This is a genomic window from Dokdonella sp. (genome assembly GCF_044227025.1).
Classification (GTDB): Bacteria; Pseudomonadota; Gammaproteobacteria; order Xanthomonadales; family Rhodanobacteraceae; genus Dokdonella_A.
On the sequence record NZ_JBGAFX010000003.1, the window covers coordinates 513,443 to 569,411 of the forward strand.

Annotated in this window: 51 protein-coding genes, 2 pseudogenes and 1 other annotated feature (1 of these 54 only partly in view); of the genes and pseudogenes, 27 read left to right on the forward strand and 26 right to left on the reverse strand. The window is 67.8% G+C overall.

What is annotated here, in order from left to right; translation table 11 throughout:
- Positions 1-375: 375 nt before the first annotated feature.
- The 3 genes from rsfS (at position 376) to ACILRJ_RS10030 (ending at position 3,465) form a co-directional block, all read left to right on the forward strand.
- Positions 376-732, forward strand: coding sequence for a ribosome silencing factor (gene rsfS, locus ACILRJ_RS10020; protein ID WP_395683084.1), 357 nt, complete (start codon positions 376-378; stop codon positions 730-732).
- Between the two features lie 162 nt (positions 733-894).
- Entirely contained in the window at positions 895-1,365 is a 471-nt protein-coding gene (gene rlmH, locus ACILRJ_RS10025; RefSeq protein ID WP_395682936.1) for a 23S rRNA (pseudouridine(1915)-N(3))-methyltransferase RlmH, read from the forward strand.
- Positions 1,366-1,527: 162 nt separating this feature from the next.
- Complete coding sequence (locus ACILRJ_RS10030) at positions 1,528-3,465, forward strand: M61 family peptidase (RefSeq protein WP_395682938.1); 1,938 nt, start codon at positions 1,528-1,530, stop codon at positions 3,463-3,465.
- 127 nt (positions 3,466-3,592) lie between these two features.
- On the opposite strand, the gene ACILRJ_RS10035 is transcribed toward ACILRJ_RS10030, so the two are convergent.
- Positions 3,593-4,903 (reverse strand): choice-of-anchor Q domain-containing protein, encoded by a 1,311-nt coding sequence (locus ACILRJ_RS10035; RefSeq protein ID WP_395682940.1) that lies wholly within the window; start codon positions 4,901-4,903, stop codon positions 3,593-3,595.
- A gap of 172 nt (positions 4,904-5,075) precedes the next feature.
- Here ACILRJ_RS10035 and ACILRJ_RS10040 point away from each other — a divergent pair, with 172 nt between their 5' ends.
- From ACILRJ_RS10040 to ACILRJ_RS10060, 5 genes are all read left to right on the forward strand, one after another.
- A complete protein-coding gene (locus ACILRJ_RS10040; protein WP_395682942.1) occupies positions 5,076-5,456 on the forward strand; it encodes a hypothetical protein in 381 nt (126 codons plus the stop codon).
- 77 nt (positions 5,457-5,533) lie between these two features.
- Positions 5,534-6,835 (forward strand): TolC family protein, encoded by a 1,302-nt coding sequence (locus ACILRJ_RS10045; protein WP_395682944.1) that lies wholly within the window; start codon positions 5,534-5,536, stop codon positions 6,833-6,835.
- Positions 6,832-7,941, forward strand: a complete 1,110-nt coding sequence (locus tag ACILRJ_RS10050) for an efflux RND transporter periplasmic adaptor subunit (protein WP_395682946.1) — start codon at positions 6,832-6,834, stop codon at positions 7,939-7,941. Before ACILRJ_RS10045 ends, ACILRJ_RS10050 begins: the two co-directional genes overlap by 4 nt.
- Before the next feature lie 30 nt (positions 7,942-7,971).
- Positions 7,972-11,088, forward strand: coding sequence for an efflux RND transporter permease subunit (locus tag ACILRJ_RS10055; RefSeq protein ID WP_395682948.1), 3,117 nt, complete (start codon positions 7,972-7,974; stop codon positions 11,086-11,088).
- Positions 11,089-11,432: 344 nt separating this feature from the next.
- A complete protein-coding gene (locus tag ACILRJ_RS10060) occupies positions 11,433-11,636 on the forward strand; it encodes a hypothetical protein (protein ID WP_395682950.1) in 204 nt (67 codons plus the stop codon).
- A 1,107-nt stretch (positions 11,637-12,743) separates the two neighbouring features.
- Here ACILRJ_RS10060 and ACILRJ_RS10065 read toward each other — a convergent pair.
- Positions 12,744-14,156, reverse strand: a complete 1,413-nt coding sequence (locus ACILRJ_RS10065; protein WP_395682952.1) for a hypothetical protein — start codon at positions 14,154-14,156, stop codon at positions 12,744-12,746.
- A gap of 378 nt (positions 14,157-14,534) precedes the next feature.
- On the opposite strand from ACILRJ_RS10065, the gene ACILRJ_RS10070 reads away from it, so the two are divergent.
- From ACILRJ_RS10070 to ACILRJ_RS10080, 3 genes are all read left to right on the forward strand, one after another.
- Positions 14,535-15,527, forward strand: coding sequence for an aldo/keto reductase (locus tag ACILRJ_RS10070; protein WP_395682954.1), 993 nt, complete (start codon positions 14,535-14,537; stop codon positions 15,525-15,527).
- A gap of 231 nt (positions 15,528-15,758) precedes the next feature.
- On the forward strand, positions 15,759-16,808 hold the full coding sequence (locus ACILRJ_RS10075; RefSeq protein WP_395682956.1) for an NAD(P)-dependent alcohol dehydrogenase: 1,050 nt from the start codon (positions 15,759-15,761) through the stop codon (positions 16,806-16,808).
- Positions 16,809-17,020: 212 nt separating this feature from the next.
- Positions 17,021-17,893, forward strand: a complete 873-nt coding sequence (locus ACILRJ_RS10080) for a hypothetical protein (RefSeq protein WP_395682959.1) — start codon at positions 17,021-17,023, stop codon at positions 17,891-17,893.
- A 113-nt stretch (positions 17,894-18,006) separates the two neighbouring features.
- On the opposite strand, the gene bla is transcribed toward ACILRJ_RS10080, so the two are convergent.
- Positions 18,007-18,936, reverse strand: coding sequence for a subclass B3 metallo-beta-lactamase (gene bla, locus ACILRJ_RS10085; RefSeq protein WP_395682961.1), 930 nt, complete (start codon positions 18,934-18,936; stop codon positions 18,007-18,009).
- Positions 18,937-19,223: 287 nt separating this feature from the next.
- Between bla and ACILRJ_RS10090 the strand changes: the two genes are divergently transcribed.
- The 4 genes from ACILRJ_RS10090 (at position 19,224) to ACILRJ_RS10105 (ending at position 23,807) form a co-directional block, all read left to right on the forward strand.
- Entirely contained in the window at positions 19,224-20,087 is an 864-nt protein-coding gene (locus tag ACILRJ_RS10090; protein ID WP_395682963.1) for a DUF2306 domain-containing protein, read from the forward strand.
- A gap of 46 nt (positions 20,088-20,133) precedes the next feature.
- Entirely contained in the window at positions 20,134-21,213 is a 1,080-nt protein-coding gene (locus ACILRJ_RS10095; RefSeq protein ID WP_395682965.1) for a sensor histidine kinase, read from the forward strand.
- Positions 21,210-21,989 carry a LytR/AlgR family response regulator transcription factor gene (locus tag ACILRJ_RS10100; protein ID WP_395682967.1) on the forward strand — a complete coding sequence of 260 codons (780 nt, stop codon included), beginning with the start codon at positions 21,210-21,212 and terminating at the stop codon, positions 21,987-21,989. Before ACILRJ_RS10095 ends, ACILRJ_RS10100 begins: the two co-directional genes overlap by 4 nt.
- A 135-nt stretch (positions 21,990-22,124) precedes the next feature.
- A complete protein-coding gene (locus tag ACILRJ_RS10105) occupies positions 22,125-23,807 on the forward strand; it encodes a hypothetical protein (protein ID WP_395682969.1) in 1,683 nt (560 codons plus the stop codon).
- Positions 23,808-23,846: 39 nt separating this feature from the next.
- On the opposite strand, the gene ACILRJ_RS10110 is transcribed toward ACILRJ_RS10105, so the two are convergent.
- From ACILRJ_RS10110 to ACILRJ_RS10135, 6 genes are read right to left on the reverse strand one after another with little or no spacing between them, the layout of a single operon-like run.
- Positions 23,847-24,449 (reverse strand): hypothetical protein, encoded by a 603-nt coding sequence (locus tag ACILRJ_RS10110; protein WP_395682971.1) that lies wholly within the window; start codon positions 24,447-24,449, stop codon positions 23,847-23,849.
- Between the two features lie 38 nt (positions 24,450-24,487).
- Positions 24,488-25,741: a c-type cytochrome biogenesis protein CcmI gene (ccmI, locus tag ACILRJ_RS10115; RefSeq protein ID WP_395682973.1), complete on the reverse strand. Its 1,254-nt coding sequence runs from the start codon at positions 25,739-25,741 to the stop codon at positions 24,488-24,490.
- Positions 25,741-26,190: a cytochrome c-type biogenesis protein gene (locus ACILRJ_RS10120; protein ID WP_395682975.1), complete on the reverse strand. Its 450-nt coding sequence runs from the start codon at positions 26,188-26,190 to the stop codon at positions 25,741-25,743. Before ACILRJ_RS10120 ends, ccmI begins: the two co-directional genes overlap by 1 nt.
- Entirely contained in the window at positions 26,187-26,732 is a 546-nt protein-coding gene (locus ACILRJ_RS10125) for a DsbE family thiol:disulfide interchange protein (protein WP_395682977.1), read from the reverse strand. The genes ACILRJ_RS10120 and ACILRJ_RS10125 overlap by 4 nt, the downstream gene beginning before the upstream one ends.
- On the reverse strand, positions 26,729-28,726 hold the full coding sequence (locus tag ACILRJ_RS10130) for a heme lyase CcmF/NrfE family subunit (protein ID WP_395682979.1): 1,998 nt from the start codon (positions 28,724-28,726) through the stop codon (positions 26,729-26,731). Before ACILRJ_RS10130 ends, ACILRJ_RS10125 begins: the two co-directional genes overlap by 4 nt.
- 33 nt (positions 28,727-28,759) lie before the next feature.
- Complete coding sequence (locus ACILRJ_RS10135) at positions 28,760-29,296, reverse strand: hypothetical protein (protein WP_395682981.1); 537 nt, start codon at positions 29,294-29,296, stop codon at positions 28,760-28,762.
- A gap of 88 nt (positions 29,297-29,384) precedes the next feature.
- Between ACILRJ_RS10135 and ACILRJ_RS10140 the strand changes: the two genes are divergently transcribed.
- Positions 29,385-29,783, forward strand: coding sequence for a hypothetical protein (locus ACILRJ_RS10140; protein ID WP_395682983.1), 399 nt, complete (start codon positions 29,385-29,387; stop codon positions 29,781-29,783).
- 24 nt (positions 29,784-29,807) lie between these two features.
- Here ACILRJ_RS10140 and ACILRJ_RS10145 read toward each other — a convergent pair whose 3' ends face one another.
- The gene (locus ACILRJ_RS10145; protein ID WP_395682985.1) at positions 29,808-30,227 is read right to left on the reverse strand and encodes a helix-turn-helix domain-containing protein; all 420 of its coding nucleotides are present in this window, start codon (positions 30,225-30,227) and stop codon (positions 29,808-29,810) included.
- Between the two features lie 75 nt (positions 30,228-30,302).
- Between ACILRJ_RS10145 and ACILRJ_RS10150 the strand changes: the two genes are divergently transcribed.
- From ACILRJ_RS10150 to ACILRJ_RS10160, 3 genes are all read left to right on the forward strand, one after another.
- On the forward strand, positions 30,303-31,169 hold the full coding sequence (locus ACILRJ_RS10150; RefSeq protein WP_395682987.1) for a class I SAM-dependent methyltransferase: 867 nt from the start codon (positions 30,303-30,305) through the stop codon (positions 31,167-31,169).
- Positions 31,166-31,669: a DUF2938 domain-containing protein gene (locus ACILRJ_RS10155; protein WP_395682989.1), complete on the forward strand. Its 504-nt coding sequence runs from the start codon at positions 31,166-31,168 to the stop codon at positions 31,667-31,669. Before ACILRJ_RS10150 ends, ACILRJ_RS10155 begins: the two co-directional genes overlap by 4 nt.
- Before the next feature lie 117 nt (positions 31,670-31,786).
- On the forward strand, positions 31,787-34,693 hold the full coding sequence (locus tag ACILRJ_RS10160; RefSeq protein WP_395682991.1) for a two-component regulator propeller domain-containing protein: 2,907 nt from the start codon (positions 31,787-31,789) through the stop codon (positions 34,691-34,693).
- Positions 34,694-34,787: 94 nt separating this feature from the next.
- Here the strand turns inward: ACILRJ_RS10160 and ccmE are convergent, their stop codons facing one another.
- From ccmE to ACILRJ_RS10205, 9 genes are all read right to left on the reverse strand, one after another.
- Positions 34,788-35,237: a cytochrome c maturation protein CcmE gene (gene ccmE, locus ACILRJ_RS10165; protein ID WP_395682993.1), complete on the reverse strand. Its 450-nt coding sequence runs from the start codon at positions 35,235-35,237 to the stop codon at positions 34,788-34,790.
- The gene (gene ccmD, locus ACILRJ_RS10170; RefSeq protein ID WP_395682995.1) at positions 35,234-35,413 is read right to left on the reverse strand and encodes a heme exporter protein CcmD; all 180 of its coding nucleotides are present in this window, start codon (positions 35,411-35,413) and stop codon (positions 35,234-35,236) included. The genes ccmE and ccmD overlap by 4 nt, the downstream gene beginning before the upstream one ends.
- Positions 35,410-36,174 carry a heme ABC transporter permease gene (locus tag ACILRJ_RS10175; RefSeq protein WP_395682997.1) on the reverse strand — a complete coding sequence of 255 codons (765 nt, stop codon included), beginning with the start codon at positions 36,172-36,174 and terminating at the stop codon, positions 35,410-35,412. The genes ccmD and ACILRJ_RS10175 overlap by 4 nt, the downstream gene beginning before the upstream one ends.
- A complete protein-coding gene (gene ccmB / locus ACILRJ_RS10180; protein ID WP_395682999.1) occupies positions 36,171-36,854 on the reverse strand; it encodes a heme exporter protein CcmB in 684 nt (227 codons plus the stop codon). Before ccmB ends, ACILRJ_RS10175 begins: the two co-directional genes overlap by 4 nt.
- Positions 36,851-37,540 (reverse strand): heme ABC exporter ATP-binding protein CcmA, encoded by a 690-nt coding sequence (gene ccmA / locus ACILRJ_RS10185; RefSeq protein ID WP_395683001.1) that lies wholly within the window; start codon positions 37,538-37,540, stop codon positions 36,851-36,853. The genes ccmB and ccmA overlap by 4 nt, the downstream gene beginning before the upstream one ends.
- Positions 37,541-37,595: 55 nt before the next feature.
- Positions 37,596-39,083: a hypothetical protein gene (locus ACILRJ_RS10190; protein ID WP_395683003.1), complete on the reverse strand. Its 1,488-nt coding sequence runs from the start codon at positions 39,081-39,083 to the stop codon at positions 37,596-37,598.
- A gap of 143 nt (positions 39,084-39,226) precedes the next feature.
- Complete coding sequence (locus ACILRJ_RS10195) at positions 39,227-39,772, reverse strand: ECF-type sigma factor (protein WP_395683005.1); 546 nt, start codon at positions 39,770-39,772, stop codon at positions 39,227-39,229.
- 32 nt (positions 39,773-39,804) lie between these two features.
- Positions 39,805-42,153: a protein kinase domain-containing protein gene (locus tag ACILRJ_RS10200; RefSeq protein WP_395683007.1), complete on the reverse strand. Its 2,349-nt coding sequence runs from the start codon at positions 42,151-42,153 to the stop codon at positions 39,805-39,807.
- Positions 42,150-43,568: an FAD-dependent oxidoreductase gene (locus ACILRJ_RS10205; protein WP_395683087.1), complete on the reverse strand. Its 1,419-nt coding sequence runs from the start codon at positions 43,566-43,568 to the stop codon at positions 42,150-42,152. Before ACILRJ_RS10205 ends, ACILRJ_RS10200 begins: the two co-directional genes overlap by 4 nt.
- Positions 43,569-43,840: 272 nt before the next feature.
- Between ACILRJ_RS10205 and ACILRJ_RS10210 the strand changes: the two genes are divergently transcribed.
- Positions 43,841-44,371, forward strand: a complete 531-nt coding sequence (locus ACILRJ_RS10210; RefSeq protein ID WP_395683009.1) for a DUF1232 domain-containing protein — start codon at positions 43,841-43,843, stop codon at positions 44,369-44,371.
- A gap of 140 nt (positions 44,372-44,511) precedes the next feature.
- Here the strand turns inward: ACILRJ_RS10210 and ACILRJ_RS10215 are convergent, their stop codons facing one another.
- Positions 44,512-45,171, reverse strand: coding sequence for a class I SAM-dependent methyltransferase (locus ACILRJ_RS10215; RefSeq protein WP_395683010.1), 660 nt, complete (start codon positions 45,169-45,171; stop codon positions 44,512-44,514).
- A 201-nt stretch (positions 45,172-45,372) separates the two neighbouring features.
- Between ACILRJ_RS10215 and ACILRJ_RS10220 the strand changes: the two genes are divergently transcribed.
- Together ACILRJ_RS10220 and ACILRJ_RS10225 are read left to right on the forward strand one after the other, a co-directional pair.
- Positions 45,373-46,614: an MFS transporter gene (locus ACILRJ_RS10220; protein WP_395683012.1), complete on the forward strand. Its 1,242-nt coding sequence runs from the start codon at positions 45,373-45,375 to the stop codon at positions 46,612-46,614.
- A gap of 158 nt (positions 46,615-46,772) precedes the next feature.
- Positions 46,773-47,261 carry a peptidylprolyl isomerase gene (locus tag ACILRJ_RS10225; protein WP_395683014.1) on the forward strand — a complete coding sequence of 163 codons (489 nt, stop codon included), beginning with the start codon at positions 46,773-46,775 and terminating at the stop codon, positions 47,259-47,261.
- Positions 47,262-47,358: 97 nt separating this feature from the next.
- Here ACILRJ_RS10225 and ACILRJ_RS10230 read toward each other — a convergent pair whose 3' ends face one another.
- Positions 47,359-47,847 carry an NlpC/P60 family protein gene (locus tag ACILRJ_RS10230; protein WP_395683016.1) on the reverse strand — a complete coding sequence of 163 codons (489 nt, stop codon included), beginning with the start codon at positions 47,845-47,847 and terminating at the stop codon, positions 47,359-47,361.
- Between the two features lie 114 nt (positions 47,848-47,961).
- The gene (locus ACILRJ_RS10235) at positions 47,962-48,273 is read right to left on the reverse strand and encodes a hypothetical protein (protein WP_395683018.1); all 312 of its coding nucleotides are present in this window, start codon (positions 48,271-48,273) and stop codon (positions 47,962-47,964) included.
- Between the two features lie 123 nt (positions 48,274-48,396).
- Here ACILRJ_RS10235 and ACILRJ_RS10240 point away from each other — a divergent pair, with 123 nt between their 5' ends.
- The 4 genes from ACILRJ_RS10240 to gorA all read left to right on the forward strand — a co-directional run bounded on the left by ACILRJ_RS10240 (position 48,397) and on the right by gorA (position 53,513).
- Positions 48,397-48,771, forward strand: a complete 375-nt coding sequence (locus ACILRJ_RS10240; RefSeq protein WP_395683089.1) for a carboxymuconolactone decarboxylase family protein — start codon at positions 48,397-48,399, stop codon at positions 48,769-48,771.
- Positions 48,772-48,929: 158 nt separating this feature from the next.
- Positions 48,930-50,183, forward strand: coding sequence for an NAD(P)/FAD-dependent oxidoreductase (locus ACILRJ_RS10245; protein ID WP_395683020.1), 1,254 nt, complete (start codon positions 48,930-48,932; stop codon positions 50,181-50,183).
- A gap of 23 nt (positions 50,184-50,206) precedes the next feature.
- Positions 50,207-52,015 (forward strand): CocE/NonD family hydrolase, encoded by a 1,809-nt coding sequence (locus ACILRJ_RS10250; protein WP_395683022.1) that lies wholly within the window; start codon positions 50,207-50,209, stop codon positions 52,013-52,015.
- Positions 52,016-52,163: 148 nt separating this feature from the next.
- Positions 52,164-53,513 carry a glutathione-disulfide reductase gene (gene gorA, locus ACILRJ_RS10255; RefSeq protein ID WP_395683091.1) on the forward strand — a complete coding sequence of 450 codons (1,350 nt, stop codon included), beginning with the start codon at positions 52,164-52,166 and terminating at the stop codon, positions 53,511-53,513.
- Between the two features lie 27 nt (positions 53,514-53,540).
- Here the strand turns inward: gorA and ACILRJ_RS10260 are convergent, their stop codons facing one another.
- Both ACILRJ_RS10260 and ACILRJ_RS10265 read right to left on the reverse strand, forming a co-directional pair.
- Positions 53,541-53,909 (reverse strand): hypothetical protein, encoded by a 369-nt coding sequence (locus ACILRJ_RS10260; RefSeq protein WP_395683024.1) that lies wholly within the window; start codon positions 53,907-53,909, stop codon positions 53,541-53,543.
- A pseudogene (locus ACILRJ_RS10265) lies at positions 53,906-54,091 on the reverse strand (hypothetical protein); the annotation flags it as partial. The gene ACILRJ_RS10260 and the pseudogene ACILRJ_RS10265, both read right to left, overlap by 4 nt.
- Before the next feature lie 32 nt (positions 54,092-54,123).
- Between ACILRJ_RS10265 and ACILRJ_RS10270 the strand changes: the two are divergent.
- Positions 54,124-55,337 (forward strand): IS3 family transposase gene (locus ACILRJ_RS10270; protein ID WP_395681472.1). Its coding sequence is split into 2 segments (ribosomal slippage): positions 54,124-54,409 and positions 54,409-55,337, totalling 1,215 coding nucleotides; the frame shifts between segments, so codons are not numbered across the junction.
- Positions 54,402-54,518: a sequence feature (AL1L pseudoknot), on the forward strand. It overlaps the preceding gene by 117 nt.
- Before the next feature lie 4 nt (positions 55,338-55,341).
- Here the strand turns inward: ACILRJ_RS10270 and ACILRJ_RS10275 are convergent.
- Positions 55,342-55,731, reverse strand: a pseudogene (locus ACILRJ_RS10275) (polymer-forming cytoskeletal protein); the annotation flags it as partial.
- A 148-nt stretch (positions 55,732-55,879) separates the two neighbouring features.
- Positions 55,880-55,969 carry the 3' portion of a sel1 repeat family protein gene (locus ACILRJ_RS10280; protein ID WP_395683026.1) on the reverse strand. The gene runs 708 nt beyond the window's last position, so 90 of the gene's 798 nt are visible here — the last part of the coding sequence; the start codon falls outside the window, past its right edge — the gene reads right to left on this strand; the stop codon is at positions 55,880-55,882.

A 55,969-nucleotide genomic window follows, 5' to 3' on the forward strand; every position in this document is an offset into this window, starting at 1 on the left:
CGCCAGGAAGGGCGAAGGACCCGTCCGCGCGCCCGCAAACGGGATTGCGCCTATACTGCGGCCGCGCCACTGCTGGCGCTCCGCTCACGAAGAGGTCGCTCCCACTTGGCTACGTCGGAAACGCGCGCACGGCCGCGCAAAGCCGCAACCCCGAAGGCCACCAGCGCCTCCGCCCCCCGCAAGAAAACGGCTGCCTCGAAATCGCCGCCGACCGCGAAGAAGACCGTTGCGAAGAAGCCGGCGGCGAAGCGGCCTGTTCCTGCGACGAAGCCCGCCCCGCGCAAGGCGCCAGCCAGTCTGCGTGGCGGCAAGGCGATCGCCAAGGCGGGTCCGGCAAAGTCCGCCCCGCCCGCGGCGAAAGCCAAGGCCCCCAAGCTGCCGGATGCTGGCGCGCGCCTGCGCAAGATCGTGATCGGCGCGCTCGACGACCTCAAGGCGAAGGACGTCACCGAAATCGACGTGCGCGAAAAGAGCGGCGTGACCGATCTGCTGGTGATTGCGAGCGGCACTTCGTCGCGCCATGTGAAGTCGATCGCCGACGAAGTCGTGAAGAAGGCCAAGCACGCCGGCAACCCGCCGATCGGTGTCGAAGGCCAGCGCGAAGGCGAATGGGTGCTGGTCGACCTCGGCGACGTGATCGTGCACGTGATGCTGCCGCGCACGCGCGAGTTCTACGGCCTAGAGCGCCTGTGGACCGTCGGCGACGACGCACCGGCAACGCTCGCCGGCTGAATCATCCGCGCGGAGCGCCTGGATGCACGCCTTCGCGCAAATTCCGAGCTTCCGCAGGAGCGGCTGCGACCGCGATGCCCTCGATTTCCCCCGTGGGAGCGGCGGAAGCCGCGATGCTCCTGATTCCTTTCGCGCCAGCCGTCCCGCCCCGACGCACGTCGCATGAAGACCCGCCTCATCTCCGTCGGCGAACGCATGCCCGCCTGGGTCGCGGACGGCTTCGCCGAATACAGGAAGCGCCTCTCGCGCGACCTACCGCTCGACCTCGTCGAGATCGAACTCGGCAACCGCGGCAAGGGTCGCGACGCACAACGTGCGATCGCCGATGAAGGCGCCGCCGTACTCGCGGCGCTGTCCAAGGACGCCCACGTCGTCGCGCTCGACGGCCGTGGCAAACCGTGGTCGAGCGAACAACTGGCCGAACAGCTCGGCGCCTGGCGCATGCAAGGCCGCGACCTCGCGATCCTCATCGGCGGACCCGACGGCCACGCAACCGACGTGCTCGCGCGCGCGAACCAGAGCTGGTCGCTCGGTCCGCTGACCCTGCCGCACATGCTGGTGCGACTCGTCGTCGCCGAGCAGTTGTATCGCGCCGTGTCGATCAATGCGGGGCACCCGTACCACCGCGCGTGACTTCGCTTGGACACCGAATGAACTCCGTGGAACCCTTCATTGCCGCGCACGCGGTTCGCGTCGCGTACGGGTTTCCGCATTCACTGGCGTGACGTTGGGCACGCAGACCCTGCCAGGCTGCTCCCGTAGCATGGCCACCTCCCGGATCGTCACTGCCCATCCATGCATCGCACTCCCGGTTCCAGACTGCGCGCGCTTGCATTCGCGCTGCTCGCCTCGCCCCTGCTGCCTTCGCCGGCCCTGGCGGCAACCCATGGCCCTTCAACCATGCGTGCCGGAGCGGTCGCGCCGTTCAAGGGCCTTACCACGCTGGACGTTGATCTCACGGACACGCGTCGACGCATCGTCACGGTGCGCGAGCGAATCCCGGTGCAGCGCGCCGGGACAACGGTGCTGCTCTATCCGCAGTGGGATGCAGCCAGCCATGCGCCGTCGATCTCCGCCCATCGCCTCGCCGGGTTGACGATCACGGTCGACGGCAAGCCGTTGCAGTGGAAGCGTGAACCCGGTCGCGTGCATGCCTTCGAGGTGGTGGTGCCGGCTGGCACGCACGAGCTCGAAGTCGAGTTCCAGTACCTCGCGCCGCTCGGGCGCGAGGCATCGGCCACGGTGCTGGACGGGTTTGTCGGCCTGTCCTGGAACCATGTGCTGGTCTATCCGGCAGGCTGGCCGGTACGCCTGCTGTCCGTGCAGGCGACGATCACGCTGCCCGCTGGAATGTCGCCCGCCACTTCGCTGGAGGGCACTCGGGACGGCGCGCTCGTGCGGTTCGCGCCGGTGACACTCGACCGGCTTCTCGACGCGCCGGTGTTCGCGTCCCGCCACGTGGATGCGCGCCTCATCACCGGCGCTGCCGCGCCCGTGCACGCGCACTGGATTGCCCGCGACGCGGACGCCATCGAACATGCCGCCGCGTTCGATCGTCCGCTGGCCGCCGTCGTGAAAGAAGTCGAAGCGGTGTTCGGACGCCCTCCGTTCGAGCACTACGAATTCCTTTTCGCGCTCGACGACCGTTTGCCGGGCCCGGGCGGCATCGAGCACGCGGCATCCGGCGAAGTGTTCCTGCCAGCGGATTTCCTCGCGAACCCTGCCGCAGCCGTGCCGTACATCGACGTCGTGCCGCACGAGTTCATCCACGCATGGAACGGACTGTGGCGAATCCCGGCCGACATGGCCACCGCGACGCCGAACGAGCCGGCGACGGGTACGATGCTGTGGCTGTACGAGGGCCAGACGGAGTTCTGGTCGCGCGTGATTGCGGCTCGGGCCGGATTGCGAAGCATGCAGGAGACGCTCGATGCGCTCGCGCTGGATGCGGCGATCGTGCAGTCGCGGCCAGGCCGTCGCTGGAAATCGCTCGCCGACAGCGGCAACGATCCGCTGATCCAGAATGGCGCGGTCCATTGGCGCGACTGGCAACGGCGCGAGGACTACTACGTCGAAGGCGTCCTGTTCTGGCTCGACATCGACGCGCAACTGCGCCGATGCAGCCACGGCGCGAAAGGCATGGACGATTTCGCCGCACTGTTCTTCGCCGCAGCGAACAGGAAGGCCGGCGAGCGATACAGGACGTACAAGGAGCCCGATGTCGCCGCCACGCTCGATCGTCTCTGTCCTGGCCAATGGTCCGATGTCCTGCGGCACAAACTCGACACCCACGACAGCAAGGACATTCTCGACGGCCTCGCCGCCCACGGCTGGCAACTGGTGTTCCGCGACACGCCGAGCGCGTATTTCCGCCTCAATGAAGTGGCCGATGGCGTTGCCGACCTGACCTGGTCCATCGGCCTGACCGTGGCGTCGTCAGGCCTCGTGAAATCGGTCGCATGGGACGGCCCCGCGTTCGCGGCCGGTATCGTGCCCGGCGCGCGCGTGAACACCGTCGACGGCGCGCCATTCAGCCCCGAGGCGCTCGACCGCGCCATCGCCTCGGCCGCACCAAACGGACGCGTGCACCTGGGCATTGCTTTCGACGGAAAGGAAGAGGTCGTCGACGTCGATGCAGGCAAAGGACGGCGCTATCCCCACCTGCAGCGCATCGACGGAACGCAGGACACGCTGTCGGCACTGCTCGCGCGGCGCGGCGCCGGCGCGGATTGAAAGCATGCAGCGATCGCGATGTTCACGACTCCGGCGATCCAGCCCTTTCTTCGCGATGAATGCCGAATCCGATGCCGGGATCCTGCGCGACGCCGGCGACGGTCATCGAATTCCGGCATGCCGGTCCTCAAGGACCATTGAAGCCGTCGCGGAAGATCACGTCGCCACCGGGAACGACCGAGCCGAACTCGAAGGCGCCGATATCGCAGCGCGGCCCGGCGACGCGCGCCGCGCCGCGCTGGTCGGTCGGCATGTCCTCGCCTTCGTCATCGACGCATGAGGAACTGCCCGATGGCGGGTCGATCGCCTCGCTGCCGGCGAGCAGCGCCTGCGTCATGGTCGGCCCGCCGTTGTCCTGCAGCGGCCCGATCGTGGTCGGCGACACGAAGCCCCAGGGTCCATTGAGGGTGCAGCCGGACGCTTCCGCGAGCAGGTTCCAGGAGAAGGCCTCGAGCGTTCCCGAGCAGTCGTCGTAGATCGGGCTGTCGAACAGCGTGTTGCGGGCGAGCAGGGTGTTGACGATGACGAATTGCGCACCGCCGGATGGCTCTGCACGGACGCCGCCGCCGATGCCGCCATTTTCGTCGCGGTCGTGGTCCGCGTCGTTGTCGATGATCGACGTGCTGTACAGGTACGCCTTGTAGTTGTTGTAGATCCCGCCGCCATCCGTGTCGGCCGCGTTGAGGGTCAGCGTGCCATTGACGATGCGCAGTTCGTTGGCGTTGAAGATGCCGCCACCCGAGCCGGGACTGGCGATGTTCGCGGCAATCGTGCTGTCGCGGATGCGCGTGTCTCCGTACACGTACAGGCCACCACCATACTGCGCAATGTTCGAACGCACGGACGTACGCGCGATCGTGAGCGTGCCCGAACTGTCGATTCCTCCGCCTTCGGCGGACTGGTTGTCCCGGATCACGGCATCGGTGATCACCAGGGTGCCGCGATTGAAGATGCCGCCACCGAACGTGCTGCCCGGCGGCCTTCCGTTGCGGATCGTGACGCCCGACAGATGCGCCTCGCTGCCGACTTCCACAGCAAGTGCGCGGTCGAAGTGATTGGCATCGATGATCGTGGTTGCCGCACGGGCGCCGACGATCGAGACGCTCTGTCCCGACGCGAGGGGCGCGGTCACGTTCAGATCACCCGTGTCGTCGCCGTTCGCGCCGGCCGGTGCCCGCGTCAGCACATACGTTCCGGCCGGGAGGCTTATGATCGCCGCGCCCGGCCCGACCCGGTGATTCGCCTGCATCACCGCAGCGCGCAGGGAGCACGTGCCGGCGAGCGTGTGGCACGCACCATCCGCGACATTGTCGTCGATGAGATCGGCCGTCGTGTCGACGAGGAACACGACGTCCGCATGGGCGCCAGCCGCCGCCAGCAGCGCCAGGCCGCCGAGGACGAGTCGCCGCAGTCCACTGGAAAATGCTCGACATGTCATTGCTTGTGCTCCGTCAACAGCGGCCGGTTTGGCCATAGGAACAGCAAACGGCGCGCAAGCCGGCCATGGCGCCGCGGTTTTTTCTTCCGCGATCCGTGGATGCGGCGACGGGATGAACGAGCGCCACCTGCGTGATTGTGTAACCGCGCATGCATCCGCTAGCTTTGCCGACATGCCCCGCCACGCCCCGCCATTGATCGCACGTCTTCGCCGTCGCCTGCTGGCGTCGGCGTGGCTGTTCGCGTTCCTCGTGCTGGGCAAGTTCGCACTCGCGACGACCTGCGCGGGCGACGGGCTCGCGGCGGCGCCGACAGCGGGTGTCGAGGCATCGGCGTCCGGCTCCGCGGACGTCGCGGCCGCGGCCGATGCGGACGAGGGGCCGTGCTGGCATGGAGGAAGCGGTGGCTGCCACTGTGCGTGCGCGCATGGCGTCGTGCTGCCGACCAGCATCGTCGTGGCGGATTCCGCCGCATTGCCGCTGTCGCCGCAGGCGCTGCCCGCGGTGTTCGTCAGTTCCGCGCAGAAGACCGAGCTTCGCCCACCCATCGCCTGATCGATTTTCCGCACGCGTCCTTCGCGTGAAGGTCGGCGCACGTCATGCGCCGCGGATTCGATTCCAGGAAATCCACCATGAATACGATCCAGCGGGCGCATCGCGCCCGCGCCGTGCTGTGCCTCGCCGTAGGCACGGCCCTGTCGACCGTCGCCATGGCCGCCGGCGGCCATGGCACGCGTGAACAGGCGCCGCCCGCGCTGGTCGCGGCCGTGCGCGCCGTGTGGGAACGCAACGCCGCCGTGCAGGCGGCCGAAGCAAAGGTCATCGAGGCGCAGTCGCTCGCGCAGGCGGCCGCGAAGCCGTTGTACAACCCCGAACTCGAACTCGCCGTCCAGAACGCCGATGTCGACACGCGCAGCGTCGGGCTGGCGCAGCAGATCGACTGGTCGGGCAAGCGCCGCGCACGTACCGCCGCGGCGGATGCGGGAACGCGCGCGGTCGAAGCCGAACGCGACGGCGTGCGGCAGTCGGTCGCCCTGGACTGGCTGCGTGGTGCCGCGGCCTGGCAGGTCTCGCGAGCGCGTGTCGCGCTCGGCGCCGAACGAGTCGACCTGCTCGCGCAATTCGTCGCGCTCGCGCAGAAGCGCCTGCGCGCGGGCGACATTCCCGCGCTCGAGCGCGACCTTGCCGAGCTTGCCTTGCAGGAAGCGCGCGCACAGCAGGCGGAACTCCTTGCCGAATCGGCGAAGGCACGCCAGGCGCTGCAGTCCGTCGGCGGTGTCGTGGCGGAACTTCCATCGATGCTCGATGCACCGCCCGCGGTCGACACCCGCGCATTGCCCGATGCCGCGCTCGCCGCGTTGCCGGAGGTTCGTCGCGCCGAGGCCGAGCGCGAAATCGCCGAGGCGCGCGTCAGCGTCGCCGAACGCGATCGCCGCCCCGATCCGTCGATCGCGTTGACGACCGGTCGCGTCACCGACGGCCCGTTCAACGATCGCCTCGTCGGCGTCACTGTGCGCGTGCCGCTGTTCGTGCGCAACGACCATCGCGCCGAAACGGTCGCGGCACGCGCGAATGCGGAGGCCGCGGAAGCGGGCCTGCGCGATACGCGCACGCGGGCGAGCGCACAGGCGGAACAGGCGCGCGAAAGCTACCTCGCCTTGCGCGAGGCCTGGATCGGCTGGCGCGACAGTCGTGCCGCGCGTGCCGGCGATCGTGCCGCGCTGCTGCAGAAACTGTGGGAAGCCGGCGAATTGAGCACGGCCGACTACCTCGTCCAGCTCAGGCAGAGCCTCGATACCGAACTCGCCGCAACGGGCGTGCGTGCGCGCGTCTGGCAGGGCTGGGCCGATTGGCTCGCCGCGTCCGGTGGCCTCGCCGCCTGGCTCGACCTTGCCGATGTTCCCGCCGCCTCGAACCAGGATATGTCCCGATGAAGCGCTATCTGCTGGCTGCAACGTTGTGTGTACCACTCGCCGGCGCCGTGCGCGCGGCCGAGGAAAAATCGCCTGCCGGCCCCGCGCAGGAAAATCCGCTCGTGCTGGATGCGGCCGCGCAGGAGCAACTGGGCGTTTCCACGGCGGTCGCCGCGATGCAGGCGCTGGTCGAGGAGATCAAGGCGCCTGGTGAAGTGAAGGCGAACGCTTACGCCACCGTGCTGGTGTCGCCGCGTGTCGGCGCGCAGGTGGTGCGGCGCCAGGCGCGCCTCGGCGATGCCGTCGCGGTCGGCCAGGCGCTCGTGACGCTGTCCAGCGTCGACGTCGCCGAGGCGCAGGGTGCGCTCATCGTCGCCGAGCGCGAATGGAGGCGCGTCAGGGCGCTGGGCACCGAAGCCGTCTCGGCCAAGCGCTACACCGAAGCGCAGGTCGCGCGCGACCAGGCGCATGCGAAGCTGCGCGCGTTCGGCGTGGCCGATGGCGAAATCGGCGGCCTGTTGCGCGTCGGTTCGAAGCGCGCGACCGGCGAGTTCTCGCTGCTCGCGACGCAGGCGGGGCGCGTGACCACCGACGACTTCGTCGTCGGCGAGCGCGTCGAGCCGGGCAAGGTGCTTTTCACGCTCGTCGACGAGACGCATGTATGGATCGAGGCGCAGGTCGCGCCCGCCGCGGCGGAGCGCATCGCGAAGGATGCGCCGGCGCGCGCCGTCGCGCACGACCAGTCCATCGAAGGCAAGGTCGTGCAGCGTTCGCACCGCACGCAGGAAGCGACGCGCACGTCGTCGGTGCGCATCGAAATGCCGAACCCCGGCGACGTGCTGCACCCGGGCGAGTTCGTCGAGACGTTCATCGCCACCGCGGACAAGGAAACGGTGCTGGCCGTTCCCGCCGATGCGATCGTGCAGTTGCAAGGGCAGGCGGTCGTGTTCAAGGCGGTGGCCGGCGATCGCTTCGAACCGGTGCCGGTCGATGCCGGCGCCACGCGCGGCGCGCTCACGCGGATCAGGAACGGCCTCGCCGAAGGCGATCGCGTCGTCGTGCGCGGCGCCTACGTGCTGAAGGCGCGCCTGCTCAAGGCGCAGCTGGGAGAAGGCCATGCGGACTGACGCCACGCTGGCGATGCGGGGATCGACGCCATGCTGAACCGCCTCGTCGAACTGTCGTTGCGCTACAAGGTGCTGGTGCTGATCGGCTTCGTCGTGGTGGCGTTCCTCGGCTACCGCGCGCTGCGCACCGTACCCATCGACGCGTTCCCCGATGTGACGCCGGTGCAGGTCAATGTCTACACCGAGTCGCCGGGCCTCGCCGCGGAAGATGTCGAGCAGTTGCTGACGTTCCCGGTGGAGTCGGCGATGGCGGGCCTGCCGAAGGTGCAGGAGATCCGCTCGGTCAGCCTGTCCGGGCTGTCCCATGTGTCGGTGTATTTCGCCGACGACATGGACATCTACTTCGCGCGCCAGCTCGTCAACGAACGCCTGCAGGAGGTCGGCGATCGCCTGCCGGCCGGCTACGGCAAGCCCGGCATGGGTCCGAACACGTCCGGCCTCGGCCAGGTGCTGTGGTACACGGTCGAGCGCAGCGACGAGAAACCCGCGCAACGCATGTCCGACATGGACCTGCGGACGCTGCAGGACTGGACCATCCGCCTCATCCTGCGCACCGCGCCCGGTGTCGACGACGTGACGTCGTGGGGCGGCGGCGAACGCCAGTTCCAGGTGCGCATCGATCCGCTCAAGCTGATCAAGCACCGGCTGGGATTCAAGGACGTGATCGCCGCGCTGGAGGCCAACAACGGCCAGGTCGGCGGCAACTTCGTCGACATCGGACGCGAGCAGTTCCTCGTGCGCGGCCTCGGCCTCGTCAAGGACGCCGAGGACATCGGGCGCATCGTGCTGAAGACCGAAGACGGCACGCCGGTGTACGTGCGCGACGTGGCCGCCGTCGAGCAGGGACCCGCGCCGCGCTTCGGCGCGGTCACGCGCGACGGCCACGAAGTCGTGCTCGGCGTGGCCCTCGCGCGCGTCGGCGAGAACGCCAGGACGGTCGTCGAAGCGGTCAAGGCCAAGCTCGACACCGTGCGCGGCGCATTGCCCGAGGGCGTGGTGGTGAAGCCGGTCTACGAACGCACGGACCTCGTCGACAAGGCGGTCGGCACCGCGGTGCGCGCGCTCGTCGAAGGCTCGCTGCTCGTCGCGGTGATCCTGTTCCTGTTCCTCGGCGAACTGCGCTCGGCGCTGGTCGTGATCGTTGCACTGCCGATGGCGATGCTCATCGCGTTCATCGGCATGGAGTACGCCGGCCTGTCCGCCAACCTGATGTCGCTCGCGGGCCTCGCGATCGGGATCGGCATGATGGTCGACGGTGCCGTGGTGCTGGTCGAGAACGCGTTTCGGCTCATGGCCGAGCGCAAGGCGCACGGTGAACGCGTCGACCGTACCGCCGCCGTGCTCGCGGCGGCGCGCGAGGTCGCCAATCCGGTCGCGTTCGCGATCGGCATCATCATCGTGGTGTTCCTGCCGCTCTTCGGCCTCGAAGGGCTCGAAGGCAAGCTGTTCAAGCCGATGGCGCTCACCATCGCGTTCGCGATGGGCGGTTCGCTGCTGCTCGCGCTCACGCTGATCCCGGTGCTCGCCGCCCTGATCCTCAAGCCCGGCGAAGAACGCGACACCCGCCTCGTCGCCTGGCTCAAGCGTCGCTACGCGCCGGTGCTGGCGTGGGCGCTGCAGCGCAAGCGGCGCACCCTCGGCATCGCCGCGGCCGCGCTCGTCGCGAGCCTCGCGCTGTTCCCGTTCCTCGGCAAGGAATTCATGCCGCAGCTGCAGGAAGGCTCGATCATGTGGCGCGTCACCGCGATCCCGTCGACCTCGCTGGACGAATCGATCGATGTCTCCAGGCGCATCGCCGAAGCGTTCAAGGCGTTTCCCGAGGTCGAGACCACGCTCGCGATGATCGGTCGTGCCGAGAAGGGCGAGACCGCCGACGTCAACTACATGGAGATCTACACCGCGCTCAAGCCCGAGAAGGAATGGAAGAGCGGGCGCTCGATGCGGCAACTCGACGAGGCGATGCTGGAGACGCTCGGCAAGGTCGTGCCGACGACGGTGCCGAGCTTCACCCAGCCGATCCAGATGCGCGTGGAGGAATTGATTTCCGGCGTGCGCGCGACGCTCGCGCTGAAGCTCTACGGCGAAGACCTCGAGGAACTCGATCGCCAGAGCCGGGCGCTGAAGGCCGTGCTGGCGAACGTGCCGGGCGTCGCCGACCTGTCGCTCGAAGCGAACCTCGGCAAGCCGCAGATCCGCATCGCGGTGAACCGCGAGGCGCTGGCGCGCTACGGCCTCAACGCCGACGACGTGCTCACCGTCGTGCGCAACGGCATGGGCGGCGAGCCGGTGACGACGCTGCTCGACGGCGTCAAGCGCTTCGACATCGCGGTGGTGCTCGCGCAGGAGGCGAAGGCCTCGGTGCCGGCGATCGAGTCCTTGCCGCTGCGCGCGCCGGGTGGCGCGCTCGTCGCGTTGCGCGACGTCGCGGACGTCAGCGTGGGCGAGGGCTATTCGTTCGTACGGCGCGAACAGCTGCAGCGCTACGCGGTGATCCAGATGGACGTGCGCGGCCGCGATGTCGACGGCTTCGTGCGCGACGCCAACGCCGCGATCGCGCGGCAGGCGACCTTGCCGCCGGGCTACTGGGTCGAATGGGGCGGCGCGTTCGAGAACCAGCAGCGCGCGATGGCCAGGCTCGGGCTGATCGTGCCGGTCACGATCCTCTTCATCTTCGTGCTGCTCTACACCGCGTTCAATTCCGTGCGCCACGCGGCGCTGATCCTCGCCAACGTACCGTTCGCAACCATCGGCGGCATCCTCGCGCTGGCGTTGACACGCCAGTACCTGTCGGTGCCATCCGCGATCGGTTTCATCGCGGTGTTCGGCGTGGCAATGTTGAACGGCATCGTGCTCGTCAGCGTCCTCGACGAACTGCGCGAGTCCGGACTGTCGATCCGCGAAGCGGTCACGCGCGGCACCGCGCTGCGGCTGCGCCCGGTGCTCATGACCGCCAGCGTCGCGGTGCTCGGCCTCGTGCCGATGCTGCTGTCGCGCGGCGTCGGTGCGGAGACGCAACGCCCGCTCGCTGCGGTCGTCGTCGGTGGCCTCATCACCTCGACGCTGCTGACGCTGGTGCTGCTGCCCGTGCTGTACGAATGGATCGAGGAACGCGCCGCGCGGCGCGCTCAAGTGCAGGATCATGCATGAAGAAGATCATGGCCTGCGTGCATCACGCGCGCGTCGCGGATGCCGTGCGCTCGCCGGGGAACGCCAGCGAATGCCGCTCGAAGGGGCAACGATGGCGAAAAAGTCGCGTCGATGCCGGTGCGCGACGCTACCGAAGTGCCGGAAAGTCGAGGGCGTGCCGCTTGCAGTGGCAACCTGCTGCTTGCGACGGACAGGCATGCCGCACGAAGCGACTGCGATGGCGAAAAGAGTCGCATCGATGCCGATCGGCGACGCGGGCGGAGCGTCGGGACGTCGCACGCTCGCCGCTGCAAGCGGCTGCGTTGCCGTTCAAAGCGGCACCGTCGCGACTCCCAACGCCATGGATGCCGCTGAAAGCGGCAGCGCTGGCGAAAAAAGTCGCATCGATGCCGCTCGGCGACGCCGGCGGAGCGCCGGAAGTCGCACGCATGCTGCTTCAAGCGACACCGTTGCCGTTCGAAGCAACAGCGTCGCGACATCCAACCCTAAGCATGCCGTTCGAAGCCAGCAACGCTGGCGAAAAAAGTCGCATCGTTGCGGGTCGGTGACGCCGGGCCCGCGCGCGCGACAAATGGCGCCGCCGACGAATTGCGCGGCCGCAATGAAATAATCTACACGGTAATTCGCGCGCGGACTGGGTGCGTCCCAGTTCGGCAGGGTGCAGCGTTACCGAGCCGAGGGGAGCGATGTATGGGCATCTGCAAACTCTGCCTGCAAGACAAGGTGCTCCGCCGTTCGCATATTGTTCCGGAGTTTCTCTACGGCCCTATCTACAACGAAAAGCACCAGATGATGGGGATTACAGGGCGTGGGCAGAAGCGGTACGAGGTTGTGCAGAAGGGGATTCGCGATCGGCTCTTGTGCGATGAATGTGAGGGTCTGCTAAACGACCAATACGAGAAGCCCTTCAAGAGCATATGGACCGAGAGATACCCAATTCCTGACGATGCTCCGCTCGGTGCAATCGTTAACATCAAGTTAGCTTATGCGACCTTTCGATTGTTCCAGCTTTCGATTCTCTGGCGGGCGTCCGTATCTTCCGATCCAAATTTTCGTGTCGTGGGGCTTGGCAAGCACGAGGATATCTTGCGGTCGATGCTGTTGCGTGGAGAGGTTGGCAATGCGGAGTTGTATCCGATTTGGGGCATGGTCATTCGGTTTCAGGGAGGTCTAAGGCGACAGCTGCACGTCCCGCCTTGGAAGTCCCGGGTTGCAGGTCAAATCGTATATTCGATGGTTTGGGATAGCATCTGTTGGCAGTACGGAGTTTCCTGCTCGCCTGTCCGACCGGATCGCGACGGCCGACTTCAAGTCGACGGGTCCATGTCTCTCATGGTGAGGCGTCCGGAGGAGTTCCGAGCAATCGCCGACGTAGGCGCCGCGTGGCGGGGAGAGTAGCCAGCCACCTGTCGCGACATCGGAGTGCGATTGCGTCAGCCGCAAAGTTGTGTCCGACCGAACCAATATCTCCCGATTTCTTCCGGCCTGTTCCGGGCTTTTTTCATTCCTTTCCCTCCGAAATATCAAGCCTTGGAACATGCGCGCCTGCATGTGAGCGGGGCGCGGTTTCCCTCATCCGCCTCCGGCACTTTTTCCCGCAAGCGGGAGAAGGGACGACCCGCAACCGGGAATGCGGGGCCGACGCGTGGCGTCGATCAGTCGAAACCGTTCGCGAAGATCAGGTCCGCGGACGGATTCAGCAGGCGCATCGTGGCGAAGTCGACCAGCGCCGAACCGGTCGTGCGCTGTGCGCGGCCGGCGGCGACGATGCGACCGTCGCGCTGCAACGCCAGCGTGTCGATCTCGCTGTAGATGCCGGTCGGCGCGAGGTCCGCTTCGAAGACGCCGGCGTTGGCGAAGGTCGCGTCGAGGTCGCCACCGTTCGCGTTGCAGCGCACGGCGACGAAGTTCTCCTTCGCGGAGGTGTAGTACGCGGCGGAGGCGACCAGCTTGCCGTCGGGCTGGATAATGAGCCCGGTCGCGTTGGCGCTCTCGGCACTCGGCAGGATGGCGGGCTTGAAGTAGCCGGGATTGGCGGCCTGCCCGAAGGTGGTGTCGGTGGATCCGTCCGGGTTGACGCTGCCGAACACGAGTCCGGTGATGTTGTCGCTGGTGTTGTGGTAGCCGGCGAACGCGATGCTGCCGTCGGCGCGCGGCGCGATGCGTTCGATGCGGCTGGTGACGGAGGTCTCCGACGGGTCGTGGAAGACGCGCCAGCCGACGCTCGCGAAGGTCGGGTCGAAGCTGCCGTCGTCCTTCAGCCGTGCGAGCGCGTAGTCGTTGCCGAGGCCGGGGCCGTTCGCCTCGAAGCCACCGCCGATCACGATCGCATCGCCGTCAACGACCGCGAGATCGTCGACGTAGCCGGACGAGGCCGGGTCGCTCCACGCGATCGTCTTGACGCCGTCGGTGCCGAACGTGGCGTCGTAGGCGCCGGTGCCGTCCAGGCGCGCGATCGTGGTGGTGTAGACGAAGGCGACATTGTCGAAGTGCTCGCCGCCGACCACGATGCGCTGCTGGCTGTCGAGCCTGACCGTGTGCAGGTAGGTCATCGGCATCAGCACTACGCCAGCGCTGCCGAAGCTTTCGTCGACGTCGCCGCCTTCGGTGAGCTTGACGATGTAACCCTGGATCGGCTGGTTGACCATGCCGGTGCCGACCGCGACGTAGGAGCCGTCGGGAAACCGCGCGATCGACTCGATGCCCTGCATGCGCGTGCCGGTGACGAGGTCGGGCAGCTCGTGCAGGCCGTCGATGGTGGTGTTGCCGAACGTCGTGTCCGGGCTGCCGTCCGCATTGAGGCGCAGCAGCATGCCGCGGATCTGCGGCTCGTAGAACGGCGCCGGCGGCACGACCTTGTTGCGCGCGCCGGCGAACAACAGCTTGCCGTCGGGCAGCTCGATCGTCGCGTGCGGATAGATCGAGCGCGCGGACACGTCATCGGTCGCGACGTAGCTGATGCCGGCGGTGCCGAAGCCGGGATCGGGGATGCCGTCGGCGGCAAGGCAGGGAACGGCGAAGGTCGCGGCCAGCGTAGCGGTCGCGCAGGCGAGCAGGTTCTGCAACACGGGTCAGGTCTCCGTTCAGTGATCGGAATGACGACGCGGCGCGAGCGTCCACCGTCGCACATGGACGTGCATGCGCGTTCGATCACCAACGGATATGTTTTCCATCAATGCGGCTTGCAAAGCCGCCACTGCATCGGCTGGCGTTGCGTGGATTGCGCGGATCGCTGCGGCCGACCATCGCTGGAGCCACACCCCGCCGGCGACCGGGTCCGCGATGTGGCCGGATCCTGTGGCCGCGCAGGCGCATGCTTTGCCGGACGCGCGCGATGGCCGTTTCGGCCCATCATGAATCGGAGCCGACAGTCCATGTCCATTCCGGCATCTGACCAAATGGCGCGGCGGGGCCCACACTATGTCCACCTTACTGGAGTACGGCACATGCAGACGCGTCGACTCGGCAACACCGGCCTCGAGGTCTCGGCGATCGGCCTCGGCTGCATGGGCCTCAGCTTCGCCTATGGCCCCGCGCTGGACAGGACGGCCGCGGTCGCGCTGCTGCGCGCGGCGGTCGAACGCGGGGTGACCCTGTTCGACACGGCCGAGGTGTACGGGCCGTTCGCCAACGAGGAACTGCTTGGCGAAGCGCTGGCGCCCGTGCGCGAACGCGTGGTGATCGCGACGAAGTTCGGATTCGCGATCGATCCGGCGACCGGCAGGCAGGCCGGGCTCGACAGCCGGCCCGGGCACATCAGGGCGGTCGCCGAGGCGTCGTTGAAGCGTCTTCGCGTCGACACGCTCGACCTGTTCTACCAGCATCGCGTCGATCCGGACGTGCCGATCGAGGAGGTCGCCGGTGCGGTGAAGGACCTGATCGCTGCAGGCAAGGTGAAGCACTTCGGTTTGTCCGAAGCCGGGGCGCAGACGATCCGTCACGCGCATGCAGTGCAGCCGATCGCGGCGCTGCAGAGCGAATACTCGTTGTGGTGGCGCGAGCCGGAGCAGGCGATCCTGCCGACGCTCGAGGAACTCGGCATCGGCCTGGTTCCCTACAGCCCGCTCGGGCGCGGATTCCTCACCGGTGCGATCGACGAGAGCACGACGTTCGACAGCAGCGATTTCCGCAATGCGATGCCGCGCTTCTCGGCCGAGGCGCGCAAGGCGAACCAGGCCCTCGTCGACGTGCTCGGCGACATCGCGGTGCGCAAGCAGGCGACGCGCGCGCAGATCGCGTTGGCGTGGCTGCTGGCGCAGCGGCCATGGATCGTGCCGATTCCGGGCACGACCAAGCTACACCGGCTGGAGGAAAACCTCGCTGCCGCGGAGGTCGAACTTTCCAGCGACGACCTGCGCGACATCCGTGCCGCCGCGGATGCGATCACGGTGTACGGTGCGCGCTATCCGGAGCACCTGCAGAAGCTGGTCGGGCGCTGAGCGAAGGGTTCTCCTGTGGGAGCGGCGGAAGCCGTGATGCTTCTTGCCGCGCCCAAAGCATCGCGGCTTCCGCCGCTCCCACAAGAAGGGGCGGCCCCGGTCCGTCGCCTTGCGATCCGTTCGCCGCGGGGTTGAATGGATGGATAAAATCACCAACGAGGAATACCTTGTCGGATCGCGAGATCGATCCGCTCGTCCATGACGTTCCCCATTCCCCGCAAGGAAAATCACATGACCACCAAAGCCTACGGCGCCCACGCTGCCGACAAGCCGCTCGAACCGATCGCGATCGAACGACGCGCGCCGGGTGCGCGTGACGTGCAGGTCGACATCGCCTATTGCGGCGTCTGCCATTCGGACCTGCACACGGTGCGTTCCGAGTGGGGCGGCACGCGTTATCCGTGCGTACCTGGCCATGAAATCGTCGGCGAGGTCACCGCGGTCGGCGGTGACGTGAAAGGCTTCAAGGTCGGCGACACCGTCGGCGTCGGATGCCTCGTCGGCAGCTGCCAGCGCTGTGCATCGTGTGCGGACGGGCTCGAGCAGTATTGCGAGAACGGCTTCGTCGGCACCTACAACGGTCCGACCAGGGATGCGCCCGGCCACACGCTTGGCGGCTACTCGCAGCGCATCGTCGTCGACGAGAAGTTCGTGTTGAAGATCCGCCATCCGAAGGAACAGCTTGCCGCGGTCGCGCCGCTGCTGTGCGCAGGCATCACGACCTATTCGCCGCTCAAGCACTGGAACGTCGGGCCGGGCAAGAAGGTCGGCATCGTCGGCATCGGCGGTCTCGGCCACATGGGCGTGAAGATCGCGCATGCGATGGGCGCGCACGTGGTCGCGTTCACGACCTCGGAAGGCAAGCGCCAGGATGCATTGCAGCTCGGTGCGGACGAAGTGGTGGTATCGCGCGACGACAAGCAGATGCGCGCGCACCGCGGCAGCTTCGACCTCATCCTCGACACGGTCGCCGCGAGCCATTCGCTCGATGCGTATTCCGAACTGCTGAAGCGTGACGGCACCCTCGTGCTCGTCGGCGTGCCCGAGCACGCGCATCCGTCGCCGAACGTGGCGAACCTCATCTTCAAGCGCCGCGCGATCGCCGGCTCGCTGATCGGCGGCATTGCCGAGACGCAGGAGATGCTCGACTTCTGCGCCGACAAGGGCATCGTCTCCGACATCGAGATGATCCCGGCGCAGAAGATCGACGAGGCCTACGACCGCATGGTGCGCAGCGACGTGAAGTATCGCTTCGTGATCGACATCGCGACGGTTGCCTAGAACCCGTCGTGCCGGTCGTGCACTCCGGGTCGGGTCGAAGGGTCCGGAACGGGCGGCAACTTCGGGTGTTTCGCTGCTTGCCTGAAGCGGCGCCGGCGCGCGCCGGCGCGGCATCGGACCAGCCGCCGACGAGTGCCGCCGCAACGGGTTGCGCTTATCATGCGCAAACGGGGACGAGCGCCCTGCCACGCGTCCACACCAAGGGGATCACCATGCCGACCGTCCTGTCCGCCCTGCGCAGCACCCGTCCATTCGCCAGCGCGGCGGCCCGGCCCGCCGGGCGTACGCGCGGGCTTGCGCGGAGCGTGGCGCTGGCGGTGTCCTGCGCCGCCGCGACGCAAGCGGCGCTCGCCGCCGGCGGGCAGCCCGGCGTGCGCGGCGTCTCCAGCTTCACGGTCGGTGGAACCGTCGGAGGCCTGGTCGGCACCGACCTCGTGCTGAGCCTCAATGGCGGCAACAATCTGCTGGTCGGCGCGAATGGGGGCTTCACGTTCGCACAAGCGTTGACCACGGGCAGCGTCTACGACGTGACGATCGCGCAGCAACCGATCGACCCCACCCAGGTCTGCACCGTCGGCAATGGCAGTGGCACGATAGGTATCAGCAATGTCACCGATGTCCAAGTCGACTGCGCCCAGCCCCAGCCGCACCTCGTGCTGACGGTCGACGACGACCACGCCTATGCGCGCTACGGCATGACGATGAGCTATGTCGTGACATTGACCAACGACGGCAACGGCGATGCCACCGGCGTGAGCATCGCGAACGTGTCGCCGCCGCAGCTCAATGCGGCCCAGACGACGTGGACCTGCGTCGGCGCGGGCGAAGGCGCCACCTGCAGCGCAGCGGGATCGGGTGCGCTCGTCGACAGCGGCATCGCACTGCCGGTGGGTCGCAGCCTGGCCTGGCTGGTGACCGCGCCGATGCGCGCGGACGCAACAGGCGACACGCTCGAGTACACGGTCGATGCAAGCGGTGCCGGTAAGGCGAGCGCGACCGACAGCGACGTGCTCGTGCTGCTGCGCACGGGCATGGATGTGCCGTACAGCGACGGCGCCGAGGGCTCCCTGCCTCCCGCTCCGTAAAAGCAGCGAGCAGCTTCCTCTCCCTGTCGCCGTCAGAGAGAGGATTGGGGCGAGCGGGCGCGGCGCTGCGCGCGTCGGCCTCTCCCCGACGGGGAAAGGCGACGAGGCACCGCCTATTTGCCCTTCGCGTCGACGGACGCTGCGGCGTCCTTCCGTTCCCGCTGCACGCGCGCGTCGAGCAGGCTGCGCGCGGTGGCGGCGTACGTGCGGCATGCCTGCGCGTCGATGAACGGGTTTTGTTTCGGCTTGCGCGCGATCCGCGCGAGCTTCCTGTCGACGTCGGCGACTCCCGGGTGCACCGAAATCAGGATGTCGCAGGGCAGGTTCGCGACGGTATCGATGCTGTGGCGGAACGTCTCGGCGAGATCCGCGTGGGTTGTGTCGGCGAGGTAGTGGAAGCCCGGCGCGGAGATCGCGTTGATGCTGTCGGCATAGACGACATCGAGACACTGGCCGTCCTCGCACGAGCGCCACGTCCAGGTCGTGCTTCCCGGCGTGTGTCCGGGCGTGAAATGCGCAGTCACCGCGAGAGCGCCGAGGCGCACGGTTTCGCCATCATGCACGTCGCGTACGCGGGCGACGGCAGGAAAGCCGTTGTCGGGAAAACCCGCTTGCGGATCGTCGGCGGCGACGCGACCGCTGCGCAGCGCCTGCGCACCCGACGGACTCGCCAGCACGTCGGCGCCGGAATCGCGCTGGAGCGCCGCGATGCCGCCGGCATGATCGAAGTGCGCGTGGGAATTGAGAATCAGCTTGACGTCTTCCAGCTTGAAACCAAGCTGGCGGATGTGCGCTTCGATTTCCGGCGCCGACTGCGGCAAACCGCCGTCGATGAGGATGGCGCCGGCATCGCCGTGGATCAGGACCGAACTCAGGCCGCGTACGCCGACGTAGTAGGTGTCGCCATGGATGCGCTGCGGTGCCTGCGGGCCGTTCCAGTCCGCCGCCGCCTTGAAGACGATCGGGCGCGTGAGCGGATCGTCGCTTGCGTGGACGAGGGCGGGCAGGATGAAGGCAAGGGTGGTGCAGAGCAGTCGTTGCATGGATGACCCGAAGGGCGGCAGGTGGAACGTGCGAGTGTCGTCGGGGAATGTGGCACGCGGCGGGCAACACATGGCGACTGCATGACGCCGCCGCGCCGCGATTGCCTCGGGAGGAACGGCAGGCCCGCCGACGCAAGGCACCGGCAGCGCGCCTTGTCGCGTCGTGGCGTGTCCCGTGGCCCGGATACCGTCGTTCGTCGCAGCGGGCTTTCATTCGCGATGACGCGCCCGCGATAGTTGCGCCGCGATTTCCCGCGTGCCATGCCCAGTCCGGCCGGAGTCCTGCGATGACCAATGCCTCCAGTCCCGTGTTGCAGGGGTCGTTGCGGGCACCGCCCGGCGTTGCGCTGGGTGGGTTCGCCGATCGCATCGGCGCTCCCGCGCTGAAGGCGGCCGCGACGTCATGGTTCGTGGTCGCCGTGCTCGGCCAGTTGCTGTTCGTCGCCTACGTAATCGGGTTCTACGGTCGCGCGGCGCTGCAGGGCCGCTTCGAGGCATGGAACAAGGTACTGCCGCACGGCTACGTGGCGGGCGACACGTTCGGCAATCTGGTCGTCTCGTTGCACCTGGCGTTCGCGACCGTGGTCATCGTCGGCGGCGCGTTGCAGTTGATGCCGGCCGTTCGGCGCGTCGCGCCCGCTTTCCATCGCTGGAACGGGCGCATCTATCTTGCCTCGGTGCTGCTGATGAGCGTCGGCGGCCTGGTCATGGTGTGGACGCGAGGCACCGTCGGCGACCTGTCGCAGCACGTCGCGATCAGCATCAATGCGCTGCTGATCATCGCGTTCGCGGGCATGGCGTTTCGTCATGCGCTGGCGCGCCGCATCGACCTGCACCGACGCTGGGCGCTGCGCCTGTTCCTCGTCGTCGGCGGCGTCTGGTTCTTCCGCATCGGCCTGATGGCATGGATCGTCGTCAACCGGGGGCCGGTCGGTTTCGATCCGAAGACGTTCGCCGGCCCGTTCCTCACCTTCCTCGCATTCGCCCAGTACGTGCTGCCGCTGGCGGTGCTCGAGCTGTACCTGCGTGCGCAGGCGGGTCGCGGATCGCTGCAACGGGTCGCGGTCGCGGGCGGACTGTTCGCCCTTACGCTGCTGACCGCTGGCGGTATCGTCGCCGCCTCGATGATCATGTGGTTGCCGCGGTTGTGATTGCCGCCACCTGACTGCGCGACCGGTTCGTTGCTATCGTCAAGCCATGGATGCCGACCTTCCGGAACCGCCACGCGGATTCGCGCGCCTGTTCGCCTGGCGCCGCACGAAGCCGGTGCTGATTGCGTGCGGGCTGATGACGCTGCTGATGGCGCCGGGCTGGCAGGCGACGTACGCGGTACTCGTCTCGCGCACGCTGTTCATCGGCATGTCGTTGCTGTGCGTATTCGGCCTGTTCGAACGCTGGCCGGCGAACCTGCCGCGCTGGGTCGCGCGATGGGGACTGCAGGTGGTCGCGGTCGCCGTCGCGGTGCCGTTCGTGGTCGCGATCGCCTACTGGCTGACGACGCTCGACCTGCCGGAGCCGTGGTTCCACGACAGGAAGCGCCTCGGCGGTTATGCATCCATGACGATCCAGGGCCTGCTGATCGCGCCGTGGATGGCGGTCGCGGCCTTGCTCAAGCAGATCAAGGGCGAGGCGCAGAAGCAGGCGCTCGCGTTCGAGCTTGAACGCAGCGAGTACGAACGCAAGGCGCTCGACGCGCGCCTGCGCCTGTTGCAGGCGCAGGTCGAACCGCACTTCCTGTTCAACACGCTGGCGAACGTGCGCGAACTCGTCGACGCGCGCTCGCCGCAGGCGTCGTCGGTGCTCGGCAGCCTGATCGCCTACCTGCGTGCCGCGGTGCCGCGCCTGCACGAACCAGCCACCACGCTCGGCCAGGAGCTCGAACTCGTGCGCGCCTATCTCGAGGTCATGCACATGCGCATGCCGGATCGCCTGCAGTTCGCGCTGGACGTCGACGACCAGGCGGGTCCATTGTTCTGTCCGCCGATGACCCTGCTGACCTTGGTCGAGAACGCGGTGCGCCACGGCATCGATCCGGGCGAGCGGGGCGGCCGCATCGACGTGCGCGTGCGGGTGCGCGAGGGACGCTGCCACGCCGAAGTGGTCGACAACGGGGTCGGCCTCGCGCACGCCGCGGACGGACTCGGCACGGGATTGTCGAACCTGCGCGAACGCCTGCAGCTCGCGTTCGGCGGCGATGCGCGGCTGCGCCTGGAAGCGATCGAACCGCATGGCGTGCGCGCGACGCTCGATTTTCGCGCGCGCGGGAGCGCTGCATGAACGTCGCAACCGCATTGATCGCCGACGACGAACCGCTGCTGCGCAAGGCGCTGGTGCGCATGCTCGCCGATGCATGGCCGCAGCTCGAGGTGGTCGCGCAGGCGCGTAACGGTCGCGAGGCGGTGGAGCAGTACGAGGAACGCCAGCCGGGAATCTGCTTCCTCGACGTGCACATGCCGGGACTATCCGGCGTCGAGGCCGCGCGCTTCATCGGTCGGCGCGCGCACCTCGTGTTCGTCACCGCATACGACCGGTACGCGGTGCAGGCGTTCGAGCATGGCGCGGTCGACTACCTCGTCAAGCCGGTCGAGCCCGCACGGCTCGCCGACACCGTGGCGCGCCTGCAGGAGCGGTTGCGCGCGGCGCAGCCCGCAACCGACCACGAGGCGCTGCTGGAGCAGCTCGAAGCGCGCCTGCGCCGCAAGGACGCGCCGGCGTCGCTGCGCTGGTTGCGCGTCGCGGTCGGCCAGTCGCTGCGCATGGTGTCGGTCGACGAGATCGACTTCCTGCGCTCCGACGAGAAGTACACCGTCGTCGCATGGCGCGGCGACGACGGCCGCGCAAACGACGGCCTCATCCGCACGCCGCTGAAGGAGCTGCTGGCGCAGCTCGATGGCTCGCGTTTCGCGCAGGTGCACCGCTCGGTGGTCGTGAACCTGCATGCGATCAGCCACGTCACGCGCGGCGACAACGAGACCGCCGACATCCATCTCAAGGGTCGTGCCGACGTGCTGCCGGTCAGCCGCAGTTACCTGCACCTGTTCCGGCAGATGTAGGCGGGCGGACGCGCACCGCGATTGCGCAATCGCTCACGTTTCCGTTGCATGCGTTGCGGTTACCTTCGCCGGGGGCCACTACGGGGACGGAACATGCAGGGAACCGCAGCGCGCGTGCGCCGGCACGCAGCCATCATGGCTTCCTTCGCGCTCGCCGCGCTCGCGATCGCATCGCCGGCGGCGGCGTTCGAGACGATCCATCGCGACGGCTTCGACTTCCCCGCCAACCACGCCTCGCCGCTTGGCACGAATCTCGACGGCGTGGTCGACTACTCGACGAGCTACAACTTCATCGACGCGATGAAGCAGTCGCGTGGCTGGATCACCCAGGACACCACCGGCAGCGGCGTGTTCGACACCGGCGACGAGGCCTGCCTCGACCTCGACGCGCGCGGCTACCTGCGCTCGCTCGCCCCGGTCGCCGCGAATCCGGGCTGCGACACGCCGTCCTACAACGCGGTCGCGACGCTGTTCTCGTTCGGCGATTTCGGCGGCCACTACCCGGGCGGCCGCTACGTCGTCACCTACGACGGCAGCGCGACGATCAGCTATTTCTTCGCCGCGCACCGCAACGTGGCGTTGTCCACGCCGGGCCGCGACGTGCTCGACGTGGATTCCGCGACCGGCGGCTGGATGATGCGCTTCGATGCGATCGACAGCGGCAATCCGCCGCGCAACATCCATGTCTGGATGCCGGGCTACGACGAGCACCGCGGGCCGGGGCAACTGTTCCATCCGGACTTCCTCTCGCTGATCCGGCGCAACAAGGTGCTGCGCTTCATGGACTGGATGCAGACCAACAACTCGACGCAACAGGACTTCGCCCATCGTCCGCACCTCGACGACGTGCGCTGGACCGAAGGCGGCGGCGTGCCGCTCGAGATGATGGTCGAACTGTCGAACCGCACCGACGCGGATCCCTGGTTCAACATGCCGCACCGCGCGACCGACGACTACATCACGCAGTTCGCGCAGTCGGTCAAGCGCTTGCTGCAACGCAATCGCCGCGTCTACGTCGAATATTCGAACGAGGTCTGGAACGGGCAGTTCGGCCAGGGCGCCTACGTCGAATCGATGGGCACCGCGGAGTATGGCAACATCGGTTCCGGCTTCGATCGCCGCCTCAACTGGCACGGCGAACGCACCGCGCAGATGTGCGACCTGTGGAAGGCCGCATGGGGAGCGGATGCCGCGCGCGTCACCTGCGTGCTCGGCGCGCAAGCCGCAAACGCCTACACGCAGGAGCAGTCCGCCGACTGCCCACTGTGGAGCACGGGCGCGCCGTGCAGCGCGCATGGCATCACCGCGATCGCGATCGCACCGTATTTCGGCGGCTACATGGACGGCCCTTCGACCGCGGCGACGATCGAGACGTGGTCGCCCGACACGCTGTTCGCGGAAATCGCGAACGGCGGGCAGCTGGCAGGCGGACCGGCGGGCGGCGCGCTTGCCGAAGCGCGCGGCTGGATCGCCGCGCAGCATGCCGCAGCCGTCGCGCGCAACCTGCACCTCGTGACCTATGAAGGCGGGCAACACCTCGTCGGCATCCTCGGCATCGAGAACAACACGACGATCGAGGCACTCTTCACCGGTGCGAACCGCGACGCGCGCATGGGCGCCGCTTACGCGACGCACCTCGACGACTGGCGCGCCGGTGGCGGCGAGCTGTTCATGAACTTCACGTCATCGAGCGGCTACGGCAAGTTCGGCAGCTGGGGCGCGGTCGAATACCTCGACGAACCCAGCACGCCCAAGCAGAACGCGCTGCTCGATTTCATCACCGCGAACCCGTGCTGGTGGGCCGGCTGCGCTGACTGACGATGGTTTGGCGCTTGGATTGCCGCGCCATTCGCGAAGTCAGTCGTCTGTCCACTTCGCCACGGATTCATACCGACGCGCGAGGTCGGTCGCCATGTCCCTTGCTCGTTGCAAGTCGGCAGGTGTCATCTCGGCAGCGGTTCGCTCGCGGGTACGTTCGAGGAATTCGCGAAGGGTCGCCTCTTGCTCTCGAGCGATGGCGATCGAAAGCGAGGCGTGTGCCGCGGCGGCATCGTGGGCTTTGCCTCTTTCGGCATACGTGAAGCCCGCATCGACAAACCCGAGTTGGTAGCCGAGGTTTGCCGATCTCTTGAAATAGCCGATCGCTTCGCGTGGTTCGCCATCACGACGCCGTATGACACCGAGCGCGTGGATGGCGGGCGGGAATTCGCGGCCCGCGGCGCTCGTCAGCAGTTTCCATGCCTCTCGCTTGTCGACGGTGCCGCAGGTGCCGATGTCGAATCCGGTTCCGAGCCAGTACATCGCCTTGACGTCGCCTGCGCCTGCCCGTTGCTTGCGCGACGCGACCGCCTCCGGCGTGCAGGAATCGTCTGCCTCCTCCGCGCCAATGGCTTGTTGGAGGCTGCCAAGGGCCGTCAACGCGATGACCGCCATTGCGAACGATCGGATGACTGCGATCATGAACCGGCTCCTGGAGGGCGTGACAAATTGATCCGGGCTCAGGGAACGACCTGGTCGATGGCCAGCGCGAGCGGCTCGCTGCGGTGCACGTCGAGCGGCGCCGACAGCACCTGCAGGTCGCCGCTCTGCGGCAGCGCATTGCCGGACTTCGAGATGCGTGCGCCGACCACGACCTGGGGGAACATCGACAGTTTCATGTTCGGCAGCATGCCCATGCTCTCGTCGAGCGTGACCGTGAGCGGCAACTGCGAGGCCTTGAGGCGCTGGATCGCGAGCGGCATCGGCGGCCCGCTCGCCGCGCGCGCGAACACGAACAGCGTGGCGTCGGCATCGAGCTTGCCAGCGAGTTTCGGATCGAGCGACACCTGCACCGTGAGTCGCGGCGCAGCCGCTGCCGTGCCACTGGCGGCAGTGTCCTTTGTGGGAGCGGCGGAAGCCGCGATGCCCTGGCTGCTTTCCCGGGCCGGCGGCCTCATTGGTGCCGGCGTCTCCTTGCCGTCGCGCTTCGCTTCCGCCTCGGCGATCTGCTGTTTCACGCTCGCCGCGACTTCCGAGCCCGCTTCGAGCAACGGCATAAGGGTGTTCCAGCGCGCGATCGCGGCATCGTAATGACCTGCCTGGTAGTCGCTGATGCCGAGCAGCCACAGCGCGCGCTGGTTGCTCGCGTCGACCTTCAATACACCTTCGAGCAGATCTCGTGACTCGCCCTGGATGCGATGATCCGGAGCGACCACCGCGAGTGCCTGCGCGTATTCGACCGTGACCGCCGGATTGTCCTTCGCGAGTTCGTGTGCATGCCGATAGGCGTCGAGCGATTCCTGTGTGCGACCGGTGGCCTGGTACGCGCGCGCGAGCAGTGCCCAGCCTTCGACGTCGTCGGGCTGCTGCGCAAGGCGCGCGGCGAGTGCTTCGATCGCCTTCTGCATGTCGGGGCCGTGCTCGTCCGCCGGCGCTGCCGCGACATTCGCGGGATCGAGCGCCTGCGGTGCGCCGACGAGGCGATACAGCAGCAGCGCCGAGGCGGGCAGGAGCAAGGCGACCAGCAGCAGGGCGGCGAATGCGCCGCGCGACGGACGCGCAGGCGTTGCTTCGGCGCTGGATGCGACCAGCACCTCGCGCTTGCGTGCGTGTTCGTCGGCGTCGATGACGCCGGCCGCGAGCGCCTGGTCGAGCGCACGCAGACGCCGCGCCGCCGGATCGGTCGCGCCCGATCGATGGCGCAGCAGTGGCACCAGCACGAATGCGAGCGCGGTGGCGATCATCAGCGCCACGCAAACCACGAACATCGCCATCACCAGTCGTCCTCGAGATCGCTTGCATGGCGCGCGGTTGGCGCCGGTGTGGCGGTCGTCGCGCGCGCGCGCCGGCGCACGATCGCGAGGATGCCGGCGCCGCCGGCGAGCAGCACGAGCAACGGCCCGAACCACAGCAGCCAGGTACCACCGCGCAGCGGCGGGTCGTACAGCACGAAATCGCTGTAGCGAGCCGTGAGCCACTGCTTGATCTCGGCATCGCTCTTGCCGGCCTGCATCTGCTCGAACACGTCCCGGCGCAGGTCCGCCGCAAGCGGCGCGCTCGAATCATTGAGGCTTTCGTTCTGGCACACCAGGCAACGCAGCTGTTTGGTCAGGTTCTGGAAGCGCAGCTCCTCGGCGCGGTCCCTGAATGGCAGCGGATCGACCGCCGCGTGCGCGCAGGCGATCAGCGCGAACGCGAGCGCGATGCGGACCAGGCGGTTCATCGCGCCTCCGCCTTCATCTTCGCGATGCGCGGCAGCAGCTCGGTCGCAATGATCGCGGGCGTGATCGGGCTGATGTACTTGTAGCGCACGATGCCGCGGGCATCGACGAGGAAGGTCTCCGGCGCACCGGTCACGCCGAAATCGATCGCGACGTCGCCGGGAAGGTCGGCGATCACCACGTCATAGGGATCGCCGAACTGCATGAGCCAGCGCTGCGCATCGGCGGCCTCGTCCTTGTAGTTGAAGCCGACCAGCTTGATGCCGAGCGATTTGCCCTGCTGCATCAGGATCGGATGCTCGTCGCGGCAGGCGACGCACCAGCTCGCGAACACGTTGAGCAGGTACGGCTGTCCTGCAAGTTCCTTGCTGCCGAGCGATTTCGACGGGTCGCCAAGCAACGGCAGGCTGAAGGTCGGCGCGGGTTTGCCGATCAGCGGCGACGGCACTTCGCGCAGGTCGTGCGAGCTGCTCCACCAGATGCCGAAACCGAGCAGGGCAAGCACGAGCATGAAGCCCGCGAAGGGCAGCAGGCGTGCATTCATGCGTTCGCCTCCGCATTGGTCGCGGGTGGTGCCAAGGGCTCGCGCGTGGGCAATGTCTTCGGGGCAGGCAAGGCGCGGAAGCGCCGGTCCGCCGCGGCAACCAATCCGCCGAGCACCATGAACAGCGCGCCGAGCCAGATCCAGCGCACGAACGGCTTCACGTACACGCGCACGGCCCACGCGCCGTCGGTGCCGATCGGTTCGCCGAGTGCGACGTACACGTCGCGGAAGAGCCCGGGGTCGATCGCCGATTCGGTCTGCGGCTGCTGGTTGCGCAGGTACACGCGCTTCTGCGGATGCAGGGTTGCGACGACATTGCCGTCCTTCAGCACGCTCAGCGTGCCCTGCTGCGCGGTGAAGTTCGGACCCTTCGCTTCCTTCACGCCGTCGAAGCGGAAGTCGAGCGCGCCGATCGTCACGCTCTGGTTCGGCGCGAGGCGCACGTCCTTCTCGACGCTGGTCGCCTCGACGATCAGCACGCCGGCGACGAAAACCGCCACGCCGAAGTGCGCGCAGATCATGCCGAGCATCTCCGGCGTGTAGCGGCGGCCACGCGGTGCGTGGCGCCAGCGCGACAGTGCATACAGCACGATGCCGAGGCCGACCCACAGCGATGCGGCGGTGCCGACGATCGCGCGTGACGGCAGGCCGTCGGCGAATGTGCGCGCGAGGATCGCCGCGACGATCGCGCAGGCGATCGCGCCGACGAACGCAGGTCGCAGCGCCGCGAGCGCGACGCGCCAGTCGCCCGCACGCCACTTGATGAAGGGGCCGAACGGCATCAGCAGCACGACCGGCAGCATCAGCAGCACGAACATGAAACCGAAGTACGGCGGTCCGATCGAGATGCGGCCGAGATTGAATGCGTCGCCGATCATCGGGTAGAGCGTGCCGAGCAGGACCATTGCCGCCGCGACCGTGAACATCAGGTTGTTGACCAGCAGCAGGGTTTCGCGCGAGACCGCGGCGAACGGCTCACCACCCGCGACTTTCGGAGCACGCAGCGCATACAACAGCAGCGAACCGCCGATCACGATCGCGAGGAAGCACAGGATGAACAGTCCGCGCTTGGGGTCGGCCGCGAACGAGTGCACGCTGGTGAGAACGCCCGAACGCACGAGGAACGTGCCGAGCAGCGACAACGAGAATGCGAAGATCGCGAGCAACTGGGTCCACGCGCGGAACGAGCCACGCTTCTCGGTCACTGCCTGCGAATGGATCAGCGCGGTGCCGACCAGCCACGGCATGAACGAGGAGTTCTCGACCGGATCCCAGAACCACCAGCCGCCCCAGCCGAGTTCGTAGTACGCCCACCACGAGCCGAGTGCGATGCCGAGCGTCAGGAAGGCCCATGCGACATTCGTCCACGGGCGCGCCCAGCGCACCCACGCGACATCGAGGTTGCCGCCGAGCAGCGCCGCGATCGCGAACGAGAACGCGACCGAAAAGCCGACGAAGCCCATGTAGAGCATCGGCGGATGCACGATCATGCCCGGGTCCTGCAGCACCGGGTTCAGATCGTTGCCGTCGACCGGCATCGGCAGCTCGCGCAGGAACGGATTCGATGCCAGCACCAGGAACAGCAGGAAGCCGAAGCTGATGAAGCCGAGCACGCCAAGCACGCGAGCGATGAAGTCGTCCGGCAGGCGGCGGCTGAACGCGGCGACTGCGACGGTCCAGAGATTGAGAACCAGCACCCACAGCAGCATCGAGCCCTCGTGCGCGCCCCATACCGCCGTGAAGCGGTAGTACCACGGCAGCACCGAGTTGGAATTCTGCGCGACGTAGGCGACCGAGAAGTCCTGCGTCACAAACGCTAACGTGAGTATCGCGAACGCCAGCACGACGAAAACCGCCTGACCCGCGACCGCCGGCCGCGCGACCGCGATCAGCGCGCGGTTGCCGAGCTGGGCGCCCAGGATCGGCAGCACGCACTGCGATGCGGCCAGCAACAGGGCGAGGATCAACGCGAATTGACCGAGTTCGGGGAGCATGCGGAACGGCTGCGCGGCGGGGAAACCGCAAGCTTACGCGACTTGCCGGGGTGGCAGTACCGAGGGGGTGCGGCGGATCGGCGCAGGAACCACGGAGCGCCGGGACAGTCCCGCCTGGCCGGCGAGCATCGGGGCCTTGTCGGTGAGGAGGTCGCCGAACAGATGCGCACGCTGCGCACGACGCGAAAGGCTCTGGTGGGATGCGCGTGCTGCGCTCGACGCGAACGGCTCTGGTGGGATGCGCGTGCTGCGCTCGACGCGAACGGTGGCGGAATGCGCTTCTGCGTTGATCCGTTCCCCCTGAGCGCAGGCCTGCAAGGCCGGAGTCGAAGGGGCTCTCCGGTACGCGGGCGTTTCGACTTCGCGCGCGTGCCGCGCGCTGCGCTCAACGCGAACGGCAGCGGGATGCGCCGGCTCTGCCTTGATCCGTTCCCCCTGAGCGCAGGCCTGCAAGACCGGAGTCGAAGGGGCTTTCCGGTACGCGGGCGTTTCGGCTTCGCGCGCGTGCCACGCGCCGCGCTCAACGCGAACGGGATAGGCTCGCGGTGCGCCGTGCGCGTTCGAACGCATCGGGCCCGGCGCTTCCGCGTGCTAGGCTGCGCGCGCCCGCGACGCGTGCGGCATGCACGCCAGCGGTCGATTTCCACAGGGATTCGTGATGAAGCTGACGCAAATCCTCTACGCGCTCACCGCAAGCCTGGCCATCGTGACCGGCCTGGTCCATTCCGTTCTCGGCGAGCGTCTGATCTTCCGTCATCTGCGTGAGAACGCGATCGTGCCGAGCCTCGCTGCGCCGCCGTTGCAGGTGCGTCATGTGCGGATCCTCTGGGCGACCTGGCACCTTGCGTCGGTCTTCAACTGGGCATGCGCTGCAATCCTGTTGTGCGCGGTCGGTTCTGCAACGGCACCGGCTCCGATCGTCGTCAATGCCATCGGCGTCGCTTACCTTGGCTGCGCCGCGCTGGTGTTCGTCGGCACGCGCGGGCGACATCCGGGCTGGATCGCGTTGTTGCTGGTGGCGGTCTTGACCTGGTTCGCTGCGAATGCGGGTTCATGACGCGGAGCCTGCTGGCAACTCCGATCAGGATTTCCTCCTCGTCGCCGGTGCAAGCGCTCCGCGCGCGGCAGCGCCGAGCAGCTTGCGGAACGTGGGGCATTCCATGTGGCTCGGCGCGCTGCAGGCGGCGGCGTGGCGCAGGCCGTTGCGCATCGCGGTGAGCTTGCGGATGGTCGCGTCCAGTTCCCGTGCCTTGGTCGAGAGCAGCGCGCGGTCGATGCGCGGTTGGCCATCGGCGAACATGCGCGCGATTTCCTCGAGCGAGAATCCGGCGGCGCGTCCGAGCGTGATCAGGGCGAGCCGTTCCAGCACGCCCGCATCGAACTGGCGGCGCAGGCCGCGTCGCCCGATCGAGCGGATAAGGCCCTGGTCCTCGTAGTAGCGCAGGGCCGAGGCTGCCACGCCCGAGCGGCTCGCGACCTCGCCGATGTCGAGTTCGTGCATGTGCTTGACCTCAAGTGGACTTCAAGTGGCAGAGTGCGCTTGTCTCCCAATGGAAGCAAGCCCGTGGATACCACCATGAATGAAGCAGGACGCGCCGACAGCGCACAGTCCGCGCTCTGGAACGGCAGCGCCGGACGTGCCTGGGTCGAGGGCCAGCCCGCGCTCGACGCGATGTTCGAACCGTTCGAGGCGCGCCTCGTCGAAGCGGTCGCAGCGCGGCTGCCACGCAGCGTCCTCGACGTGGGGTGCGGTACCGGTGCGACGACGCTGGCGATCGCGCGGCGGCACGGTCCGTCGTCGCAATGCACGGGCATCGACATCTCGGCGCCGATGATCGAAGTGGCACGCAGGCGTGCGCAGGAGCAGCATGCGACCGCACGCTTCATTCGTGCCGACGCGCAGGAGCATGTCCTTGCAGCGGCGTCGTTCGACTGGATCGTGTCACGCTTTGGCGTGATGTTCTTCGACGACCCCGTCGCCGCGTTCGCGAACCTTCGCCGCGCGGCGACGGATGATGCCGGCCTGCATTTCTTCGCCTGGCGCAGCGCCGCGGAGAATCCGTTCATGACCACCGCCGAACACGTCGCGCGCCGCTGGTTACCGCGCATGCCGAGGAGTGCACCGGGCGCTCCCGGGCAGTTCGCATTCGCGGACCCGGCGCGGGTCCGGTCCATCCTCGACGCGAGCGGCTGGACCAGCGTCTGGATGGAGCCGGTCGATGCGGCCTGCCGCTTTCCGGCGAGCGCGTTGACGCAGTACATCACGCAGATGGGACCGCTCGGACGCGCGCTGCAGAACGTGGATGCATCGACGCGCGAGCGTATCGTGGACGATGTGCGCCGAGCGTTCGAGCCGTACGTGAAGGGCGAGGACGTGCGCTTCGATGCCGCCTGTTGGGAGGTTTCCGCCCGGTCGGCGCAGGCGATTCAGGTGAGGCCGTGAGCGATATCGGATTGCCGGTCGTGTACGCAATCGTCCTCGGCATCGGCGCGACCGCGCTGCTGGATCTGTTTTCGTGGCTGCGGCAGCGGTTGTCCGGCATCGCGGCGCCGGACTTTGCGCTGGTCGGGCGCTGGGTCGCGCACATGGGCAAGGGGCGGTTCCGCCACGATTCGATCGCGGCCGCCGCGCCCGTTCGCGGCGAACGCGAACTCGGCTGGAGCGTGCACTACCTGACCGGCATCGCGTTCGCGTCCCTCCTGCTCGCGGTGTGGGGTGCCGGATGGGTACGCCAACCGAGCATCGCGCCGGCACTCATCGTCGGCGTCGGCAGCGTCGTCGCGCCGCTGCTTTTGATGCAGCCCGGCATGGGCGCCGGCATCGCGGCACGCCGCACGCGCAATCCGTGGATCGCGCGCGCACGCAGCGTCCTCACTCACACGGTGTTCGGCACCGGCCTGTACGTGAGCGCATGGGCGATATCCGCCTGGGGACCGGGATGAACCCCGACGCCTTCATCCCTTCGCCGCGACACTGTGTGACCATCGGCGGACACCCTGCCTGCGGATACGCTGATACGATGCAGGTTGCACTAAGAGGTGGAACGGTCGGATTTGCGCGTGATTCGCCATGTCGGGGTATGGTATTCGCTCGTGGTTGCCCTGTGCAGCGCGCTGGTCGCGACGCCGGCGCGCGCGCTTGATCCCGACCGCGCGATCAACCAGCTCACGCATGTCTTTTATGAGAACCAGTTGCCGCAGGGCACGGTGCTGTCGATCGCGCAGCGCAAGGACGGTTCGATCTGGCTGGCCACCTACGGTGGCCTGATCCACTACAGCGGCGCCGAGTTCGACACCATCGACCAGCGTGCCGCACCGGCGCTGAAGAGTTCGGCGATCACCGCGGTCGCCGCCGATCGCGACGGCACGCTGTGGGTGGGAACCCTCAACGGCGGGCTTTACCGGTGTCGCGGATACGCCCTTGAACCGGTGGCGCTGCCCGCGGCGATCGAGAGCGTGTTCGGCATCGTGCAGGACCGCGCCGGTTCGCTCTGGCTGACCACCAATGCCGGCGTCGCGCGCATGGATGCGACGGGCGCGCACCTGCTCGGCACCGAAAGCGGATTCCCGCCACGCGGTTTCTATCGCGCGATCGTTGCCGATGGCGTCGGCGGCGTGTGGATCGCGGCGGATGGCGTCGGTGTCGTGCACTGGCGTGACGGGCAGGTCGAGACGCTCGACACGTCGCGCGGATTGCCGACGAATGCCGTGTACAGCCTCGCGATCGATCACGACGGAGGCGTGTGGGCCGGTACGCAGGCCGGGCCCGTCCGATATCGAGACGGGCGCTTCGAACGCGATCCGCGCCTGGCCGCGCTCGATGCGAAACGCGTGTATTCGCTGTTCGGGGACCGTGACGGCAACCTCTGGTTCGCGCCGCTCGGCGTGGGTATCTGCCGCCTGACCGACGTGCGTTTCGATTGCGACAACACGCTCGCGGGGATGGTCGGCGAAACCGTGCGTTCGATGTTCGAGGACATCGAAGGCAACCTCTGGATGGGCACGACGTCGAGCGGCGTGCACCGCTTCAGCAATTCGAAGCTCATCACGGTCACGGGCGCGATGGAATCCAACGCGGTGCGCGCCGTGCACCTGGACCGTGCCGGCGTGTTGTGGATCGGTACCGATGGCGCGGGACTCGCGCGCTACGAAGACCAGGTGCTGGTGCCTGCGGCATCGATCAACCAGGGGCTGCCGAGCCAGCTCGTGCGCGCAATCGAAAGCGATGCGGCCGGCAACCTGTGGGTGGGCGGCACGGAGGGCGTGAGCCGGATCGCGCCCGACGGCTCGTTGCGCAACTTCAACATGAGCGACGGCATGCCCGGCACGATCGTGTTCGCGTTCGCGCCGAGTCGCGATGGCGGCATGTGGGTGGCGACGTTGCAGGGTGTCGCGCGCATAAACGGCGATTCCGTCGAAGTGGTGGAAGGCACGCGCGGAGACGACACGCGCGCCTTGCGCGAAGACGCCGGCGGACGCCTGTGGATCGGTGAACGCAGCGGACTGCGCTGCCTGCGCGACCGAGTGGTCGACCGTTGCGGTACCGACGGCTTGCCGGGCACCAGCGTGTTCGCGTTCCATCCCGATGCTGATGGCGCCATGTGGCTCGGCACGAGCGTCGGTCTCGCGCGCATCCAGGGCACCACGGTCGAGGGCTACACGCAGCGCGCCGGCTTCTATGGCGATGCGGTGTTCGCGATCCTCGATGACGACGAGGGCAACTTCTGGGTCAGTTCGAACCGCGGCATCGCGTGCCTCGCACGCTCCGACCTCGATGCGCTGGGGCACGGAACGGTGGCGCAGGTCGAACCGGTCTGGTACGGCAAGAATGATGGCATGTTGTCCTCGCAGGCAAACGGCGCTTCGCAGACGCCGGCCGGGCGCACGCCGGACGGGCGGCTGTGGTTCGGCACCGCCAACGGTGTCGTCGTCGTCGATCCGAAGCACGCGCATCGGAATGAACTGCGCCCGCAGGTGGCGATGGAACGCGTCTTCGTCGATGGCCGCGAGGCCGACCCGGACCACATCGGTGCGATAGGTCCCGATGTCGAGCGCATCGAACTGCGCTATGCGGCAATGAGCTACGTCGCGCCGGCAGCGGTGAAATACCGCTACCGCATCGTGGGGTTCGACCGCGGCTGGATCGAGGCCGGCAGCAGCCGCGTCGCGTCCTACACCAACCTTCCGCCGGGCGACTACGTGTTCAACGTGATCGCGAGCAACAACGACGGCGTTTGGAACACCGAGGGTGCGACCGTGCGCTTCTCGATCGTCCCGAGCTGGTACGAAAGCTGGTGGTTCCGCATGCTCGCGGTGCTCGGCGCGATCGGCCTGCTCGCGGCGATCTATCGCGTCCGCGTGTGGCGCCTGCACGAACGCGAGCGCGACCTCAAGCGTGAAGTCGCCCAGCGAACCGAAGCGCTGCGCGACGCGAACGAGGCTCTGAAACGCATCGCCTCGATCGACAGCCTGACCCGCATCCCCAATCGCGGCGCCTTCAACCAGCGCCTCGACGACGCCTGGCGTGAACATGTCGCGAGTGGCACGTCACTCGCGGTGCTGCTCTGCGACATCGATGCGTTCAAGGCCTACAACGACACCTACGGCCACCTCGCCGGCGACGCTGCGCTCACCGAAGTCGCCGGTGCATTGACGAAGGCCTTGCGCTCGAAGGGGGATCTCGCCGCGCGCTACGGTGGCGAGGAGTTCGCGGTCCTACTGACCGGTTGCGATGGCCGCGAAGCCGCGGTAGTCGCGCGACGCATCCTTGATGCGGTGCGCTCGCTCGCGATCACGCATGGTGCATCGGATGCCGCGGCGCACGTGACCATCAGCATCGGCGTCGCCGCTGCCATACCGATGTCGTCGGAATCGTCGGAGAAGTTGCTTCGCTCTGCCGATGAAGAGCTGTACCGGGCCAAGGCGCAGGGCCGCGACCGCGTCGTGGGTGGCCCGCAAGTCGGCTGATCGACGCGGGGTTCCGTTCGCAAAATCTTCGATCGCGGATTCGGGCCAGGCGGCAGGCCGCCTGCGAAGCGCGCACGGGCCGTGCGGGCTTGCGTCAGCCTGCAGGCTTGTCAGCGTGCGCCTGCTTCGCCTTCTCGATCGCGTCCTTCACTTCCTTCGGCATGTAGGTCTCGTCGTGCTTGGCGAGCACTTCAGTCGCGACGAAATGGCCGTCCTTGAGCGCGCCGGTGGCGACGATGCTCTGTCCTTCGCGGAAAAGGTCGGGAAGGATGCCGGTATAGCGGACCGGCATCTCCTTGAAGCGGTCGGTGACGATGAAGCTCACATCGAGCGAATCGCTCGCGCGCCGGATGGATTGTTCCAGCACGACGCCGCCAAGGCGGAAGCGCGCGTCGGCGGGCGCGTGGCCGGCGGCGATCTCGCTCGGCGAATACAGGTACGTCATGTTCTGCTGCAGCGCGAGCGCGGTCAGGCCGGCGGCGACACCGACGGCGGCGAGGATCAGCGAAATGGCAATCAGGCGGCGCTTGCGGGTCGGAGTCATGCGGAAGGTCCGTTGTTGCGGGCATCGCGGCGCTTGAGGCGGCCGCGCAGTTCAGCCAGTACGCGGCGGCGGGTCGCGCGCGGCGCGAGCGCTTCGAGCGCGAGCACGATGAAGAACACCGCGTACGAACTCCAGACATAGGCGCCGTAGCCGCCCATCGCGAGGAAATCGTTCATGCGCGCGCCTCCGTGTCGCCGGCGAGCGCGATCGCGCGCACCCAGTCCTTGCCGCCATCGAGTTCGAGCAGGCCGATGCGCGTGCGCGCGAGCACGCTGCCGAAGAACCAAACATGCGTGGCGAGTGCCATAAGCAGCAGCGGCCAGATCATCGAGGCATCGATCTTCGACGGGCCCATCAGGCGCACGGTCGAGCCCTGGTGCAACGTGTTCCACCAGTTGACCGAGAAGTGCACGATCGGCAGGTTGACGATGCCGATCAGGGCGAGGAAGCCGGCCGCGCGTGCGGCCTGGCGGCGGTCCTCGATCGCCGCATGCAAGCCGATCACGCCGAGATAGAGGAACAGCAGCACGAGTTCGGAAGTCAGGCGCGCGTCCCAGGTCCACCAGGTGCCCCACATCGGCTTGCCCCAGATCGACCCGGTGACGAGCGTGATGAAGGTGAAGGCGGCTCCGATCGGCGCGGCCGCCATCGCCAGCACTTCGCTCAGCTTGATGCGCCAGACCAGCGCGATGAACGCGTTCGCGGCCATGAAGAAATACGCGAACAGGCTCATCCATGCACACGGCACGTGGATGAAGATGATCCGATACGCGTCGCCCTGCTGGTAGTCGCGCGGCGCGAGCGCGAGGCCGCCGTAGAGCGCGATGACGGCCAGCACGAAGCCGATGCCGTAGCACCACGGCATGACGCGGCCGGCGAGGCGATAGGCGGTCGGTGGCGAGCCGGTCCTGTGGAACCAGAGGGTGAAGGCGTTCATGAGAGCGAGATTCTAAGCGCAGCGGCGCAGGCGAGGGGTGCCAGCACGAGCGCGAGTACGAGCGCAGCGCCGAGCCAGAGCAGGGGCGCGACGAACGGCAACCCGGCCTGCGCCGCGTTGCAGGCGCCCGCGCCGAAGATCAGCACCGGCACGTACAGCGGCAACACGAGCAGCGCGAGCAGCATGCCGGAGCGGTGCATGCCGACCGTCAATGCGACGCACACCGCGCCGAGCAGGCTCAGCAGCGGCGTCGCCAGCAGCAGCGCCGAGGGCAGCAGCCAGCGCAGCGGTTCGGCCAGGTGCAGCAGTTCGCCGAGCAGCGGCGCGACGAGGATCAGCGGCAGTGCGGTGGTCAGCCAGTGCACCGCGATCTTGCACGCGAGCAGCAGCGACAGCGGATGCGGCGACAGCACGAGTTGTTCGAGCGAACCGTCCTCGTAGTCGCTGCGGAACAGCGTGTCGAGAGCGAGCAGGCCGGCGAGCAGGATCGCGACGAACACGACGCCTGCGGCGATACGCCGCAGCTGTTCCGGCTCCGGTCCGAGTGCCAATGGGAACAGCGCCACCACGATCAACGCGAACAGGATCGGGTTCGCCGCATCGCCGCGGCGGCGCCAGACGAGGGTGAGGTCGCGCCGGATCAGCGCTGCGCACGCCGCGCTGGTCGAGCCCGGCTTCATGCGGCGCCTCGAGCGTCGATTGCGGAGCTTGCGGGGCGCAACGGGATGCGGCGCGGCGTGCCCGACGTGTACGCATACGCGCCATGCGACGTGATCAGTGCGGCACCGCCGCGGTTCGCGTGGTTTTCGAGCAGGCGATTGACGAGCTTGATGCCTTCGAGGTCGAGGTTCGCGTACGGCTCATCGAGCAGCCACAGGCCGACGGGCGCGAGCAGCACGCGTGCGAGCGCGACGCGCTTCTTCTGGCCCGCGGAGAGTTGTCGCACCGGAACATCGGCGTAGCCGTCGAGGCCGACACCCGCGAGTGCGGTCGCCGGCGAGATGCCGCTGCGCACGCCGTGCAGGCCGGCGGCGAAGCGCAGGTTTTCGATCGCGCTGAGCTCCAACTTGAGTCCGCCCTGGTGCGAGAGCAGGGCGACCTGCGGCGACAGTAGCGCGAGGGTCAGCGGCTCGCCGTTGAGGCGGATCTCGCCCGACGTCGGCGCGAGCAGGCCGGACAGCACGCGCAGCAAGGTGGTCTTGCCGGCGCCGTTGTCGCCCTCGATCAGCACGACCTCGCCCGGATGCAGGGCGAAGTCGAGCGGGCCGAACACCGGCTCGTCATTGCGCGCAAATGCGAGCGCGCGCGCTTCGAGCAGGGCGGGGTGGTCGTAGCCAGCGCGCGTGCGGTCAGGAGTGGGCGTCATGCCGCGTGGATGCTAGCGGCAGGCGCGGGGTAATGCCATGCGTCCGATTGCCGCCCTAGGGATGCGCCTGGAAACCGTCGGCGAAGATCACGTCGGATTCGAGTCGTACGATGACGGCATCCGAATCCGAGATCGCCACGCTGTTGTCGACCGCGCTGCCGAGGATGACCGGCTGGAAACCGTCGAACCGGACGCGCTCGAACGAGGTGTAGTAACTCTGCCCGTTGCCACCGGGCGAGAGATACGGATAGCTGCCGCCAATGCCGAAAGTGGTGTCTGGACTGCCGTCGGCGTTCAATCGCGTGACCAGGCCCGCACGCGCCCACAAATTGCCTGCCGGCGCGTCCATGCCGTCGGTGTCGTCGGCGAATCGGCTGATGGTCGTGCTCGAGGTGCCTCCGACCAGGACGATGCGACCATCGCCGCGCAGCGCCGCCGATCGGCAATCCGAACTCGCGGTGTTGCCTATGTAGCGATACGGGCGGCCCGGAATCGAACTGCCGGCGAACGTCAGATCCTGGTTGAGTATGGCGTAGTTGCCGAAGCCATTGGCGGCGATCCTGACCCGCGTCGCGGCGAACTTGCCGCCTGCGCTGCCGACCAGCAGTACCGTCGTCGGATCGACGACGACCGCATCGTTGACCGCGTCGTAGAACGAGTTGCCGGGCCCGGGTTCGTCGATCGGGAATGTCGCCGAACCGGCGAAATTCGCCCATGGCGATCCGTCCGGTGTGAGGATCCGCGCGGCGAAATCGGTGTCCGTCGAGGAAAACACGGACGTGCCCGTGATGAGGTAGTAGCCGTCGACGATGCGCACGATGCGGCTCGCATACGCCCCCTGGCCGCTCACGAAGGTCGCGTCGGTGCCGCGATGCCCACCGCTGCCGTCGCTGATGTCGCCGAAGCTCGAATCGATCGAACCGTCGGTGTTCAGGCGCACGACGCCGAGTCGTTTGTCCGCACCACCGAAATCCAGGTTGCCCGCGACGACGATGCGGCCGTCCGGGTCGGTGAGTACCGACGTGGGTGCCTCGTTGTATCCCGTGCTGCCGGGTTCGAAGCTGAACACCGTGCCGCCGTCACCGGCGAAGCTGGTGTCGTCGCTGCCATCGGCGTTGAAGCGTATGACCCCGAAATCGGCGAGCCCACCCTGGCCGGGCGTCGAGCCGACGACAACGATGCGACCCTGCGCGTCGATCGTCATGTCGGTGACACTCGTCAGCCACGCGTCCTTGAGCACGAAGCCCGACGAGCCGAAACCGCTGGTCACGGCGATGCCATTGCGATTGAGGCGGTACAAGCCGATGCGCTTGCCGGTGCCTCCGTTGGCGCCACCACCGGGTACTTCCATGGCAAGCACGTAGCCGCCATCCGATGTGCGCGCGAACGCGACACCCTTTTCGTCCTGGGTGCCTCCGCCCGGCTGGTACAGGCGATTCCAGCCGCCGTAGGCAAAGCTCGCGTCGACGGCGACATCGGCTTTCGCATGAGCGGATGCAAGCAGGAGGCACAATGCGGTGAACAGGGCGGATCGGATCGACATGACGCGCAACTCCCCAAGGCTTGGGATGGAGTACGCGGTTGCGCGCCCGATCGGGACATTGCGGGCGGGCGTGCGGCAAACCGGCCGGTGACGACCCGCTAGCCTGGACGGGGCTTCGCAGCCGGGCCAGAGCCCCGTCGTGCCTAGCCCATGCTGGCGGCGAGCACGTGGCGCGCGGCCTGCCAGTCGCGCTTGATCGTGCGCTCGTTGAGGCCCTCGAGCTCGGCGATCGCCTCGAACGTGAGGCCGCCGAAGAAGTGAAGCTGTACGACGCGTGCGGCGCGCGCGTCGATGCGCTCCAGTTCCGTCAACGCGCCATCGAGCGCGAGCACTTCGCACGCGATCGACGGTGCATCGGGCACGCGATCGTCGAGCGTCACGAACAGGGCGCCGCCACCGCGCTTTTCGGCGCCGGCACGCCGCGCGTGATCGACCAGCACCTGGCGCATCGCGCGTGCGGCGAGCGCCATGAAGTGGCGACGACTCTCGAGGCGCAGCGAGTCGGCCGCAACGAGCTTCACGTAGGTTTCATGCACGAGCGCGGTCGTCGACAGCGTTTCTCCCGCGCCGCCGAGCTGACGATGGGCGCAGCGGCGCAGTTCGTCGTAGAGCAGCGTGAAGACGCGGCCCTGCGCGGTGTCGTCGCCCTTGCCCGCGGCATCGAGGAGTTCGGTGAGGGTTTCGTCCACTGGGGCGAGCATCGCCGCCGGCCGCGTCCGCGTCAATCGATGCCGGCGCGGGCGGGTGCGGCCTGCGCGAGCCGTCGATCGCACTCGCGAACGGCGGGATGATCCGTGCCGACGAGCGTGACGTAGGCCGTCCTGGCCGCCTCGAAGTGCGACCTGGCGGCGTCCGCATTGCCCGCGCGCTGCTCGGCTTCGGCGAGCGCGAACTCCGCGTTCGACCACAGCATGTTCTTCTGCGGCATGGCTGCGTGGCTGCGTCCGACGGCATCGACGATGCGCGCGTGGCCTGCGTCGTCTCCGAGGTCCATCAGGGATTGACCGAGCGCGATGTCGAGCCCCGCGAGGTCGGCATGGTGCTCTCCGACGACACGCAACACGGCTGGACGGATGCGTTCGAGGATCTCCCGCGCGCGTGCGGGTTCGCCAAGGTCGCGCAGGCTCTTGGCGAACGTGTATTCCGCCCACAGGCGCGCCTGGCTGTCGGCGGGTTCGTGCGTGCCGAACCAGTCGACGAGGCGCTCGTAGGTGGCGATCGATTCCTGCTTGCGGCCTTGCAGCTGCAGCGTGTACGCGAGATTGTTGAGCGCGCGCAGCACTGCCGGATTCATGTCCTCGGGCGTCGATCGCGCGAGTTCGAGCGATCGTCGCAGTGCCGTTTCCGATTCGGCGTAGCGGCCGAAATCGCGCAGCACCCAGCCGCGCACCGACTCGATGCGCGCGTCGTCCGCCGGTTCCGGCGTGGCAGCCAGCGCGCGCTGGCGCGCCGCGCGGTCGAGCGCGGCGAGCGCGAGCGGGTAACGACCGAGCTCGGCATAGGCGGAACCGAGGCGGGTCTCGACGCGGGCGGCCAATGCGGGATCGCCGGCGGCATCGAGGACCGAGCCCGCTCGCTCGAGCAATTTCGTTCCTTCGTCGAAACGCCCCAGCCCCATGTAGCTCAGGCCCATCGTTTCGTAGAGCTCGGCCTGCACACGCGGCTCACCGGCGAGGCCGCTTGCGATCTGCGCCGCGCCACGATCGAGCAATTCGTCCGCGCGTGGCATCGCGCCGCGCGCCTGCGCAGGATCGGGCGCCTGGAACAGGTCGATCATGAAACGCTTGACGCGCTCGGCCGTCGCGGCGCGTTCGAGCGCGACGCGTTCCTGGCGTGCGGCGACGCGCGCTTGCCACACGGCGATGCCCGCACCGCCAAGCACGGCAGCGACGGCAACCGCGGAGAGTGCGACGAGCCAGCGATGGCGACCGACGAAACGACGCAGGCGGTAACCGGAGCTGTCCGCCCGTGCGAGGATCGGCCGGCCGTCGCGCCAGCGGCGCAGGTCGTCGGCGAACGCCTCGATCGTCGCATAGCGGCGTGCCGGGTCCGTGTCGGTCGCGCGCGCGACGATGATGCCCGCATCGCCGACCAGCGTCCGCGCCGCGATCGCGACGGGACCGAGCGCACCGGCGCGCTCGCGTGCGGCGGCGAGGCGCTGGCTCGGGCGCGCCGTCGCGTCGGCGGCTGCGTCCGCCAGTCGCAATCCGGTCAGCAACTCGTGCAGCAGCGCACCCAACTGGAAGATGTCGGTCGCCGTCGTGACCGCGAGACCCTGCAGTTGTTCCGGCGCCGCGTACGCGCGCGAAACGAAACGCGCCGCGGTCGCGGTGGCCAATCCGCCGGTGTCGGCCTCGAGCACGCGCGCGATGCCGAAGTCGAGCAGGCGCGGCGATGCGTCGGCCGCGACGAGGACGTTCGCGGGCTTGATGTCACGGTGCACGACGAGCCGGTGGTGCGCGTGCGCGACCGCTGCGCACAAGGCGAGGACGAGTTCGATGCGCGCGTCCAGGTCGACCGCGGCGCGCGCCGACCAGGTCGACAACGGCTCGCCGTCGATGTATTCCATGACCAGGTAGGGGCGACCGTCGGCGGCGACGCCACCATCGAGCAGTCGCGCGATGGCCGGGTGTGCGAGGCGCGAAAGGATCTGCCGTTCGCGCCGGAAACGCGCGAGCACCGCGTCCGAATCCATGCCGCGCTTGATGCGCTTGAGCGCACCGCCGTGCACGTAACCGTCGCCTTCGCGTTCGACGCGGTAGACCGTGCCCATGCCGCCGCTGCCGACCAGGCCGACGACCGTCCATGCGCCGATGCGCGATCCGGCCGGGACGTCCTCGCCCGCTTCCTCGGCGGCAAGACGGGCGGCGAGCGTGTCGGCGCCATGATCGAGCAGCTGCGCGCCGGACGCGCCGAGCAGGGCGTTCACGTCGTCGGCGAGATCGCCATCGTCGCCCGCGCGCCGCTCGATCCAGGCAGCGCGTGCGGGTTCGTCGATGTCGAGCGCTTCGCGCAGCAGATCGAACGCCCGCCGTCGCCGTTCGATCGATGCGGCGGAGTTTTCGATCACTGCGTTTCCAGTGGCGTCAGGCGTTCGCGCACGAGCGCGTCCGCCCGGTCGAGCGGGATCTCGTCGAGGCGTTCGCGGCCCGTCGTGAGCTCGCGCAGGAGCGTGTCCTGGATCGCCCCGCGCGCGAACGCCTGCGCGTACGGCATGCGCGTGAACGTGACCATCGAGTAGCGCGGCACGAAGCGGCCCGGATGGCGCTCGGCGAGCAATCGGCCGAGTTCACGCCGCAGCAGGAAGCCGGCGTCGGCGACCGAGTCGCGCATCTCGACGTAGTTCTCGAGCGCCATCTTCGCGATCGCCTCCGCATTCGGGCGGCGCCGGCGCTCGAACTCGGCGAATGTCCAGGCGATATCGTCGCGGTGCGCGTCGAGCAGTTCGGCCAGTTCGACCGCGTCCTCGAAGCCGCAGTTCATGCCCTGGCCGTGGAACGGCACGATCGCGTGGGCGGCGTCCCCAACGAGCAATGCGTGGCCGCCGAGGTGCCAGCGATCGAGGTAAAGGGTCGCGAGCACGCCGACCGGGTTCTCGCCGAAGTCCTTTTCGAGCTCGGGGATCAGCGGCACCGCATCGGCGAAGTCGTGCTCGAACAGCGCGCGCGCAGCGGCAGGGGTCGCGACCGTCGCGAAGCTCGGGTCACCGGCATTCGGCAGGAACAGGGTGACCGTGAAGCTGCCCTCCGCGTTCGGCAGCGCGATGCACATGTAATGGCCGCGTGGCCAGATATGCAGCGCGTTGGGTTCGAGCGCGAAGCGTTCACCGCGCGCGAGTGCTGCGGCCGCCGCGGACGGCAGCGAAGAGGCGGGGAAGTCCGGCAGTGCGGGCACTTCGAGCTCCTTGTAACCGTGCCCGAGCTGCTCGACGCGTTCGCCGAGGGGATGCCGCGCATTCATCGCCGCACGCAGCGCCGAGCCGGCGCCGTCGGCGCCGATCGCGAATGCGCATCCGTGTTCGTGCGCGGTGTCGGCGCCGTCGTCGTGGAACTGCATCGTCACGCCGTTGCCGAATGCGGCCGATAGCAGCCGGCGACCGAAATGGAAGCGCGCGCCCGCGCGCTCCGCTGCATCGATCAATGCGATGTTGAGGCGACCGCGGCTGATCGACCAGATTACTTCGCTGTCGTCGCGGCCGTAGCGCAGCAGTTCGGTGTGGCCGTCGCGGTGATGCACCATGCGCCCGCGCATCATGACCGCAAGCCGCATGATCTCTTCGGTGAGGCCGGCGAGGCGCAGGCCGTGAAGGCCGCGCTCGGCGAGCGCGAGGTTGATCGAGCGGCCGCCGGCATAGCCCGCCTCGCGCGGATCGGGCCGACGCTCGAACACATCGACCGCGAAGCCGCGTTGCGCGAGCAGGGTGGCAAGCAGGGCGCCGACGAGGCCGCCGCCGACGATCGTGATGCCAGGTTCGCCTTCACCCATCGTGGTGGTGCCGTTCGTGTGTGCGGAAGGCGAAACGTGCGCGATCGGCGGGTGCTTGGCAAGTCCTGGCACGGTAGGGCCTTGAACCTGCCGAAGCCGACCCAAGGAAGAGGCCTGCCGTGCGTGCGTTGTGAAGAGGTAGCGTGCTGGACATGTACCGGACCCGGCGGGGTGCGGACACGCGCGTCGCGCGGTACATTGCCGCTTTGGGGAAGCGGCGCCATGCCGGTTGCACCGACCGACGTGCGGTATTCCGTGCGGGGATGATCGATATGCGCATCAGTTTCGAACTCGAACCTGCCGACATCGAGCGTTTCCACGCCGCGCTCGCGCGTGCGCGCCGTGCGGCCGCATGTGCCGACGAGTTCGAGGTGATCGAGGCGGCAAAGTACGCGCTCGATCACCTGAATACCGCCGACGTGCCGACCTTCGTGCGCAAGCGCGTGGTCGAGGTGCAGAAGCTGATCGTCATGCTCGAGGACGAGGCGTGGGCGCTGTCCGGCGCCGAGCGCTGCGACATCGTCGAGACCTTGGTCTATTTCAGCGACCCGGACGACTTGATCCCGGACCATGTCGAAGTGATCGGCCTGCTCGACGACGCGATCCTGCTCGAACTGTTGTTGCAGCGCATGCGCCACGTACGCAAGGCGTACGCGGAATTCTGCGGGTTCCGCGCCGCGCTCGCGACCGACCTGCGTGATGCAACCGAGCGATGCGCCCACGCACGCGACCTGGCGGCGCTGCGCACGCAACTGCAGGCGCGCATGCGGCGCGGACGCCAGCGCACCCCGGCGAGTGCGTAACGGAGCTGGGGGGCGGCGGCGCAGGCTTTGCGGGCGCTTCGACTTCTCTCGCCATCGCCCGCTGCGTTCGACGCGAACGGGTGGGTGATCCGCGACGCGCATTTTCCGTTCGCCCTGGGCGCATGCGGGTTTCGCCGGCTTCAGCGCGCGCGGCGCGTGGCGATCACTACGAAGCTGTTGAATGGCGTGTTGCCCCACAGCGGTCGCACGTCGGCGTCGAGGCCGGCGGCGCGCAGCGGCCCTTCGATTTCCTCGCGCAGTGGATAGTGGCGTGCGGGGCTGCGCATCCAGCGCATCGCGTGCAGGAAAAACTCCTCGATCACGGTCGCGCGGAAGCGCCAGCCGCGATCGCGCAGCACGCTGCGCACGATCAGGCACGCGCCCGGCGCGACGCGCGCGGCGGCTTCGCGCAGCAGGACCTGTTGCTCGTCGCGTTCGAGATAGTGCAGCACGTCGATGAGGGCGACGTGGCCGGCGAACGGCGGCAGCGATTGCGCGCGGTTGTCCTCGAAATGGAAGCGCTCATACGCCGGCAGCGCGGTGCGCGCGGCGCTGATCTTGTTCGGGTCGAAATCGAGTCCAAGGTAGTCACCGCGGAATCCGCGCTCGCGCAGGTAGCAACCGAGCAGGCCAAGTCCGCAGCCGATGTCGAGCAGCGGGGTGTCGCTGTCGCCGAATGCGGCGGCCGCGGCGGCATAGACCGGGTCCATGCGCAGCTTCGCGCGTGCGTAGTCGCGGTGCCATGGCTTGCGGAAACGGCGGGCGATGCGGCGGGCGATGTCACGGGCGTCGTCGGTCATCACGCAGCCATCGGAGCGGGCATCGCAGGGTAGCCGGGAGAACGGGGCGCGGGAAGGGAGGCTGTGCTAGCGTCGCGGACGGGATGTCGCGATCGTCCGGGGTACGTGGCGGCAGCGACCGGTTGTGGCGATTGCGTGGCCGAACCGTGCTGGGTCCCGACTTCCGTCGGGACGATGCGGCTTGTCTTGATGGGGGTGGACATGAATTTCGTCGCCGTGCTGCGCGAGCTGGATGCGGGCCAGCGCAAGGTCGTGCTGGCGAGTTTCCTCGGCTGGACGCTCGACGCGTTCGACTATTTCCTGCTCGTCTTCGTGATCCCGGAAGTCGCGCGCGAATTCCAGGTCGGCAAGACCGAGGTCGCGTTCTCGTTGATGCTGACGCTCGCGATGCGCCCGTTCGGCGCGTGGCTGTTCGGACGCCTCGCCGATCGCTACGGGCGTCGACCGGTACTGATGCTCGACATCGTGCTGTTCGCGGTGCTCGAAGCCGCGTCCGCGTTCGCGCCGTCGCTGACCGCGCTGCTGGTGATCCGCGCGCTGTTCGGCATCGCGATGGGCGGCGAATGGGGCATCGGCGCGTCGCTCGCGATGGAATCGATCCCGGCGAAGGCGCGCGGTGCGGTATCGGGCCTGCTGCAGGAGGGCTACGCCTGCGGTTACCTTCTCGGCGGCCTCGTCTACCTCACGCTGTTCGACCACATCGGCTGGCGCGGCATGTTCATCGTCGGCGCGCTCCCGGCCCTGCTCGTGCTCTACATCCGGCGGCACGTGCCGGAATCGCCGGTGTGGATCGCCGCGCAGGGCGAACAGGCCGCGCGTCCGGGTTTCATCGAGACGATGCGTGGGCGCTGGGGCCTGTTCGCCTATCTGGTCGTGCTGATGACGTGCTTCAACCTGTTCAGCCACGGCTCGCAGGACCTGTATCCGACGTTCCTCAAGGAGCAGCATCATTTCGACACCTCGACGGTCGCATGGCTGACGATCACGCTGAACCTCGGTGCGATCGTCGGCGGACTGTTCTTCGGCAGCTGGTCCGAACAGGTCGGGCGACGCCGCGCGATCATCACCGCTGCACTCCTCGCGCTGCCGGCGATCCCGTTGTGGGCATTCGGCGGCTCGATCGTGATGCTCGGCGTCGGCGTGTTCCTGCTGCAGGTGATGGTGCAGGGCGCGTGGGGCGTCGTGCCGGTGCACCTCAACGAGCTGTCGCCCGATGCCGTGCGCGCGACCCTGCCGGGTTTCGCCTACCAGGGCGGCAACCTGCTCGCGTCGGCGACCGCACCGTTCCTCAACTGGTTCGCCGAGCAGCGTGGCGGCGACTACGCGTTCGCGATGGCGAGCTTCATCGCGGTCGTCGCGGTCCTGCTCGCGCTGGTGACCTGGTCAGGACCGGAGGCGCGCGGGGCGCGCTTCGGTTCGGCCGTGGCCGCGGGAGCGGAATAGCGCATCGACGCGGATTTTCGCGGAGACTGCGGCATCCGCGACTGCCCTGGTCCGCGCATCCGCGAAGCTGTGCGGCATGCAAGGAAGCGTGGAACGCCGGTGACGCCCGCACTCCAAGCTGCTATGCTCGCGCGCTTTTTTACGGTCGGAGCAGTGCGGTGAACGTCGAGGCGAACAAGGTCGTTTCCTTCCATTACACCGTCAATGACGGCGGCGCCGAGCCGGTCGACTCCTCGCGCGAACGCGGCGAACCGCTGACGGTGCTGATCGGTCACGGCAACATCATCCCGGGTCTGGAGAAGGCGCTGCTCGGCCGCGCCGTCGGCGACCATTTCCAGATCAGCGTCGCGCCAGCGGAAGCGTACGGCGAGCGCCGTGCGAACTTCACCCAGCGCGTGCCGAAGAAGTATTTCGACGACGCCGAACACCTGCAGCCGGGCATGAGCACGGTGCTGAACACGCGTGAAGCGGGTCCGCGCATGGTCGTCGTGCACAAGATCGGTTCGAGCGTGATCGACGTCGACCTCAATCATCCGCTCGCGGGCAAGACACTCGCGTTCGATGTCGAGATCACCGACATCCGCGACGCGAGCGAGGAAGAGATCGCGCATCGCCACGCGCACGGCGCCGGTGGTCACGAGCACTGAAGGCCGGGATTCGGGATTGGGGATTCGGAATTCGGCAAAAGCCGAAGCCGTAGTCCCGGCTCTGCCGATCCCAGTTCCAGAATCTCCAAACCCGGCTTCAAAGCACCCGCTTCCCATACACGAAGTGCTCCTTCCACCAGGCGCCGTCGAGGCTGTCGAGGCGCACCGTGCCGCCGCTGTTCGGTGCATGCACGAAGCGGCGCTCGCCGACATAGATGCCGACGTGGCTGACGCTGCGGCCGCTCGCGAAGAACACCAGGTCGCCGGATTGCAACGAGTCGATCGCGAGCTTGCGCTGGCCGAGTTCGCTCATCGCGGCCGACGTGCGCGGCAGGGTCACGCCGGCGGCGTCGCTGAAGACGTAGCCGACCAGGCCGCTGCAATCGAAGCCGCCCTGTGGCGTGTTGCCGCCCCAGTGGTAGGGCGTGCCGACGAGCGCGATCGCACGGAACAACACCGCATTGGCCGCGTCCGCGCGCGGCGTGCCGGCGACCAGCGGAGGTTCGTTGCGGTGCGGCAGGCTGCTGCAGGCGGCAAGCAGGGCGGAAAGCGCGAACGTCGTGGCGAGGCGCCGAATCGTCTTCATCCGGCAACGCTCGCCGAGAGCGACGGACAAGTCAACGTCGCGAGGTCAGGCCGGCCCTGAACGCAGGGAGCGCGTCCGGGAGTGACCTAAATTGTCCTTGGCGAGGGGCTGGCCTCAGGCGGCGGTTACACAAAGTGTCAATTTCGGACGTCCCGAAACGGCGGCCACCACCGGCTCGGTTTCCGGTACCAGCAGCGAGTGCAGGTCCTTGACCGTTTCCTCGAAGCGGGTCAGGCGGTCGTTGGCGGCAATCGCGACCGGATTCGGCACGCTGCCGGCGTCAAGCAGGCCGCGCACGAGCTGGCGCTGCGGTTCGCCGAAATCGGGGTCCTGCAGGGCCTCGTCGAGCGCGCAGACCAGCGCCGCGAGCCAGCCGGAATTCGGCGCGCGCAGGGCAAGCAGCAGTTCGTTCGTTGAAACCTTCATTTACGGGTCCCCGCGGGAGTCGGTGTCTGTCTCGGTTGCTGCAGGTTTGATGCCAGCGCGAGCCGCCGGGTCCGGCGTAGGCTGTGCCCGGCAATCCCGGCCAGCCACGAGTCGACCGCCATGATGTACGACTGGAACACCTACCAGGACCAGCTCAAGCAGCGCATCGGGGAAATCGCCGGTCTCAGTCCCGACACCGTCAGGGGCTATGCGACGTTGAGCGGCGCCGGCGCGAAGACGAACCACCTCGATGCGAAGACGCGCGAGCTGATCGCGCTCGCGGTGGCGGTGACCACGCGCTGCGACGGTTGCATCACGGTGCACACCGACGCCGCGGCCAAGGCAGGCGCGACGCGCGAGGAGATCGCCGAGGCCCTTGGTGTCGCGGTCGCGCTCAATGCCGGTGCCGCGCTCGTTTATTCGGCGCGCGTGCTGGATGCGTTCGCGGCGAAGACCGGCGCTGGCTGGATTCCACGATGCCGTTCGCTCCGGGCGTAGCCCGGTCCCGAGCGGAGTCGAAGGGTCCGACAGCGCGAAGTCGCTGGTAATTCGACTTCGCGGAACTTCGCTCCGCTGCGCTCAACACGAACGGTTTGGGCGGGGCACGTTCGGTCGGGACAGGCGCGAATACTTGATACAGGTCCTACAATGCGCGGATGACGAACCGGACATCGGATGTGCTCGTGCTCGGCGGCGGCGTGATCGGCCTCGCCTGCGCGTACTACCTGCTGGAGGCAGGACGCAGCGTCACCGTGCTCGAGCAGGACCGCGTCGGCGGCGCGGCCTCGCACGGCAACTGCGGAACCTTGACGCCGAGCCATGCGGCGCCGCTGGCGATGCCTGGAACGCTCGCCACCGCGTTGCGCTGGCTGCTCAGGCCGGATGCGCCGCTGCGCATCGCGCCGCGCGCCGACCCGGCCTTGCTGCGCTGGTTGCTTGGTTTTGCCGCGCACTGCAACTGGCGCGATGCGTTGCTTGCGACGGCGGCGAAGGCGCCGCTGTTGCAGCGGTCGCGCCTGTTGATCGAGGAGATCGTGCGCAAGGAGGCGCTCGATTGCGAATTCACTGCGAGTGGCACCCTCAATGTGTACCGCGATCCGCGCGCATTCGCCGAGGCACGCGCCGTGCACGAGCGGCTCGCGCCGTACGCTCCCGCGATCGAAGTGCTCGACGAGGCGGCGACGCTGGCACGCGAGCCGGCGCTCAAGGCCGGCATCGCCGGCGCGCTTTTCCATCCCGGGGATGCGCAGCTGCGACCGGATAGTTACGTCGCCGAGCTGGCGCGCGTGGTGCGCGCGAAAGGCGGCGTGATCGAGGAGCGCACGCGCATCGACAGCATCCGGCGCGAGGGTCGCCGCATCGATGCCGTGCGCACGGCGCAGGGCGATTTCAGCGGGCGCGAGATCGTGTTCGCACTGGGCGCGTGGTCGCCGCAGTTCGCCCGTCCGCTCGGCTTGCGTGTTCCGATCCAGCCTGGCAAGGGCTATTCGATCACCTACACGCGGCCGGCGCGTTGCCCGCGCATCGCGCTGACCCTCAAGGAGCCGAGCGTGTGCGTGACGGCATGGGATTCCGGCTACCGGCTCGGCAGCACGATGGAATTCGCCGGCTACGACACGCGCCTCAATCGCGTGCGCCTCGACGCCCTGCGACGCGGCGCCGCGCAATTCCTGCACGAACCGGAAGGCCCGGCGGTGGTCGAGGAATGGTATGGCTGGCGCCCGATGACCCCTGACGATCTACCCGTGCTCGGCCGGGTCGAAGGGATCGACAATCTGCTGATGGCGACCGGGCATGGCATGCTCGGCGTCACGATGTCGGCCGGAACCGGCCTGCTGGTCAGCGAGCTTGTGTGCGGCAGGACGCCGAGCATCGATTGCGCGCCGTTTGCCGCGGCGCGCTTCAAATGAATCTCGTCATGGATACCCGAAGCATGCGAAATACCGGCCTGCGTCACCGCCCCTGGATCTGCGCGATCGCGATCGCGCTTGCGAGCGTCGCAATCGCCGCGCATGCCGCCGAGCCGCAAGCGCCTGGCGATCCGGTCGAGTTCCAGTGGGGCGTGCAGATCCCCCTGCGCGATGGCGTGAAGCTCGCGGCCAGCCTGTACAAGCCGCGCGAGCAGAAGCAGCCGCTGCCGTGCGTGTTCACCCTGACGCCGTACATCGCGCAGAGCTACCACGAGCGCGGCATGTACTTCGCCGCGCACGGCTACGTGTTCCTGACCGTCGACGTGCGCGGCCGCGGCAACTCGGAGGGCGAGTTCACGCCGCTCCTGCAGGAAGCGAAGGATGGCCACGACGTGGTCGAATGGCTCGCGCGGCAGTCGTACTGCGAAGGCAAGGTCACGATGTGGGGGGGGTCGTACGCCGGCTACGACCAGTGGGCGAGTGCGAAGGAATTCCCGCCGCATCTCGCGACGATCGTGCCGGTCGCCTCGCCCAAGCCCGGCGTCGACTATCCGATGCAGCACAACATGTTCTATTCCTACGACACGCAGTGGCTGACGCTGGTCAGCGGGCACACGTCGCAGGAAGGCATTTTCGGCGACAGCGCATTCTGGGCGGCGCAGTTCAAGCGCTGGTTCGAGGCACACGCGCCGTTCAAGCAGCTGGACCAGTACGTCGGCAATCCGTCGCCGCACTTCCAGACGTGGGTTTCCCATCCGGCGCAGGATGCGTATTGGGACAGCTTCAGCCCGACGCCGGAGCAATACGCGAAACTCGCGTTGCCGATCCTGTCGGTATGCGGCCAGTACGACGGCGACCAGCCGGGCGCGCTCGCGTTCTATGACGACCACATGCGCTACGGCTCGGCCGAGGCGAAGGCGAAGCACTATCTGATCATCGGTCCGTGGGACCACGCCGGCACGCGCACGCCGAAGGCGGAGGTCGGCGGCCTCAAGTTCGGGCCGGCGGCGCTGCTCGACATGAATGCGTTGCACAAGTCGTGGTACGACTGGACGATGAAGGCCGGCAGCAAGCCCGAGTTCCTCAAGGACAAGGTCGCGTTCTACGTGACGGGCGAGGAAGCCTGGCGCTACGCGCCGACGCTCGCCGCGGTCAGCGCGCGCAACGACACCTGGTACCTCGATTCGGTCGCGTCGCGCGCGAACGACGTGTTCGCCGCCGGCGGGCTGCAGCGCGGCAAGGCCGAAGGCAAGCCCGACCACTATGTCCACGATCCGCTCGACACCAGTTCGGCCGCCTGGGAACAGGAGGACGTGCCGAATGCGCTGACCGACCAGCGCGCGGCGATGATGTCGTCCGGCAAGGCGCTGTTCTACCACTCGCCCGCATTCACCGCCGACACCGACATCGCCGGCTTCTTCAAGCTGGCGGCATGGATCGCGCTCGACCAGCCCGATACCGACATCATGGTCGGACTGTACGAGGTCAAGGCCGATGGCAGCAGCGTATTCCTGGCCAGCGATTCGCTGCGCGCGCGCTACCGCGAAAGCCTGCGCGAGGCGAAACTGGTAAAGCCGGGCGCGATCGAGCGCTATGATTTCTCGCGCTTCAGCTTCGTCGCGCGCCGCATCGCCAAGGGCAGCCGTTTGCGCCTGATGATCGCGCCGATGAACTCGATGTACGCGGAGAAGAACTACAACGCCGGCGGCGTGGTCGCGGAGGAATCCGGCAAGGATGCGCGCAAGGTGACGGTCACCCTGTACCACGACGCCGCGCATCCAAGCGCATTGACGATGCCGATTGCCGCGGCGTCGTCCGTGGCTGCAAAGTAGAAGTTCGATACTTCCGGAATCGTCCGCAGAGCTTCGCTCCGCTGCGCTCGATTCGAACGACTTCTCGAAGTGCGCCCGCCCTGAATGTTTTCGACGGGGACGTGTTTCAATCCGGGCGTGGGTATTGCCTTGCAGAGATCCCGAGGTGGTGATGGCGGCGGAGCGGTTCGATCTGGTCGTGCTCGGTGCCGGCTCTGCCGGCATCGCGATGGCGGTGCGTTCGGCGCGCCACGGCGCCAGGGTCGCGGTCGTCGAGCCCGGTCCGCTCGGCGGCACCTGCGTCAACGTCGGCTGCGTGCCGAAGAAGGCGATGTGGCTTGCCGCAGAACTGGCGGAAGCGCAGCAGCTCGCGCGCGAGGTCGGTTTCGATTCGCCCCCGAGTGCCTTGCACTGGCCGCGTTTCATCGAACGACGCAGCGGTTACATTGACAACATCCACGCGAGCTATCGCAAGCGCTTCGATGAGCTTGGCATCGAGTTGATCGCCGGGCGTGGCCGCTTCCTCGCGGCGAACCGCATCGCGGCCGGCGAGCGCGAACTCGCCGCCGGCCACGTGCTGGTCGCGACCGGGGCACGCTCGCACCGCGAGGCGATACCCGGTGCGGAACTCGGCATCGACTCGGACGGCTTCTTCGCCTTGCGTGCGTGTCCGCGCCGGGTCGCGATCGTCGGCAGCGGCTACATCGCGGTCGAACTCGCCGGCGTGCTGCGCGCGCTCGGCGCCGAGGTGGTTGTGTTCGCGCGCGGCGACCGCTTGCTGCGCTCGTTCGACCACGATCTCGGCGAGGGACTCGCGCAGGCGATGCAGGCGCGCGGGATCGGGCTCGCATTCGGGCGCACGACCGCGCAGGTGACGCGCACTGCCAGCGGCCACGCGCTGCGGTTCGCCGACGGCAGCGTGGAGCAGGGCTTCGACGAACTGATCTGGGCGACCGGTCGCGATCCGGTGACCGATGGCTTCGGGCTCGACGTCGCCGGCGTGGCGCTCGACGCGAAGGGCTTCGTCGCGACCGACGAATGGCAGGACACGAACGTGCCGAACGTGCACGCCGTCGGTGACGTGACCGGTCGCCTCGCCCTGACGCCGGTCGCGATCGCGGCGTCGCGGCGCCTCGCCGATCGCGTGTTCGGCGGCAAGGCCGATGCGAAGCTCGACTATGCGAACGTGCCGACGGTAGTGTTCTCGCATCCGCCGATCGGCACGGTCGGCCTCTCGGAAGAATCCGCGCGCGCGCAGCATGGCGACGCGGTGAAGGTCTACCGTACCTCGTTTCGCCCGATGCTCACCGCACTCGCGCACGGCGAGGAACGCACGCGCATGAAGCTCGTGTGCGTCGGCGACGACGAACGCATCCTCGGCATCCACCTGCTCGGGATCGCGGCCGACGAGATGCTGCAAGGATTTGCAGTCGCACTGAAGATGGGGGCGCGCAAGGCGGACCTCGACGCGACCGTCGCGATCCACCCGACCTCGGCCGAGGAACTGGTACTGATGTAGGCCGCGCGCGTCGCTGCGACGGATCGCTCAATGCGGACGCGGCGGCTGCACATCGGTGTCGATCGTGGCGTCGGTGAGGATGTCGACCGACAACACGAACGTGCGCTGCTCGCCGTTGCGCATCGCGCCGACGCCGACGAGCTTGCGGTCGATTTCCTCGCCGCGTTCGTTGCGGATCGACAGCACCATCGAGTACTCCCAGTCATCCGCTTTCGGCGGGTTCAGGGTGCCCTCGACGTGCAGCGCACACACGCTCTGGCGCGGTCGATCGACCGCGCCTGCCGCATTGAAGCGCAGGTGGTGGCGGCACGCGGGACACACGTCCGCATTGGCAAGGATGGTCGCCTTGCAGTGCGGACAGACGCGCGTGACGCGCGCTCGCGTCGGCGCATTCACGCTGCGGCGCCGCTCTCCGCACCGCTGCGGCCTTTCGGCGCGTTCTTCTCGTCCCAGCCGAACTCGGCCTGGCCGCGCATGCGCGATCCGGCGGCGACGGTGAGCGAGCCGGCCTTGAGGTCGCCGATCAGGACGCCGCTCTGCTGCAGCTCGACCTGCGCCGCTGAATCGCCCCGGCTTTCCCGGAGGCTCCAACCTTTGAGAGGATGGAGTCATGAAGAAGCCCAACAAGTATGCCCCGGAAGTACGAGAGCGAGCAGTTCGGATGGTGCGCGAGCACCAGGCTGAGCACACCTCGCAGTGGGCGGCGATCGAATCGATTGCTGCCAAGATCGGCTGCACGGCGCAGACGCTGTGCAACTGGGTTCGGCAGGCCGAGCGCGACCAAGGGTCGCGTGCCGGTCTGACGACGGCGGAGCGAGAGCGCGTGAAGACGCTGGAACGCGAGGTGAAGGAGCTACGCCAGGCCAACGAGATCCTGCGCAAGGCCAGTGCGTATTTTGCGCAGGCGGAGCTCGACCGCCGATCCAAGTGATGACGCGTTTCATCGATGAACACCGGTCGATGTACGGGGTCGAGCCGATCTGCAGGGTATTGCCGATCGCCCCGTCGACGTATTACCTGCACGCGGGGCGCCGCGCCAATCCGACGAAGCGACCGGCGCGTCTACAACGCGACGCCGCGTTGCTGCCGCAGGTCAGGCGCGCGTGGGAAGAGAACCAGCAGGTGTACGGGGCGAGGAAGGTCTGGAAGCAGTTGCAACGTGAGCGCTGGGTCGTGGCCCGTTGTACGGTTGAGCGGCTCATGCGAGAGCTGGGCATCGTCGGCGTGGTCCGTGGAAAGGCCGTTCGTACGACCAAGCCCGATCCCGGGCGCCCGTGCCCGCTGGATCGCGTGAATCGGCAGTTCAAGGCCGAGCGGCCCGATCAGCTATGGGTGAGCGACTACACCTTCGTCTCGACGTGGCAAGGGTTCGCCTACGTGGCCTTCGTGATCGACGTCTATGCACGGCGCATCGTGGGCTGGAAGGTGTCCGCTGGCCAGCAAACGCAGTTCGTGCTGGACGCACTGGAACAGGCGCTGCATGCGCGAAGTCCGGCGAACCGACTGGTTCATCACAGCGATCGCGGTTCGCAATATGTATCGATCCGCTACACCGAACGACTGGCCGAGGCAGGCATCGAACCATCGGTCGGCAGCGTGGGCGACAGCTACGACAATGCACTCGCCGAAACAATCAATGGCCTGTACAAGGCCGAAGTGGTGCACCGTCAGTCGTGGCGCAGCCGCGAGCAGATCGAACTGGCGACCTTACAGTGGGTCGACTGGTACAACCATCGCCGCCTGCTCGGCTCCATCGGATACATTCCTCCAGCAGAAGCCGAAGAAAACTATTATCGTCAGCACGAGTCCGCCATCGAGGTGTGACTCAAACCAAACAGCCTCCGGGATTTCCGGGGCGATTCACCGCCGCCTCGATGTTGCCTTCGAGTTCGCCCGCGACGGTGACCTTCTTCGCGCGCACGCCGCCATTGAGCTTGGCGTCCTTTTCGATCGTGAGATCGCCCTGCACGTTGACGTCGCCCTTGAAGCGGCCGGCGATGCGCACGTGGCCACTGCCTTCGATCTTGCCTTCGATGGTGAGGTCGGACGCGATCAACGATTCCTTCGCTTCACTGCGTTCGCTCGCGCGCACTGCCGAGGTCGGCATCGCGGCATAGTCGACCATCGGTGGTGTTTCGCGCGGCGGCGGCGCTGCCGTTTCGGTGGCGAACGCAGGCGCGTCCTTCTTGGCTGAGGATTGTTGATTGAAGATCGCCATGTCACGCACTCCGCTCCAGGGGAGCCCGAGCATAGCCACGGGCACCGCCTGAACGTGTGACGACACTCACGGTATGTGCGTTAACATTTTGATGAATAACGAATTCCTTATGTCGTGGGGCGCGCGTCCCTGCGCGCACAGTTCCACGTCAAAGGAACCGGCTCCGTGCCGGGCGGCGCACGCCCTCGCTGACCGGGATGATGTCGCCGACGCTGACGGTTCCATTCGGTGCCGTCGT

Excerpts from the sequence above, each read along its gene's own strand:
- ccmE (WP_395682993.1), bottom strand. The coding sequence starts at position 35,237 with ATGACTCCGACCCGCAAGCGCCGCCTGATTGCCATTTCGCTGATCCTC.
- ACILRJ_RS10105 (WP_395682969.1), top strand. The coding sequence starts at position 22,125 with ATGGCTTCCTTCGCGCTCGCCGCGCTCGCGATCGCATCGCCGGCGGCG.
- ACILRJ_RS10140 (WP_395682983.1), top strand. The coding sequence starts at position 29,385 with ATGAAGCTGACGCAAATCCTCTACGCGCTCACCGCAAGCCTGGCCATC.
- ACILRJ_RS10215 (WP_395683010.1), bottom strand. The coding sequence starts at position 45,171 with ATGACCGACGACGCCCGTGACATCGCCCGCCGCATCGCCCGCCGTTTC.
- ACILRJ_RS10120 (WP_395682975.1), bottom strand. The coding sequence starts at position 26,190 with ATGAACCGCCTGGTCCGCATCGCGCTCGCGTTCGCGCTGATCGCCTGC.
- ACILRJ_RS10145 (WP_395682985.1), bottom strand. The coding sequence starts at position 30,227 with ATGCACGAACTCGACATCGGCGAGGTCGCGAGCCGCTCGGGCGTGGCA.
- ACILRJ_RS10125 (WP_395682977.1), bottom strand. The coding sequence starts at position 26,732 with ATGAATGCACGCCTGCTGCCCTTCGCGGGCTTCATGCTCGTGCTTGCC.
- ACILRJ_RS10220 (WP_395683012.1), top strand. The coding sequence starts at position 45,373 with ATGAATTTCGTCGCCGTGCTGCGCGAGCTGGATGCGGGCCAGCGCAAG.
- ccmD (WP_395682995.1), bottom strand. The coding sequence starts at position 35,413 with ATGAACGATTTCCTCGCGATGGGCGGCTACGGCGCCTATGTCTGGAGT.
- ACILRJ_RS10040 (WP_395682942.1), top strand. The coding sequence starts at position 5,076 with ATGCCCCGCCACGCCCCGCCATTGATCGCACGTCTTCGCCGTCGCCTG.
- rlmH (WP_395682936.1), top strand. The coding sequence starts at position 895 with ATGAAGACCCGCCTCATCTCCGTCGGCGAACGCATGCCCGCCTGGGTC.
- ACILRJ_RS10245 (WP_395683020.1), top strand. The coding sequence starts at position 48,930 with ATGACGAACCGGACATCGGATGTGCTCGTGCTCGGCGGCGGCGTGATC.
- ACILRJ_RS10090 (WP_395682963.1), top strand. The coding sequence starts at position 19,224 with ATGACCAATGCCTCCAGTCCCGTGTTGCAGGGGTCGTTGCGGGCACCG.
- ACILRJ_RS10070 (WP_395682954.1), top strand. The coding sequence starts at position 14,535 with ATGCAGACGCGTCGACTCGGCAACACCGGCCTCGAGGTCTCGGCGATC.
- ACILRJ_RS10110 (WP_395682971.1), bottom strand. The coding sequence starts at position 24,449 with ATGATCGCAGTCATCCGATCGTTCGCAATGGCGGTCATCGCGTTGACG.
- ACILRJ_RS10250 (WP_395683022.1), top strand. The coding sequence starts at position 50,207 with ATGCGAAATACCGGCCTGCGTCACCGCCCCTGGATCTGCGCGATCGCG.
- ACILRJ_RS10150 (WP_395682987.1), top strand. The coding sequence starts at position 30,303 with ATGAATGAAGCAGGACGCGCCGACAGCGCACAGTCCGCGCTCTGGAAC.
- ACILRJ_RS10235 (WP_395683018.1), bottom strand. The coding sequence starts at position 48,273 with ATGAAGGTTTCAACGAACGAACTGCTGCTTGCCCTGCGCGCGCCGAAT.
- ccmI (WP_395682973.1), bottom strand. The coding sequence starts at position 25,741 with ATGGCGATGTTCGTGGTTTGCGTGGCGCTGATGATCGCCACCGCGCTC.
- ccmA (WP_395683001.1), bottom strand. The coding sequence starts at position 37,540 with ATGACGCCCACTCCTGACCGCACGCGCGCTGGCTACGACCACCCCGCC.
- ACILRJ_RS10060 (WP_395682950.1), top strand. The coding sequence starts at position 11,433 with ATGCCGCTGAAAGCGGCAGCGCTGGCGAAAAAAGTCGCATCGATGCCG.
- ACILRJ_RS10030 (WP_395682938.1), top strand. The coding sequence starts at position 1,528 with ATGCATCGCACTCCCGGTTCCAGACTGCGCGCGCTTGCATTCGCGCTG.
- ACILRJ_RS10035 (WP_395682940.1), bottom strand. The coding sequence starts at position 4,903 with ATGACATGTCGAGCATTTTCCAGTGGACTGCGGCGACTCGTCCTCGGC.
- ACILRJ_RS10210 (WP_395683009.1), top strand. The coding sequence starts at position 43,841 with ATGCGCATCAGTTTCGAACTCGAACCTGCCGACATCGAGCGTTTCCAC.
- bla (WP_395682961.1), bottom strand. The coding sequence starts at position 18,936 with ATGCAACGACTGCTCTGCACCACCCTTGCCTTCATCCTGCCCGCCCTC.
- ACILRJ_RS10075 (WP_395682956.1), top strand. The coding sequence starts at position 15,759 with ATGACCACCAAAGCCTACGGCGCCCACGCTGCCGACAAGCCGCTCGAA.
- ACILRJ_RS10095 (WP_395682965.1), top strand. The coding sequence starts at position 20,134 with ATGGATGCCGACCTTCCGGAACCGCCACGCGGATTCGCGCGCCTGTTC.
- ACILRJ_RS10190 (WP_395683003.1), bottom strand. The coding sequence starts at position 39,083 with ATGTCGATCCGATCCGCCCTGTTCACCGCATTGTGCCTCCTGCTTGCA.
- ACILRJ_RS10240 (WP_395683089.1), top strand. The coding sequence starts at position 48,397 with ATGTACGACTGGAACACCTACCAGGACCAGCTCAAGCAGCGCATCGGG.
- ACILRJ_RS10130 (WP_395682979.1), bottom strand. The coding sequence starts at position 28,726 with ATGCTCCCCGAACTCGGTCAATTCGCGTTGATCCTCGCCCTGTTGCTG.
- ACILRJ_RS10135 (WP_395682981.1), bottom strand. The coding sequence starts at position 29,296 with ATGCGTTCGAACGCGCACGGCGCACCGCGAGCCTATCCCGTTCGCGTT.
- ACILRJ_RS10080 (WP_395682959.1), top strand. The coding sequence starts at position 17,021 with ATGCCGACCGTCCTGTCCGCCCTGCGCAGCACCCGTCCATTCGCCAGC.
- ACILRJ_RS10205 (WP_395683087.1), bottom strand. The coding sequence starts at position 43,568 with ATGGGTGAAGGCGAACCTGGCATCACGATCGTCGGCGGCGGCCTCGTC.
- ACILRJ_RS10100 (WP_395682967.1), top strand. The coding sequence starts at position 21,210 with ATGAACGTCGCAACCGCATTGATCGCCGACGACGAACCGCTGCTGCGC.
- ACILRJ_RS10050 (WP_395682946.1), top strand. The coding sequence starts at position 6,832 with ATGAAGCGCTATCTGCTGGCTGCAACGTTGTGTGTACCACTCGCCGGC.
- ACILRJ_RS10055 (WP_395682948.1), top strand. The coding sequence starts at position 7,972 with ATGCTGAACCGCCTCGTCGAACTGTCGTTGCGCTACAAGGTGCTGGTG.
- ACILRJ_RS10230 (WP_395683016.1), bottom strand. The coding sequence starts at position 47,847 with ATGAAGACGATTCGGCGCCTCGCCACGACGTTCGCGCTTTCCGCCCTG.
- ACILRJ_RS10045 (WP_395682944.1), top strand. The coding sequence starts at position 5,534 with ATGAATACGATCCAGCGGGCGCATCGCGCCCGCGCCGTGCTGTGCCTC.
- ccmB (WP_395682999.1), bottom strand. The coding sequence starts at position 36,854 with ATGAAGCCGGGCTCGACCAGCGCGGCGTGCGCAGCGCTGATCCGGCGC.
- ACILRJ_RS10175 (WP_395682997.1), bottom strand. The coding sequence starts at position 36,174 with ATGAACGCCTTCACCCTCTGGTTCCACAGGACCGGCTCGCCACCGACC.